Raw genomic sequence first — 55,426 nt, 5'->3', positions numbered from 1 at the left:
GGCCGCGCTGCAGCACCACGACGTGGCGGGCGTAGCGGGCGACCATCGCCAGATCGTGGCTGATCATCAGCACCGCGGTGCCGTTCTCGCGGGTCAGCTCGACCATCAGGTCCAGCACCTCGCGCTGCACCAGCGTGTCCAGCGCGGTGGTCGGCTCGTCGGCGATCAGCAGCGCCGGCTTGGTCAGCATCACCGAGGCCAGCATGATGCGCTGGCGCATGCCGCCGGAGAACTCGTGCGGGTAGGCGGCCAGGCAGCGCTCCGGGTCGGCGATCTGGATCCGCTCCAGCATCGCCAGGCTGCGGCGGCGGATCTCGGCATCGTCCAGGCGCAGATGCAGCTTCAGCGCCTCGGCCATCTGCCGGCCGATCGGCATCGCCGGGTTCAGCGACACCATCGGCTCCTGGAACACCATGCCGATGCGGGCGCCGCGGATGCGGCGCAGGCCCTTGGGCGGCAGCGCCGCCAGGTCCTGGCCGTCGAAGCGGATGTGGCCTCCGACCCGCCGCATCGGCGGCGGCAGCAGGTCCAGCACGGCACGGGCCGCCATGGTCTTGCCGCTGCCGGATTCGCCGACCAGCGCCAGCATCTCGCCGGCCGGCAGGGCGAAGCTGAGGTTGTCGACCACCAGCGGGCCGCCGTCGCCGGCCTGGATGGTCAGGTGCTCGACCGAGAGCAGGGGGCTCATCGCAGCATCCTCGGGTCGAGACGGTCGCGGATGGCGTCGCCGAACAGGTTGATGCCCAGCAGCGTCACCGAGATGCACAGGCCGGGGAAGATGCCCAGCCACGGCGCGGTGGCGATGTACGGCCGGGCGGCGGCCAGCATGTTGCCCCAGGTGGCGGCCGGCGGCGGCACGCCGAGGCCCAGGAAGCTCAGCGCGCTCTCCGACAGCAGCACCCAGCCGAACATGCTGGTGGCCAGCACGGTCAGCGGCGCGATGCAGTTGGGCAGCACGTGCCGGGCCATGGTGAACAGCTCGGAATTGCCCATCACCTGCGACGCCTCGACGTATTCTCTGCCGCGGATCGACAGCACCGTGCCGCGCACCACCCGCACCACCGAGGGCATGTACGCAAGCCCCAGGGCCAGGATGATGCCGTACTTGTTCGCGCCCAGGATGGTCATGATGCCCAGCGCCAGCAGGATGCCGGGGAAGGCCAGCAGCGCGTCGTTGAACATCATGATGACCCGGTCGGCCCAGCCGCGGAGATACCCGGTCAGCACCCCGACCAGGGTGCCGCCGGTGACCGCGGTGGTGACGGTCAGGAGGCTGATCCAGCTGCTGGTGGCGGCGCCGCTCATCGCCCGGCTCAGCACGTCGCGGCCGAACTCGTCGGTGCCCAGCCAATGCGCCGCCGTGGGCGGCTTGAAGCGCTGCAGGATGTCGATCTTCAGCGGGTCGTACGGCGTCCACACCGCGCCGAGCAGGGCGACGGTGATCAGGGTGCCGATGATCAGCCCGCCGATCGTCGCATTGGCGCGCAGCCGGCGCCGCCGGGCGATGGCGGCCGGGGCGGGGGTCTCAGCCTGTGCCGTCATGCCGTCACCCGCGGGTCGAACAGGGGGTAGAGGAGGTCGACGAACAGGTTCACCAGGACATAGATGCCGGCCACGAACAGCAGGCAGCCCTGCACCACCGGATAGTCGCGGGCGTAGATCGAATCGACCAGCAGCCGCCCGAGGCCGGGGATGGTGAACACGGTCTCGACCACGGCGATGCCGCCCAGGAGGTTGCCCAGGATCAGGCCGATCAGGGTCCAGGTCGGGGCGAAGGCGTTGCGGAAGGCGTGGCGCCACAGCACAGCACTTTCCGACAGGCCCTTGGCCCGGGCGTGGGTGATGTATTCCAGCCGCATCACCTCGATGGTGCTGGCCCGGGCCATGCGGACAACGACGCCGGTCTCGATCAGCACCAGCGTCGCCACCGGCATGATCATGTACAGGAGCGCCGCGCCGGCATCCTCGCCGAACGGGGTGTACCCGATCACCGGCAGCCACTGCAGCTTCAGCCCGAACAGCAGCAGCATCAGCAGGCCCAGCCAGAAGCTGGGGATCGACAGCAGGAAGGTGGCGCTGGCGACGACCGCGAGGTCGAGCGCGCTGTCCTGCCGCCAGGCCGCGATCATGCCGGCCGGCACCGCCACCAGGCTGGCCAGCCCGACCGCCACCAGCACGATGGTGGCGCTGACCGCGAAGCGGTCCAGGATCAGCGGCAGCACCGCCTGGCCGGTGCTGATGGAATGGCCGAAATCGCCCGACAGCGCCTGGCCCAGCCAGTACACGAACTGCAGCGGGATCGGCTGGTCGAGCCCCAGCGAGCGCCGGAGGTCGGCGACGCTGGAGGGGTCGGCCATGTCGCCCAGCATCAGCGTCACCGGGTCGCCCGGGATCAGGCGGATCATCCCGAACACGATGACGGCCACGATCAGCAGGGTGGGCACAGCCATGCCCAGGCGTTGGAGCAGGAAGCGAACCATCGGCGAGCCTTTCCCGACCGCAGGATCAGTTCTTGATCGTCACGTTCCACAGCCGCGGCTTCGACGCGGTCCAGGGCGAATAGCCCTCGATCCGGTCGGAGATCGCGGCGATCTCCGCGCCATTGTAGGTCACGATCAGCGGCACGTCCGCGATCTGCATCGCGTGCAGCTTGTCGAAGATGTCCTGGCGCTGCTTGGGGTCGCCGGTCACCATCGCCTCCTGGATCAGCTTCAGCGCCTCCGGGTTCTCCCACACCTTGCGCGGCTGGGTGTCCTTCGGGCCCGACACCATCTCGTAGCTCAGCGCCGGGTCCATCCGGGCGGAGTAGCTGAACGACATGGTCTGGTACTGGCCGCTGGTGTAGCGGTCCAGCTGGGCGCCCCAGTCCAGCACCTCCAGCTCGATGTTGATGCCGGCCTGCTGCGCCAGCGCCTGGGCCAGGATGGCGGTGTCGTAGACGCTCTTGTACTTGCGGTTGACCAGCATCTTGATCGGCTGGCCGGTGTAGCCGGCCTCGGCCAGCAGCGCCTTCGCCTCGTCGACATTGGCGGTGTAGCCCTGGCGCTCGGCGTCGGTGTAGTAGGGGCTGGCCGACGGCACCACCGAGGCGTTGGGCGGCGAGGTGCCCTGGGTCACCGCCTCGGTGATCTGCTTGGTGTCGATCGCCAGCGCCAGCGCCTTGCGGATGCGGACGTCCTTCAGCAGCGGGTCGCGCGTCTGCAGCAGGATCGCGCTCATCGACAGGGTCTGCGCCAGCTGGGTGCGCACGCCCTTCTGGCCGTCGAGCTCCAGCTTGTCGGCGATGTCGACATCCGGCACCAGGTCGATGTCGCCGGACAGGAGGGCGGTCTTGGCCGCCGCGGGGTCGCCGATGATGTTGAAGCGGATGGTCTCGGCCACCGCCTGCTTGCCGCCGGTGTAGCCGTCGCGGTCGCCGCCGCGCGAGGCATAGTCGGCGAAGCGCTTGAGCTGGACGTACTGCCCCGGCTCCCACTTCTCCAAGAGGTACGGGCCGGTGCCGATCGGCGCCTTCCAGCTGCCGTCGGCGGCCAGCGAATCCGGATGGATGATCGCGCCCTCGGCGCAGTCGGTCCGGGCCATGGTGGTCAGGAACAGCGCGCTGGGGGCGTTGAGGTGGAACACCACGGTCTTCGGGTCGGGCGCGTCGATCGCCTCGATCTTGATCCGGCCGCGGCCGTCGAATTCCGGCAGGCAGCGCCATTCGGTCTTGGGGTCGAGCCAGCGCTTCCAGCTCCACACCACCTCGGCCGAGGTCATCGGCGCGCCGTTGTGGAACTTGACGCCGTCGCGCAGCGTGAAGGTGTAGGTTTTGCCGTCATCGGAGACGGCGATCTTGTCGGCCAGCATCGGCCCAACCGAGGCGTCCTCGCGATAGGCGACCAGGCCCTCGACCACATGCAGGATCACCGCATCGGTGTTGTCGTCGCGCTTGGTGCCGGGGTCGGTGCTGCGCAGGTCGCCGTTCAGCGCCACGCGGATGGTGTCGGACGGCGCCGCCGCCAGGGCTGGAACGGCCAGCCCAAGCGCCGCCGCGAACGCAAGAACGGAAAGTCTGGTCATGGAAGCCCCCTGTGTGAGGCGATGCAGGAAGCCGGACCGCGTTCAGGCCGCGTTTTTGGTCCGGCTGGAGAGGTCGAGCGAATAGGTGGTGAAGGTGCGGTTCAGCGCTGGCAGCGGCGCCACCTCCATGATGCCCTCGGCCGGCCGCATGATCACCATGGCGACGGTGGCCGACAGGTTGCCGTGCTGCGACGGGCGCGGCGGCCGGCACACGGCATAGGGGGTGCCGAAATCGTCGAAGAAGGCAGCCTTCATGTCCTCGGCGGTCAGCTTGCCGTGTTTGGCCTTGAGGATCTGCTTGACCCGCCAGTCGCGGTAGAAGCTCTCCGGCGTGCTAGGCGTGCCGGCCTCGCGCAGCTTGCCCAGCGCCACCGGACTGATCCAGTGGTTGGCGTGGACCAGCAGGCCGTCCTCGGGATACAGCGGGAAGGTCTCGTCCGGCGCGCATTCGAAGTTGATGGCGAAGCCGCCGGCGTTGCTCAGGATCATGTTGTTCGACGCCGATTTCGGCGTGATCGCGATGGTCCGCAGCGACAGGGCGAAATGCTCCAGCTCCAGCGCCTTGCGCCGGATCAGCGGCAGCGGGATGCCGACCCCCAGCTTGTAGTCGCGGTCGGATTCCAGGTAGTTGGCGGTGATCGCGGTGCCGACCGAGTTCATGCCGTTGCGGGCCAGGCCGCCGGCCTCGGTGAAGGTCAGCACGTCGGGGCCGTCCTCGCGCCGCACCCGCAGCACGATCGCGGTGTCCGCGCATTCCGCCCGCCAGTCCCAGTTCTGGCCGTGGATGACGCTGCCGTCGGCGCTGGCCGGGCCCATGATCACGGCCCCGGTGCAGCCGTCCGGGTCGTCCTCGACCACGCCCTTGCGGCGATGGGCCAGCTGCATCACCTCGGTGCGGCAGTTGATCAGGGCCACCGCCTCGAAATCGACAGTGGCGCCCTCGGCGATGCCGCGCATCTCCTCGACCAGCTCGGGCGCGAATTCCTCCATCTTGGGCAGGAAATCGGTGACGAAGCCGCGGATCTCCGGCCAGTCATAGCCCAGGTCGCGCAGCTGCCGGGCATAGACCTCGACGCTCTTGCGGGTGCGGTCGGCGGCCGCCGCGCCATACTGCCGGCCGCGTTCGCGCGGCGTGCCGTGGACGTCGACGAAGGGAAAGGGCGTCGTCATGATCAGGGATCCGTTGTCTCCGGAGCTTCACACGCTATTGCATTTCAGTTTCATGAAGAACAGATTTTTTGCAGGCGATGCAAAGTTGAAAGATTTTTGCGTGCTCGGCGCACGCCCTTTCCCCGCGCTGCGCGATCGCTATCATGAAGAGGGACGTCAGGGTGGAGCACAGCGTGGCAGCAGCGGCAGAAGCGGCGGAGCGGGCGAGCCCGCTGCAATTGGAACTGGCGCGGCAGATCGTTGAGCGCATGCGCGACGAGGCCTGGGTGCCGGGCATGCGGATTTCGGAGCAGGCGCTGGCCCGGACGCTGGGCGTGTCGCGCTCGCCGATCCGCGGCGCGCTCGACCTGCTGGTGGCCCAGGCGGTGCTGGAGGCCGGGGCCGGCCGGGGCTTCGTGGTGCTGCGGCTGCCCGGCGACGCCGAGATGTCGCGGCTGATCCCACGGTCGGAGGGCGAGGCGGTCTACACCGCGATCATGACCGACCGGGCCAATGGCCGCCTGCCGCAGGAGGTTTCGGAGGCCGAGCTGATCCCGCGCTACGGCGTCTCGCGCGGCGTGGTGCGCAAGGTGCTGATGCGCTTCGCCGCCGAAGGGCTGGTGCAGCGCCAGCGCGGCCATGGCTGGCGCTTCGTCGATTCGCTGGAGACCGACGAGGCGGTGGCCGAGAGCTACCAGTTCCGCATGGTGGTGGAATGCGCAGCCCTGCGGCAGCCGGGCTTCCGGCTCGACCGCGACCGGCTTCAGCAGCTGCGCCGGGCGCATGAGGACATCCTGGCGCGGGCGGCCGGCGGGGTCGGCACCGAGGAGTGGTTCCGGGTCAACACCGCCTTCCACGAGATGCTGGCCGCCTGCTCCGGCAACCGCTTCTTCCTGCAGGCGGTGCGGCAGCAGAACAGCCTGCGCCGGATGCAGGAATACGCCGATTTCGTGCAGCTGCCGCAGGGCCGGGTCGAGCAGTCCTGCCGCGAGCACCTGGCGATCCTGGCCGCGCTCGACGCCGGCGACACCGAATGGGCGGCGGCGCTGCTGCACCGCCACCTGGCGCTGGCGGCGGGCACCTATGCCGGCGATGCGATGGACGGCAAGACCAGGCCGGAGCTGAGCGCATGACGGAGGAGGGGGCCTACCGCATCCGCGCCGGGCGGCCGGACGAGGTCGAGGCCGTGCGTGCCATCGAGATGGCGGCAGGAATGCTGTTCCGCAGCGTCGGCCTGCCCGAGATCGCGGCCTCCGCCCCGTCGGAGGTGGGGGAGGTGCTGCTGCGGGCGCGCGCCGGCCGGTTGCTGGTCACCGTCGATGCGGCGGACCGGCCGGTGGCCTTCGCCATGTTCGGGGAGGTCGACGGCACCCTGCACATCGAGGAGCTGGACGTCGATCCCGACCATGGCCGCCGCGGCCTGGGCGCGGCGCTGATCGCGCGGATCGACGCCATTGCCCGCGACCGTGGCCTGCCAGCGCTGACGCTGTCGACCTTCCGCGACGTGCCGTGGAACGCGCCCTACTACGCCAGGCTCGGCTTCGTCCCGATCCCGGACGGGGATCTCGGCCCCGGCCTGGCTGCGATCCGCCACATGATCGCCACCAAGGGCGTCGACGTTGCGCCGCGCCTGTTCATGCGGCGGCCGGTGGCGGATGGGATCGAGGCAAAATGACTGCTGCTCCCGACCACGCCATCCGCAAGCGCCGCGACGCCTTCAATCGCGCCCTGGCCAAGGCGGACCTCGACGCCATCGGCCCTCTCCTTGCTCAGAACGCCATCCTCATCACCGGCACGGACAGCGCAGTCATCTCCGGCCGCAAGGCCCAACTCGTGGCGTGGGAGCGCGAATTCACCGCGCCCTTGCGCACGATCTACACCCGTACCCCTGAGACCATTCTCGTCTCGCCCATCGAACCCATCGCCCTGGAGCACGGTCGCTGGCAAGGCGTCACCGCCACCGGCCTGCCTCTCGCATCCGGCAGCTACACCGCCAAATGGCGCAAGTCCGGCGCGGATTGGGTGATCGAGGCCGAAATCTATCTCACACTCGCCTGACGGCCTGCGCACGAACCAGAGGCAGCGCGCTATCGTCTCGGCAGTCTCGGCATCATCCATCGCAAGGAAATCCGGCCATGGCGCCGGCGTTCCGACGGCGGACGTCGCTGCAGACATCCCGATTGCAGTGGAACACAATCTGCGTGCGGCCTTGGTCCGAATATAGCGTTCGAGCGCGCCCCACCTATTCCTAGGTATCGCCCGTACTACTCGCGCGTCCGATTAGCGGGGCGGGCTCGTTCCGCTATGGTTTCACGGCACAGCGGTTCTTCCCCCCAGACCCCGCTGATGTTCGCAGCCCGCCACTGTTCCAGCCCCCGCGGACAGTGGCGGGTCCTTCCTTCCCCGGCAACGACGTCGCAATTCACGGTTGCGGCGATCCGATTGCCGTTCTCGCCGAGTAGACGCCGATGGATCGTGAGACCGTGCGGAAGACCGCCTTCGCCATGCCGCTGACCAGCCCGGCCTTCCCGCCCGGGCCGTACCGTTTCGTCGACCGCCAGTACTTCATCATCCGCTACCGCACCGACCCCGAGGCGCTGCGCCGGGTGGTGCCGGAGCCGCTGGAGATCGTCGAGCCGGTGGTGAACTACGAGTTCATCCGCATGCCGGATTCGACCGGCTTCGGCGATTACACCGAGAGCGGTCAGGTGATCCCGGTGCGGTTCGAGGGCCAGCTCGGCGGCTACACCCACCAGATGTTCCTGAACGACCACCCCCCGATCGCCGGCGGGCGCGAGCTGTGGGGCTTCCCCAAGAAGCTGGCGCAGCCGACCCTGGCGGTCGAGACCGACACGCTGGTCGGCACCCTGAACTACGGGTCGATCCGCATCGCCACCGGCACCATGGGCTACAAGCACCGCACCCTGGACCTCGCGGCGGAGACCAAGGGGCTGGGGGCGCCGAACTTCCTGCTCAAGATCATCCCGCATGTCGACGGCACCGCGCGGATCTGCGAGCTGGTGAAATACTATCTCGAGGACATCACCGTGAAGGGCGCCTGGACCGGCCCCGGCGCCCTCGACCTGTACCCGCACGCGCTGGCGCCGATCGCCGAGCTGCCGGTGCTGGAGGTGCTGTCGGCCAAGCACCTGGTCGCCGATTTGACCCTCGGCCTCGGCACCGTGGTGCACGACTACCTGGCCTGAGCCGCGACGGAATTCCTCTGCAACCACTGGGCATGAAGCCGATCGACCTGGGTCGAGCGGCCTTCGGGAGAGCATTGAATGCGAGGCGTCAACCGCAAGTTGGTCCACAGGGCGCCCGGGCGGGTCGAACCACCGGCCTATGACGTGGTGGCCCTGGTGCTGCAGGGCGGCGGTGCCCTGGGCGCCTACCAGGCCGGGGTCTATGAGGGGCTGCACGAGGCCGGCATCCGCCCGACCTGGCTGGCCGGGATCTCGATCGGCGCGCTCAACACCGCCGTCATCGCCGGGTCGCCCGAATCCCAGCGTGTCGACCGGCTGCGTGAGCTGTGGGAAACCATCTGCGCCACCCCGGTGAAATGGCCCGAGACCAGTGGGTTGGCCGAGGCGGCGCTGCCCTTCACCATGGATCTCCGCCCGGCGCACAACGCCGCCGCGGCGATGCGGGCGCTGTTCCAGGGCCAGCCCGGCTTCTTCAAACCGCGCTTCCCGCCGCCCTACCTCTCGCCCTTCGCCGGCGACGCCGCCACCAGCTTCTATGACACCGCGCCGCTGCGCGACACGCTGGAGCGGCTGATCGATTTCGACCGGCTGAACTCCGGCGAGATGCGGGTCAGCGTCGGCGCGGTCAATGTCCGCAGCGGCAACTTCACCTATTTCGACACGAGCGAGCGGCGGCTGGGGCCGGAGCACTTCATGGCGTCGGGCGCCCTGCCGCCCGGCTTCCCCGCTATCGAGATCGACGGCGAGCACTATTGGGACGGCGGCGTGGTCTCCAACACCCCCCTGTCCTATGTGCTGTCGACCGAGCCGCGGCGCGACACCCTGACCTTCCAGGTCGATCTGTGGTCGGCCAAGGGCCGGCTGCCCGACGATCTGATGGAGGTGTCGAGCCGCCAGAAGGACATCCAGTATTCCAGCCGGACCCGCGCCATCACCAGCCACATGCTGCAGATGCAGAAGATGCGCCAGGCGCTGCAGACGGTGATGAACAAGCTGCCGGACGCGGCGAAGCAGGATCCGGAGATCCAGGCCGTCGCGGATCTGGCCTGCCACCGTGTCTACAACATCGTGCACCTGATCTATCAGGCCAAGATGTTCGAAGGCCACTCCAAGGACTACGAGTTCGGGCTGGACGCGATGCGCGAGCATTGGCAGAGCGGCCTGGACGACATCCGCCGCACTTTGGCCGACCCCCGCCGGCTGAACCGCCCCGCGCCCGAGGTCGGCGTCGTCACCCATGACGTCCACCGCGGCGTATAGGCCGGTTCCGCCTTCATTCGCTCCCATACGCAAGGAAAATCACTCATGTTGAAGGGCAAGGTTGCGATCGTCACCGGATCGACCAGCGGCATCGGCCTGGGCATCGCCAAGGTGCTGTCCGGCCAGGGCGCGGACATCGTGCTGAACGGCTTCGGCGACGCCGGCGAGATCGAGGCGATCCGCGCCGGGATCGAGCGCGAGCATGGCGTGCGCGCGGTCTATGACGGCGCCGACATGTCGAAGGGCGACGCGGTGCGCGGCCTGGTCGCCGCGACGGTCGCCAAGCTCGGCCGGGTCGACATCCTGGTGAACAACGCCGGCATCCAGTTCACCGCCCCGGTCGAGGAGTTCCCGGCCGAGAAGTGGGACGCGATCCTGGCGATCAACCTGTCGGCGGCGTTCCACGGCATCGCCGCGGCGATCCCTGAGATGAAGCGGCAGGGCTGGGGCCGGATCATCAACATCGCCTCGGCGCATGGCCTGGTGGCCTCGACCCACAAGGCGGCCTATGTCGCGGCCAAGCACGGGCTGGTCGGGCTGACCAAGGTGGTGGGGCTGGAGAATGCCGGCAACGGCATCACCTGCAACGCGGTCTGCCCCGGCTGGGTGCTGACGCCGCTGGTCGAGAAGCAGATCGCCGCGATCGCCGCGGACAAGAAGATCAGCCAGGACGACGCGACCAGGCAGCTGCTGGGCGAGAAACAGCCCTCGATGACCTTCGTGACGCCGGAGCAGCTGGGCGCCACCGTCGCCTTCCTGTGCTCGCCGGCAGCCGACCAGATCACCGGCACCGCCATCTCGGTCGATGGCGGCTGGACCGCGCAGTAGGAGAGGTTGGCCTCGGGCCGATCGAGCCTCGCCCTCAGAACGCGGTCAGGCCGGCGACGTCGCGGCCGAAGGCCGATTGCGGTTCCGAGGCGGGGAAACGGCCCGCCCGTTCGCGCCGGGCGACGCAGCCGGCGACATTGGCGGCGATCGCGGTCCAGGCCGCGCCGCGCTTCAGCGAGGCCAGGAAGCACTGGTCGTAATAGGTGTAGCGGTCGCCGGCGCCGCAGCCGAAGGACGGCCGGTCGGCCCTGGCCGCGGTCAGCACGATGCGGTCCGGCGTGGTCAGCGCCGGCGTGTCGGTGTAAAGGCCGGAATAGCAGCCGGAGGTGACCAGCACGGTCGGCCGCCCGGCGCAGGATTCCGCCAGCAGGCCGGCGAGCCAGGCGGGCGGGATCACCGCGTCGTCGCGGGCCGAGACCAGCCCGTAGCCATGGGCGCCGTGCGAGGTGATGTAGACGAAGCATCCGGTGGTGGCCGGGCCGGCCAGCCGGGCCATCTGCGCCTCGAAATTGGTCCCGGTCATCACCGCGTCGGGCCGCCGGGCGTCGGCCTTCAGCACGGCGATGTCGGCGGCAGGGATGCCGAAGGACCGCAGCTTGCGCTGCAGCGCGTCGACGCCGTTGTCGAACACCGGTTCGGCGTCGTCGCCCGCCACCAGCAGCGCCTTCCAGCGCAGCGGCGCGTCGGCGGTCGCGGCGGCCGGGGGCGGGGAGGGCGTGGCGGCCTGGCTGGCGCAGCCGGACAGCAGCGCCAGCAGGGTCAGGCCGGCGATGCGCAGCGGCGATGTCATTCCAGCCCTCCAGACCATTGCCATCCCCCTCCGTCTGTCATGCCACGGCTTGACCGTGGCATCCAGGGGCGGCCAGAGCGGCTCTTTGTGGCCCCTGGATTGCCCGGTCAAGCCGGGCAATGACAGGAAGAAGGGGACGGAGCTGACCTTACCAGACGCCGGTGTTCGGCATCGACGCCCAGGGCTCGGCGGCCGGCTTCGATCCGCCCTTCTGCAGGATCTCGATCGAGATGTTGTCGGGCGAGCGGATGAAGGCCATATGGCCGTCGCGCGGCGGCCGGTTGATGGTGACGCCGGCCTTCTGGACGCGGTCGCAGAATTCGTAGATGTCGTCGACCTCATAGGCCAGGTGGCCGAAGTTGCGGCCGCCGGTGTAGGTCTCCGGGTCCCAGTTGTAGGTCAGCTCGACCGGTGCGTCCTCCTGGCCCGGGGGCGCGAGGAAGATCAGGGTGAAGCGGCCCTTCTCGTTCTCGATGCGGCGGGTCTCCTTCAGGCCCAGCAGGTCGCGATAGAAGTGCAGCGACTGCTCCAGGTCGGTGACGCGGACCATGGTGTGCAGATATTTCATCCCATTCCTCCCGGGAAACGACGGATTCGACGATATGACAGGTCTGGACTTCGGGTCGACGTGATCCGGCCATGGGCTGGCGCGCAGCCGCTGGGGATGGCCGGAGTCGTGACCGCGATACAATTGTCGCACGGAACAAGTCTGACAAGTGACATCGATGTGACCGCGGGCGGCCGCGGCCTCAGCCGCCGTGCTTCGCCTCGAGATAGGCGAGGTAGGGGGCGGGGTCGAGGCCGCCGCCGGTGGCGGCCCGCAGGATCTCGTCCGGCAGGCGCGACCGGCCGTGGCGGTGCACCGCCTGGTTCAGCCAGTTCCGGAGCGGGGCGTAGTCGCCGGTCTCCAGCCCGCCCGCGACCGCGGGATCCCGCTCCGCCACCGCGAACAGCTGCGACGCCATCACATTGCCCAGGGTGTAGGTCGGGAACGACCCGACATAGCCGGTCGACCAGTGGATGTCTTGCAGCACGCCGCGGGCATCGTCCGGCACCTCCAGGCCCAAATCGTCGCGCATCCGCCCGGCCCAGGCGGCGGGCAGGTCGGCGACCGTGAGGTCGCCGGCGATCACCGCCGCCTCCAGCTCGACCCGCAGCATGATGTGCAGGTCGTAGGTCAGCTCGTCGGCCTCGACCCGGATCAGGCCGGGCCGCACCAGGTTGACCGCGCGCCAGAACTCCTCGGCCGAGACGTCGGCCAGCTGCTGCGGGAAGGCGTCGCGCAGCAGCGGGAAATGCAGCTCCCAGAACCGGCGGGACCGGCCGACCCGGTTCTCCAGCAGCCGCGACTGGGATTCGTGCAGGCCGAAGCTGGCGCCGCCGACGGCGTAGAGGTTGACGATGTCGGTCGCCAGCACCGACCGGCCGAGCTCCGGGTCGATGCCCTGCTCGTACAGGCCGTGCCCGGCCTCGTGCAGCGCGGCGAACAGCCCGGCGGGCAGGAAGTTCGGCCGGTAGCGCGAGGTGATGCGGACATCGCCGCGGGTGAATGAGATCTCGAACGGGTGCACCGCCTCGTCCAGCCGGCCGCGGCCGTAGTCGAAGCCGACCAGCTCGGTCAGGGTCCGGGCGAAGGCCTTCTGCCGGTCGACGGGATAGTCGCGCTCGAGGAAGTCGCGCCGCGGTGCCGGCCGGGCCTGGGCCCGGGCGATCAGCGGCACCAGGCGGCTGCGCAGCGCGGCGAACAGGGGGTGCAGCCGGCCCAGCGTCATGCCGGGCTCGTACTGCGCCACCAGCGCGTCATAGGGGTGCTCGGCCCAGCCCAGCGCGTCGGCGACGCGGCGCTGCAGGGCGAAGCTGCGCTCCAGATAGGGCCGGAAGGCCGGGAAGTCGGACCGGGCCCGCGCCGCCACCCAGGCGGCCTGCGCCTCGGTCTTCAAAAGTGCGGCCTCATGCAGCAGCGGCTCGGGGATGCGGTCCAGCGCGGCCAGCCCCTCCTGCATCGCCGCCACGGCGCGGCGGCGCCGGCTGTCCTCCGGCTCGGCCGCGACCTCGTCCCAGGCCGCGGCCAGGGCATCGCGCATCGCCGGGCCGGTCACGATCCCCCGGGCCAGCGAGGTCAGGGTGGCGATCTGCTGGCCGCGCGAGGCGGTGCCGCCGGCCGGCATCTGGGTGCGGGCGTCCCAGGTCAGCAGGTTGACGGCGTTCAGCACGTCGTTCACCCGGCCGGATTCCGCGACGAAACGGTCATAGCCCATGGGCGGGGATCTCCTGTCGGTTCGGCGCCGCGGCCGGCGCCGCCTGGTCCAGCAGATGGCAGGCGGCGGTGCCGGTCGCGGTCGGGCGCGGCAGCGGCGCCTCGCTGCGGCAGCGGTCGAAGGCGTGGGGGCAGCGCGGATGGAAGGTGCAGCCGCTGGGCAGGTTCACCGGGCTGGGCAGCTCGCCCTTCGCCGCGGGAACGCGGTGGCGCCGGGTGGGATCCAGATCGGGGGCGGCGGCCAGCAGCGCCTGGGTGTAGGGGTGCTGCGGCGCCGCGAACAGCGCCTCGGTCTCCGCCGTCTCGACGATGCTGCCGAGATACATCACCGCCACCCGGTGCGAGAGGTGGCGGACCAGCCGCAGGTCATGCGCCACGAACAGGATGGTCAGGCCCAGCCGCTGCTGCAGCTCCAGCAGCAGGTTCACCACCTGGGCCTGGACCGAGACGTCGAGGGCCGAGACCAGCTCGTCCGCGATCAGGCATTCCGGCTCGACCGACAGGGCGCGGGCGATGCCGATGCGCTGGCGCTGGCCGCCGGAGAACTCATGGGGATAGCGGTCGGCCGCCTCGGGCGGCAGCCGCACCAGCTCCATCAGCTCGGCGATGCGGTCCGGGATCCCGGCCTTCGGGCGCATGCGGTGGACGGTCAGCGCCTCGGCCAGGGTCTGGCGCACCGTCATGCGCGGGTTCAGCGATCCGCGCGGGTCCTGGAACACCATCTGGACGCGGCGGTTGAAGGCGCGGCGGTCGCTTCCGGCCAATGTCCGGATGTCGACGCCGTCGTAGCGCAGCGTGCCCTCATCGGCCTCGATCAGCCGGACGATGCAGCGGGCGAGGGTGGATTTGCCGCTGCCGGATTCGCCGACGATGCCCAGGGTCTCGCCCCGCCGCACCGACAGGTCGACGCCGTTCAGCGCATGCACCGCCGGGTGGGGCTTGCGGCGCAGCGTGTCGCCGATCGTCCGGTCCATCCGGAAGCGCTTGGTCAGGCCGGAGACTTCCAGCAGCGGCGCGGTCATGCGGCCCCCCGGGCCGCGGAAACGCGGTCGGTCTCGAAACAGGCGACGGCGGCATCATGGCCCGCTGCGGTCAGCACGGGCAGCTCCGCCCGGCAATACGGCGTGGCGAAGGCGCAGCGCGGGGCGAAGGCGCAGCCGGGCGGCCGGTCGGTCAGCGACGGCGGCGATCCCTCGATCGACTGCAGCGGCTGGCGGGGACCGTCGCCGCGCGGCACCGAATTCAGCAGGCCCAGCGTATAGGCGTGGCGGGGCTGCCGGAACACATCCGCCACCGGCCCGGTCTCGACCACCCGCCCGGCATACATCACCGCCATGCGGTCGCAGCTCTGCGCCACCACGCCGAGGTCGTGGGTCACCAGGATCACGCTCATCCCCAGCCGGTCGCGCAGCTGCAGCAGCAGGGTCAGGATCTGGTCCTGGATGGTGACATCCAGCGCCGTGGTCGGCTCGTCCGCCAGCAGCAGTTGGGGCTCCGAGGCCAGGGCGATGGCGATCATCGCCCGCTGGCGCATGCCGCCGGAGAACTGGTGGGGGTAGTCGTCGAGGCGCTTGGCGGCGGCGGGAATGCCGACAAGGTCCAGCAGTTCGCGCGCCCGGTCGTGCCGCGCCCGGCGGCCCAGCTGGGTGTGCGCCCGCAGGCTCTCGTCGATCTGCAGCCCGATCGGCAGCACCGGGTTCAGCGCCGTCATCGGCTCCTGGAAGATGGTCGCGATCTCGCCGCCGCGCACCCGGCGCAGCGCCGCGGGCGGCAGGGTCAGCAGGTCGCGGCCCTGCCACAGCACCTGGCCGGCGATCCGCACCGGCGGCCGCACCAGCCCGAGGATGGCGCGCAGGGTGACGCTCTTGCCCGACCCGGATTCGCCGACCAGCCCCAGCACCTCGCCGGCGCGCAGGTCGAGGTCGACGCCGGCCACGGCCGCGGCCTCGCCCCGTGACGTCGGGAAGCTCGCGGTCAGGCCGCGGATCGAGAGGACGGTGTCGGTCATGTCTCGGGCCGCAGCAGGTCGGCCACGCCGTCGCCCAGCAGGCTGAAGCCGAAGCCGGTGATCACGATGGCGACGCCGGGGAAGATGGTGATCCACCAAGCCTGGGACATGAAGTTCTTACCGTCAGCGATCAACAGGCCCCATTCGGCGGCGGGCGGCTGGGCGCCGAGGCCGAGATAGCCCAGGCTGGCGCCGAGCAGGATCGCCAGCGCCATGTCGGTCATCCAGTAGACCAGCACCGGCGAGACCGCGTTGGGCAGCAGGTGGCGCAGGATGATGCGGGCGTCGCCATAGCCCATGACCCGGCCGGCGGCGGCGTAGTCCAGCCGGTTCTGCACCTTGATCTCGGCGGCGATCAGCCGGGCGTAGAACACCCAGCCGACGGCGCTGACCGCGATGTACATGTTGAGCAGCCCGGGGCCCAGCACGGCGACGATGGCGATCACCAGCACCAGGAAGGGGAAGGTGATGACCACGTCGACGATGCGGCCGAAGATCGGTTCCCAGATCCCGCCGTAATAGCCGACCAGCGCCCCGGCCGCGGTGCCGAACACCACCGGGAACAGGGTGGCGAACAGCGCGATCTGCATGTCGATGCGGTAGGCCCAGATCACCCGGCTCAGGATGTCGCGGCCGAAATTGTCGGTGCCGAAGGGATGGGCCCAGCTCGGCGGCTTCAGCAGGGCGCGGTAGTCGAAGGCGGTGGGGTCGTAGGGCGCGATCAGGGCGGGCGCGATCGCCAGAGCCAAGCTGAGGCCGAGGATCACGATCCCGGCCAGCAGCGCCGGCGAGATCCGCTTGCGGGACCGGGTCGGGGCGAGGCCGAGCGCGGTCATGCCTTCACCCGGGGGTCGAGCGCGGCCTGCACCAGGTCGGTGGCCAGGAACACCAGCGACACCAGCACGGCCATGGCCATGGTCAGGCCCTGCACCACGGGATAGTCGCGGCCGTAGATGCTGTCGATCATCAGCCGCCCGGCGCCGGGAATGGCGAACACCGTCTCGGTGATCACCGCGCCGCCGATCAGGGTGCCGACCGACAGGCCGAACAGGGTGACGGTCGAGATCAGGGCGTTGCGCAGCACATGGCGGCCCAGCACCAGCCGGGCCGCCAGGCCCTTGGAGCGGGCGAAATCGACATATTCCGCACCCAGCACCTCGATGATCGAGGCGCGCAGGTTGCGCATCAGCACGGCGGACAGGCTCAGCGCCAGGGTCAAGGCCGGCAGGAACAGGTGCCAGGCACGGTCGCCCCAGCTGTCGCCGTAGCCGCCGACCGGGAACCAGCGCAACTGCGCCGCGAACACGGTCAGCAGCACCAGGCCGAGATAGAAGATCGGCATCGACAGCCCGATCTGGAAGGCGCCGCGGATCGCGGTGTCGGCCGGGCGGCCGCGCCGCATCGCCGCGACGAAGGCCAGCGGCACCGCCATCAACACGGCCAGCAGCGCCGCGAAGCCGGTCAGCGCCAGGGTCACCGGCATGCGGTCCAGGATCAGCTGCATCACCGGCACCTTGAGATGGATCGAGGTGCCGAGGTCGCCCTGCACGATGCGCTCCAGGAACAGCAGGAACTGCATCGGGATCGACCGGTCGAGGCCGAGCTGGGCGTTCAGCCGCGCGATGTCGGCATCGGTGGCGCGGTCGCCCAGCATGGCGCTGGTCGGGTCGCCCGGCAGCAGCCGCACCAGGACGAAGATCACCAGCAGCACCAGGGCCAGCGTCGGCACCAGCTGGATCAGCCGTTTGGCGACATAGTTCAGGTTCGGCACCGGCCGCGCCTCCGGTCTCGACGGTCAGGGCGGGACGAATTCCGTTCCCTCTCGGTGCCGCCCTTTGGTGTCCCCCCTCCCCTTGCGGGAGGGGGGTAGGGGGAGGGGGCTGTCGATCGAAGAGAGGCAATGCTGCAGGAACGAGGCGTGTCGAGATCCGGCTCCTGTCGGGACAGAGGGCGCCGGACGCGAGAACCCCCTCCCCCTAACCCCCTCCCGCGAGGGGAGGGGGGACTCAGAAATCCGGAAGGATCGGTCCTGAAACAGCCTTGTCGGCTCAACCTATGCACCCGCATCACTTCGTCAGATAGGCGCCGGCGAAGATATTGTTGCCGAGCGGGATCTGGACGAAGCCCTGCACGTTCTTGCGCAGCGCCACCGGATAGGGCGTCTCGTAGAGGTACAGGACCGGGCCGGACGCGGTGTAGATCTTCTGGATCTGGGCGTAGTCCTCGGCCCGCTTCTTGGGATCGCTCTCCTTCTGCGAGGCCTCGAACAGCTTGTCGACCTCCTCGTTCTTCCAGCCCGAATGCAGGGCGTCGATGACCGGCGAATAGGCGAAGTAGGAGGTGATCTCGCTGGGGTCGTTCAGGTCGTCGGTCCAGGCCGCCATCCGCATCGAGAAATTGCCCTTGCGGTAGCGGTCGGTCAGGGTCGCGTTGTCGACCTGGTCGATCTCCAGCTTCACCCCCACCGCCGCCCACATCTGCTGCACCGCGGCGCCGATGCCGAGCTGGTCCTGGTTGCCCGGCAGCGCCATCACGCTGGTGGAGAAGCCGTCGGGATAGCCGGCCTCGGTCAGCAGCTGCTTCGCCTTGGCGGCGTCGACCGGATACAGCGGCGCGTCGCCGGTGTGGTACAGCGTGGTCGACGCCATGTAGGAGGTCTGCGGCTTGCCGATGCCGTGGGTCACGATCTGGATGATCGCATCCTTGTCGATGGCATAGTTCAGCGCCTGCCGCACCTTCTCCTTCGCCAGCGGGTTGTCGGACCCGTCGGCCAGCTTCGGCCGGACATTGGTGACGATGTACTGGACCCGGGTCGAGGGATAGAGCTGCATCTGCAGGTCCGGGTCGGCCTGCAACTCGGCGACGCGGGCATAGGGGATGAACTCGGCGCCGTCCAACTCACCCGACTGCAGCTTCAGGATGCGGGTGGCGTCGTCCGGGATGATCTGGAAATCGACCCCGTCGAGATAGGGCAGGGGCTTCCCGTCCTCGCCCTGCTTCCAGTAGTAGGGGTTGCGGACGAGATGCATCGACGACCCGCGCTCCCACTTGTCGAAGGCGAAGGGTCCGGATCCGATCGGGTGTTCGGCGAAGGCATGCGCCTTCTCGTCGTCGGTGGCGCCCGGCGTCGCTTCGAACGCCGCCTTCGGCATGATGCCGGTGTTGAAGGTCGACAGCGCGGCGGTGATCGCCGGGTCGGGATGCTGCAGCTTCAGCACCACCGTCTTCGGGTCCTGCACCACCACCTCGCCGATCGAGGCGACCAAGCTGTTCCAGGCGCCGTTCTTCGGGTTGCGCGCCCGATCCAGCGACCACTTCACATCCTCGGCGGTGATCGGCTTGCCGTCGGAGAACTTGGTGCCCTCGCGCAGGGTCAGCGTCACCGACAACCCGTCGTCGGACACCGTCCAGGCGGTGGCCAGGCCGGGTTCCACCGAGAGCCCGTCGGCCGAGGGCTGCAGCAGCGTGTCGTAGAGATTGGTCAGGATCCAGATATCGACATTGGCGTCGTTCAGCACCGGGTCGAGGAACAGGCTGTCGGCATAGCGCCCGTACCGCATCTCCCCGCCGCGCTCGACCGCCAGCGCCGCCGCACTCGTGCCAGCCAGCAACACCGCCGCCACTGCCGCTCTCAGCAGCATCCTCATCACGACCTCCGCAGTTTTGTGAAAGCCTCCCGGATCGCCAAGTGTTCTGGCGTTCTAGAACGCTAGCGCCGGGATGCCGACGGTGTCAATCGATCAACTCGTTGCGATAGTGGGAAATCATTGCAAAAAAATGTCGCATCCGGGGATCGGGATTGCTGGTCTTGAGCTGAGTGTGCTAGTCGATTGGAACAGGGAATATCCCATATCGCCATGAAGCTGCACATCGATCGCGAATTGCCGGTGCCTCTCGGGGTCCAGGTCCGAGGCCTGATCGAATACGGCATCGCCTGCGGCGAGCTGTCGCCGGGCGAGCGGCTGCCCTCGGTGCGCGAATTGGCGGACACGCTGAAGGTGGCGCCGATGACGGTGGCCCAGGTCTATCGCGGCCTGCGCGAGGCCGGGCTGATCGAGACCCGCTCAGGCCTGGGCAGCTTCGTCGGTGGCGATCGCGGCCTGGGTGGCCGGCCGCAGGCGCAGATGGCCGATGTCCAGCGCCGGCTCGACCACCTGATCGACGACGCCGCGGCGATCGGCCTGAAGCCCGCCGATTTCGCCGGCATGGTCCAGGCGCGGCTGGCCCGGCGCGAGCAGCGGCGGCGCGCCCGCAGCATCATCATGCTCGGCCTGTTCGCCGACGCCACCCGCGCTTATGCCCGGGCGATCCAGGCCCGGCTGCCCTCCGGCGTGACGGTCGAGCCGCTGACCCTGGACGAGCTGAAGACCAGCGAGCCGGCCTTACAGCGCGTGGCCGAGGCCGAGCTGGTGGTGACCTTCCCCAACCGACAGCGCGAGATCGCCGCTTTGCTGCCGGAAAGCCGGGTGGTGGCGATCCGCTTCATTCCGTCGGAAGAGACTCGGCGGGCGCTGGCCGGGCTGGACCCGATGACCCGGCTGGGCATCGCCTCCCGCTTCCCGGACTTCCTGCCGATCATGAAATCCGGCGTCCAGCGTTTCGCCCCGCATGTGCGCAGCATCGTCGCCGCCGCCCTCGGCACGCCGGCGCTCGACGCGGTGATCGACCAGTCCGATGTCCTCGTCCTGTCCACCGGCGCCGAAAGCGTGCTCCCCCGGCTGCGCCCGGAAGTGCGGGCGATCGAGTACCGCCACAGCCCGGACCCGGTGGATGTCGACCAGCAGATCGTGCCCCTGCTGCAGCCCGGGGCCGCGAACGTCTCAGAACCCAATGCCGCCGAACCGAGCGAGGTCCTGCCGTGAAGATCAGCGAGATGAACTGGAGTCAGGTCGCCGCCTGGCTGGAGCATGACGACCGGTGCGTGCTGCCGCTGGGCAGCACCGAGCAGCATGCGGGCTTGAGCCTGTCGGTCGATAGCATCCTGAGCGAGCGGGTGGCGGTCGAGGCGGCGGAGCCGCTGGGCGTGCCGGTGTTCCCGGCCCTGGCCTACGGCATCACCCCGTATTTCCTGGCCTATCCCGGCACGGTCAGCCTGCGGGTCGAGACTTATGCCAGGCTGGTGCGCGACATCCTCGATAGCCTGTACCGCACCGGCTTCCGCCGCATCCTGCTGGTCAACGGCCATGGCGGCAACCAGCCGGCGCATTCGGTCGCGATCGAGTGGATGACCGAGAACCCGGGCGCCGCGGTGAAGTACCACGCCTGGTGGAACGCGCCGCAGACCTGGGCCAAGGTGCAGGAGATCGACACCGAGGCCTCGCACGCCTCGTGGATGGAGAACTTTCCCTGGACCCGGCTGCCGGGGGTCGACCAGCCGACCCAGCGCAAGCCGATGATCGACTTCGCCCGGATGCGGCTGATGGACCCCGAGGCGCTGAAGGCCTATCTCGGCGACGGCAATTTCGGCGGCCATTACGAGCGGTCGGATGCCGAGATGCTGGCGCTGTGGTCGGTGGCGGTGGCCGAGACCCGCGCCCTGATGGAAGGGCCCTGGGCATGAGCACCGCGACCCCGATCCTGATCTGGGGCGCCGGCGCGATCGGCGGCTCGATCGGCGCGGCGCTGATCCGGCGCGGCGCGGCCGACATCCTGTTCGTCGACCAGGCTGCCGACCATGTCGCCGCGATCAATGAAAGCGGCCTGCGGATCACCGGCCCGCTGGCGGAATACACGGTGGCGGCCCGCGCGGTCACCCCGGATGCGGTGACGGGCGAGTTCGACCAGATCTTCCTGTGCGTCAAGGCGCACCACACCGCCGCGGCGATGGAGGCCGTGGTCCCGCACCTGACACGCTGCGGCCATGTCGTCTCGATGCAGAACGGGCTGAACGAACGGGTGATCGCCGCCCGGATCGGCAAGGCCCGGACCATCGGCAGCTTCGTCAATTTCGGCGCCGACTATCTCGAGCCCGGCGTGATCCTGCATGGCGGCCGCGGCGCGGTCGTGGTCGGCGAGCTGGATGGCGAGCGGACGCCGCGGATCGAGAAGCTGCACCGCCTGCTGCTGGGCTTCGAGCCCAACGCGGTGCTCAGCGACAACATCTGGGGCTATCTCTGGAGCAAGCTGATCTACGGCGCGCTGCTGTTCGGCACGGCGGTGACGCCGGACTCGATCGCCGATGTGCTGGCGTCTCCGCGATACCGGCCGGTGCTGACCCGGCTGGCGCTGGAGGTCGGGGCGGTCGCCGCGGCCGAGAATATCCGCCTGGAGCCGTTCGACGGCTTCGACCCCGCCGCCTTCCGCCCGGGCGCGCCGGCCGAGGCGATCACCCGGTCCTTCGACGACATGGTGGCGCACAACCGCAAATCGGCGAAAAGCCACTCCGGGATCTGGCGCGACCTGGCGGTGCGGCACCGCCCGACCGAGGTCGACGCCCAGCTGGGCCCGGTGGCCGAGGTCGGGGCGCAGCACGGCGTGCCGACCCCGATCACGAGCCGGCTGATCGGCCTGATCCACGACATCGAGGCCGGGCGGCGCGCCATGGCGCTGTCCCTGCTGGACGAGCTGGAAACGGCGCCGGTGTGACCCCGTGGGTTGGGTTCGCTTTCGAACCCAACATCGCGCCGCAAACATCTGATTCCGTTGGGTTCGTCGAGGCGAACCCAACCTACGTCTGAGCTTCGACGGAGACATGCCATGAGCCAGGATTTCGCCGGCCGGACGGTGATCGTGACCGGGGCCGCCCATGGCTTCGGCAGGGCGATCGCGGCCGCCTTCGCCGCCCGGGGCGCGCGGGTCTGGGCCTGCGACCGGCAGGCCGAGGGGCTGGCGGAGACCGCGCCCCTGCTCGGGCCGAACGGGGCGGTGCGCACCGTCGACATCACCGACCGTGCGGCGGTGCAGGCGCTGGTGGCGGAGGCCGAGGCGGCCTCGGCCGACGGCGCGGTCGACGTGCTGGTCAACAATGCCGGCGGCGTGCTGGGCCAGGTCGGCCGGCCGATCGAGGAGATCGACGCCGCGGCCTGGCAGTCGATCTTCGACGTCAACCTGTCCGGCGCCTTCTGGTGCGCCCAGGCGGTGGCGCCGGGCATGAAGCGGCGGGGCGGCGGGCGGATCGTCAACATCTCCAGCGGCGCCGGTCTCGGCGTCAGCCTGACCGGGATCCAGGCCTATGCCAGCGCCAAGGCCGGGCAGATCGGCCTGACCCGCCAGCTGGCGCATGAGCTCGGGGCCTGGGGCATCACCGTCAACAATGTCGCGCCCGGCTTCGTCCGCTCCAACCCCACCACCGAACGCCAGTGGGAGGCGATGGGGGAGGCGGGGCAAGCCCGCCTGCTCGGGGCCATCGCGCTGCATCGTCTCGGGACGGTCGACGACATCGCCGCTGCCGTGCTGTTCTTCGCCTCCGAATCGGCCGGCTGGATCTCCGGCCAGGTGCTGAGCGTGGATGGCGGAAAATGAGCGATGTCGAGACCCTGCTGCTGGACCGGTTCGAGCGGCATGTCGAGGAGCTGAAGCAGTACTGCGCGATCCCCAGCGTCAGCACCGATCCCGCCTACAAGCCGGAGATCGAGCGGGCGGCGCGCTTCGTCGCCGACCGCATGACCAGGGCAGGGCTGGAGCGGGTCGAGATCCTGCCGACCGAGGGCCATCCCGCCGTGGTGGCGGAATGGTGCCACGCCCCCGGCGCACCGACCGTGCTGGTCTACGGCCATTACGACGTGCAGCCGCCCGACCCGGTGGAGCTGTGGACCTCGCCGCCCTTCGAGCCGACGATCCGCGACAACCGGCTCTATGCCCGCGGCGCCTCGGACGACAAGGGACCGTCGCTGATCCCGATCCTGGTGGTCGAGGCCTTCCTGGAAAGCCAGGGCAAGCTGCCGGTGAATCTGAAGTTCCTGTTCGAGGGTGAGGAGGAGTGCGGCAGCGCCCATCTCGAGGCGCTGGTCACGGCCCAGGCCGACCGGCTGGCCGCCGATGTCGTGCTGTCGGCCGACGGCGCCCTGTGGCGGCCCGACCTGCCGACCGTCACCGTCGCCAGCCGGGGCATGCTGGCGATGGAGCTGGAGCTGCATGGCGCCGCCAAGGACCTGCATTCCGGCCGGCACGGCGGCAGCGCGCCCAACCCGCTGCCGGCGCTGGCCCGGCTGCTGGCGACCTTGCATGACGACGCCGGCGAGGTCGCGGTCGCGGAATTCCACGACGGCATCACGCCGCCGGACCCGAAGCTGATCGACGCCATCCGCGCCTCCGGCTTCGACGTCCAAGGCTACTTCAATGCGATCGGCGCCGAACTGCCGCGGCCGCTGCCCTCGGCCGAGGATCTGCTGGTGCGGCAATGGCTGAAGCCGACGCTGGAGCTGAACGGCATCACCGGCGGCTATGGCGGGCCTGGCACCAAGACCGTGATCCCGGCCAAGGCCGGCGCCAAGCTCTCCTGCCGCCTGGTCGCCGGCCAGGACCCGGACCGGGTCTTCGCGGCGATCGAGGCGCATCTGCGCCAGCACGCCCCGGCCGGATACCGGCTGGAGATCCGGCGCCACGGCCCGGGCTCCCAGGCCTTCGCCCTGCCGGCCGACCATCCGGTGCTGGCACTGACCGAAGGGGTGCTGGGCGAGATCTACGGCCAGCCGCCGCTGCGGGTGGCGATGGGCGCGACCATCCCGATCGGCACCATCTTCCGCCGCCGGCTGGGGATCGAGACGGTGTTCTTCAGCTTCTCGACCTCGGACGAGGACTACCATTCGCCGAACGAGTTCTTCCGGCTGGAGCGGTTCCGCGACGGCATGGTCGGCTGGGCCAGGCTGCTGCCACGCATGGCCGGGCAGAGCCCCGGATAGCGATGCGGGTCACGCCCGCGAGAAAATCTCGCCGCAGGGCATATCAAAGGTTGTGATCGGCCCCATCGTTCATAAATGATGGAACCGTGTCGGCCTGGCCGATGCATCCCCGACCATCGGAGGCCGAGGCGCATCCATGCCGCACGATACCCCCCTGATTGCCACCATCGTCGCCGGCCTCGGCCTGGCCTTCATCTTCGGCGCCATCGCCCACCGGCTGAAGGCGCCGCCGCTGGTCGGCTACCTCCTGGCCGGCATCCTGGTCGGGCCGCACACGCCGGGCTTCGTCGCCGACCAGGCGCTGGCGCCGGAACTGGCCGAGATCGGCGTCATCCTGCTGATGTTCGGCGTCGGGCTGCACTTCTCGCTGAAGGACCTGCTGTCGGTCCGCGCCATCGCGGTGCCCGGCGCCGTGGTTCAGATCGCCTTCGCCACCGCGCTGGGCCTCGGCCTGGCCCTGTGGCTGGGCTGGACCGTGGCCGGCGGCCTGGTGTTCGGCCTGGCCCTGTCGGTCGCCAGCACCGTGGTGCTGCTGCGGGCGTTGCAGGAACGCCGGCTGGTCGAGACCGAACGCGGCCGCATCGCCGTCGGCTGGCTGATCGTCGAGGACCTCGCGATGGTGCTGGCGCTGGTGCTGCTGCCCGCGCTGGCGGGGCTGGTGAACGGCGGCGGCGAGGTGGTCGCCACCGATCCGATCGCCGCCTATTTCGACCTCGGCATCGGCGGGGTGCTGGGGCTGACCCTGCTCAAGGTCGCGGCCTTCGTCGCCCTGATGCTGGTGGTCGGCCGCCGGGTGATCCCCTGGGTGCTGCACTACACCGCCCACACCGGGTCGCGCGAGCTGTTCCGGCTGGCGGTCCTGGCGATCGCGCTGGGCGTTGCCTTCGGCTCGGCCAAGCTGTTCGGGGTGTCGCTGGCGCTCGGCGCCTTCTTCGCCGGCATGATCCTCGGCGAATCCAAGCTCAGCCATGCCGCGGCGCAGGAAACGCTGCCGCTGCGCGACGCTTTCGCGGTGCTGTTCTTCGTCTCGGTCGGCATGCTGTTCGACCCGGCCAGCCTGCTGCGCGACCCGCTGCCGATGCTGGCCGTCGTGTTCATCATCGTCATCGGCAAGTCGGTCGCCGCCTTCGTCATCGTCCGCGTCTTCCGCCACCCCGTCGGCACGGCGCTGCTGATCTCGGCCAGCCTGGCGCAGATCGGCGAGTTCTCCTTCATCCTGGCCGAGCTCGGGGTGCAGACCGGCTTGCTGCCGGAGGCGGGGCGCGACCTGATCCTGGGCGGCGCCATCCTGTCGATCTTGCTCAACCCCGTGGTGTTCACCGCCTTCGGCCGGCTGCGGCCGATGCTCGAGCGGCCGGCCCCGGCCGTCGCCGAACCCTCGGTGGCCGCGGAACCGGTGCCCGATGCGGTCGAGGCGGCGACGCTGGCCGAGCCGGCGGTGCCGACCGCCCTGGCAGGCCATGCCGTGCTGGTCGGCTACGGCCGGGTCGGGAGCTTGGTCGGGGCGGCGCTGCAGGCCCAGGGCCGGCCGTTCCTGGTGATCGAAGATGCCGACCAGCCGGTGGCGCGGCTGCAGGAGGAAGGGGTCGAGACCATCATCGGCAACGCCGCCAGCCCGGAGATCCTGGGCCTCGCCAACCTGGCCGGCGCGCGCCAGCTGGTGGTCGCCGTGCCCAATGCCTTCGAGGCGGGCCAGATCGTCGCCCAGGGCCGCGCCGCCAATCCCGGCCTCGCCATCATCGCCCGGGCGCATTCGGATGCCGAGGTCGAGCATTTGACGGGCCTGGGCGCCGACACCGTGATCATGGGCGAGCGTGAGATCGCCCGCGGCATGGCGGAGGCGCTGGCGGCCCAGCCCGACCCCCGCCCGGAGGAGGCCGTGGCGGGCTGATCCGGCCCGCCATTGCAAATCTGTTGCACCGGTCGGCGGCTTCAGACATATTTCATTTTGTATACCAGTTGAGATCGATTTGATCAGGACTGGCTGCGGGCAGGATCCCGCCGACGGCCGAGAGGACCGTTGTCGGCCCGCGCCGTCGCCGATTGCGCATCCGGGCGAACGACAGGACGGTCCGCCCCGTTTCGACGCACCGACCGGGACGCTCAGCGCCCGCATCTCCGATACCACTTGGCTGGCGCTCAGCGCCCTACGCCTTTGCAGGCTCCCGCAGGCTCGACGGGTCAGGATCAGCGGAACCGACGATTCGGAGGCCCCGGATCCGGTTCGATCTTGACGCCACCGACGGCGCCGGGGAGCGTCACGAAGGCCAAAGAACCGCCGGCATCCAACGACCGGCCGAACGAGAGCAACGCGACACTGGGGAGAGCCATCGCCATGAGTGCGATTTCCAACGATTCCGCGGGGACGGGGAGAGCTCCGGCGAACCGCTGGGTTCAGCTGATTGCCGGCATCGTCTGTATGGTCGCCGCCGCGAACATCCAATACGCCTGGACCCTGTTCGTGCCGGAGATCCAGGAGACCTATGGCTGGAGCCGCGCGTCGATCCAGACCGCCTTCACCATCTTCGTCATCGTCCAGACCTGGCTGACCCCGATCGAGGGGTACTTCATCGACAAATACGGCCCGCGCGCCCTGGTGCTGGTGGGCGGTGTCATGACCGGCCTGTCCTGGGTGGTGAACTCCTACGCCACCTCGCTGCCCGGCTTCTATGTCGGCGCCGCGATCGGCGGTATCGGCGTCGGCTGCGTCTACGCCACCTGCATCAATGCCGCGCTGAAATGGTTCCCGGACCGGCGCGGCCTCGCGGTCGGCCTCACCGCCGGCGGCTACGGCGCCGGCTCGGCCCTGACCATCATCCCGATCGCCAGCGTCATCGCCGGCTCGGGCTACCAGACCGCCTTCTTCTGGTTCGGCCTGATCCAGGGCAGCATCATCTTCGCCGCCGCCTGGTTCCTGCGCGCCCCGGGCAAGCAGGAGGTGAAGCACTCGACCAAGGTCGCCCAGTCCCGGCGCGACTACACGCTGGGCGAGGCGCTGCAGACCCCGGTGTTCTACGTCATGCTGTTCATGTTCATCTGCACCGTCACCGGCGGTCTGATGGCGGTGGCCCAGCTCGGCGTCATCGCCCAGGATCTGGGCGTCAAGGACATGCCGGTGAACCTGTTCTTCTTCACCATGGCGGCGCTGCCCTTCGCCCTGATGCTGGACCGCATCATGAACGGCATCTCGCGGCCCTTCTTCGGCTGGGTGTCCGACCATATCGGGCGTGAGAAGACGATGTGCATCGCCTTCACCATGGAAGGCATCGGCATCGTCGCGCTCGGCACCTTCGGCCACAACCCGTGGGCCTTCCTGATCCTGTCGGGCGTGGTGTTCCTGGCCTGGGGCGAGGTCTACTCGCTGTTCAGCGCCACGGCCGGCGACACCTTCGGCACCAAGCACCTCGGCAAGATCTACGGCGTGCTGTACTGCGCCAAGGGCGTCGCCGCGCTGCTGGTGCCGTTCGGCAACCTGCTGATGGAGGCGACCGGCACCTGGTCGACGGTGCTGTACACCGTCGCGGCGATGGATTTGATCGCGGCCTTCTCGGCGATCGTGATCCTGCGGCCGATGCTGATCCGGCACCACGCCCGCAACGCCGCGGCCGCCTCGGTCGAGGCGCAGCGGCCGGCCAGCCACAGCGGCCGCCTGGCCAGCGCCAACTAGTTCGGTTCGGAGACCGGGGCCGGTCGTCCGGCCGGCCCCCAAAGCGACTCACCCGGCCGTCGGCAGTCCGTCCCCATGGCGGCCGGGGATTTTCGGAGCGGCGCGCAGGCTCCGCGGGGATGGATGAGCCGGGTCGGGAGGGGCAGCCTTCCCGCCCGGTTTCCATTTTGGGGCTGTTTCATTGCGCATCGCCCCATTTTGCCCCTATCTGGAGCCTGGGCCCGACCTGCGTCGCGCGTCCATGGCAACGACGGGGGCCGTTCGCCGATGATCGACATCGTCACAGGCGTCGGCCGCTTCCTGCTCTATCTCGTGGTCGCGCTGGTCTGGGCCCTGGCGCTGGCTCTCGGCTACTCGGTGATGAGCTGCGGCAACGGCGACATGGTCGCCTGGGCGCTGCTGCTCGTGCTCTATGCCGGATTCATCTTGTGGCCGCTGGCGCTGCTGGCGGCCATCGGGGCCCTGATCGCGACCGTCCGGTATCGCCCGTTCCGCGACGGCGCCTCCGCCCGGCGACTGTTGCACACCGTCGTGGCCGTCGCGCTGGTCTTGGCCTTCATCGGGGTGGCCTTCGGCTTCGGCGAACCAGGATCCTGCGGCCTCGGCGGGTTCTGACGCCGAGCCTCAGAGATCGTTTGGAAATGCGCTGGTGAGAGTCGACTGGCGGTGGTTTCGAGAACCGGCGCGCAGCGGACGTTTGGGTCCGTGAGCACCGGAAGCGGAGAAACCGCCGTCAGACGGCCGCACCAGTAGCAGTTACAGATGGTCTCTCAGCCTTCGAACACCAGCTGGATGCGATCGCTGGCGAAGCTGGACAGGCCGAACTCGACCACCTGGCCCTCGGCGTCGACATTGATCGCCTCGGTCGCCATCACCGGCCGGGTGCGGGCGATCTCCAGCAGCCGCTGCTCGCGCGAATCGGGCAGCCGGGCCGAAACCCGGGTGCGCTTGCGGGTGTAGTCGGCGATGCCGTAGCGGGCGAAGCTCGCCGTCACTGAACCGGTCTCGCGGAAGATCTCGACCAGCCCGGGAAACCGGGTCGCCGGGAAGTAGTGGCTGGCCAGGCTCAGCGGCAGGCCGTCGGCATGCGAGCGCGTGTCCAGCCGGATCACCCGCACGCCGGCGGCGATCTCCAGCTCCCGCGCCACCGCGGTCGGGGCTGGCTCGATCGCCGAATCCAGCAGCTCCAGCCGGGCGTGCCGGTTCTCGCGCCGCATGTTCTCGTGGAAGCGGGTGCGCCGGCCGATCAGATAGGCGATGGCGCCGAGATGGACGAAGGTGCCGCGGCCCTGGGTGACGTCGATCAGCCCGTGCTCCTCCAGCTCCGCCATCGCCCGGCGCACCGTGTGCCGGTTGACGCCGAAGCGCTCCGCCAGCTCCGCCTCGGTCGGCAGCCGGGCGCCGGCGGCGTGCACGCCGTCACTGATCTCCCGCTCCAGCGTCTCGCTGATCTGCCGCCACAGGGCGACGCCGGCGCCGCGGCTCAGCGAGCTGGCGGTCAGGGGGCGGTCATCGGGGGCGTCACGCAAAATTCATCCTTCCCGGCTTGCGGCCGTCATCGGATCCGGTTCATGATCTAAACATACGGATGACTAGACAAATTAGCAATAGGTTGTTCCACCTATGATGAGCGGAACCGAACAGCGCCGGGGCTGGATGTCCATCCTGGCCAAGGCCGAGCCGGCGGCGCTGCAGCGCCTGTGGTCGGCGCTGGGGGTCGAGGACGGCTTCACCACGCTGCGCCCGGCCGAGACCGGCATGGTGATGGTGCGCGGCCGCGCCGGCGGCGACGGCATGGCCTTCGCCCTGGGCGAGATGACGGTGACCCGTTGCACCGTGCGGCTGGACGGCAGCGACGTGCTGGGCTTCGCCTATGTCGCCGGCCGCGACCGCCGCCACGCCGAGATCGCGGCCCGGGCCGATGCCCTGCTGCAGACCGGCCGGCGCGACGCCGTCGAAGCCGGTCTGGTGGCGCCGCTGCGCCAGGCCCAGGCCGAGGCCAAGGCGGCGGCGCAGCGCAAGGCCGCGGCCACCCGGGTCGACTTCTTCACCATGGTGCGCGGGGAGAATCCGCGATGAGCAGCCTCCTTGACTCTGCCGCCCTGCTGCCCGGCTTCGCCGACCCGGTGCTGGGCGGCCAGGCGGTGTTCCGCGCCGTGCTCGACGCCCTGGCCCGGCCCGGCCGGCCGGTGACCTGCCCGGAGCCGGTCGCGGCGCCGGCGCCGCTCGGCCGCGCCATGGCGGCGGCGGCGCTGACCCTGGTCGATTTCGACACGCCGGTGTGGCTCGACCCGGCGCTGGCGATCCCGGCGGCGCAGAGCTTCCTGCGCTTCCACACCGGGGCGCCGCTGGTCGCCGATGCGGCGGCCGCATCCTTCGTCTTCGTCGCCGACCTGGCGGCGCTGCCGCGCCTCGGCGGCCTCGCCCTGGGCGAGGATCGCTACCCCGACCGGTCGGCCACGCTGGTGGTCGAGGTCCCGGCGCTGGACGGCACCGCGATGGGCCGCTTCACCGGCCCGGGCATCGCCACGGCCGAGCCGGCCGGCGTGGTCGGGCTGCCCTCCTGGTTCCGCGAGGACTGGGCCGCCAATGGCGCGGCCTATCCGCTCGGGGTCGACCTCCTGTTCACCTGCGGCGACCGCATGCTGGGTCTGCCGCGCACCACGCGCTGGGAGGGCTGATCCCATGTATGTCGCCGTCAAGGGTGGCGAGAAGGCGATCGAGAACGCCCAGGCGCTGGTGGCGGAAACCCGCCGGGGCGATCCTGGTGTTGCCGAGATCGCGCCGGACCAGATCCGCGAGCAGCTGGGCCTCGCCGTCGACCGGGTGATGTCCGAGGGATCGCTGTACGACCGCGACCTCGCCGCGCTGGCGATCAAGCAGGCGCAGGGCGATCTGGTCGAGGCGATCTTCCTGCTGCGCGCCTACCGCACCACGCTGCCGCGCTTCGCCGTGTCGGAGCCGATCGACACCGCTGCCATGACCGTGCGGCGCCGGGTCTCCGCCACCTACAAGGACATTCCGGGCGGCCAGATCCTGGGGCCGACCTACGACTACACCCATCGCCTGCTCGACTTCGCTTTGGCCGCAGCCGGCGAACCGCCGGTGGCGCCGGAAGGCGAGGCGGGGCCGGGCGGCCCGGTGCCGCGGGTGGTCGACATCCTCAACCGCGAAGGGCTGATCGAGCGCGAGGCCGAGGCGCCGGAAGGCCATGAGCCGGTCGACCTGACCCGCGACCCGCTGACCCTGCCGGCCGACCGCGACCAGCGGCTGCAGAACCTGGCGCGCGGCGACGAGGGCTTCCTGCTGGCGCTGGGCTATTCGGTGCAGCGCGGCTACGGCGGCAACCACCCCTTCGCCGGCGAGATCCGGCTGGGCGAGGTGGCGGTCGAGATCGTGCCGGAGGAGCTGGGCTTTGCCATCGAGATCGGCGAGATCACCGTCACCGAATGCCAGATGGTGAACCAGTTCGCCGGGTCGAAGACGGCGCCGCCGCAGTTCACCCGCGGCTATGGCCTGGCCTTCGGCCATTCCGAACGCAAGACCATGGCGATGGCGCTGGTCGACCGGGCGCTGCGCGGCCGCGAGCTGGGCGAGGCCGCCCGCTATCCGGCACAGGACGAGGAATTCGTCCTGGCGCACAGCGACAATGTCGAGGCCTCGGGCTTCGTGCAGCACCTCAAGCTGCCGCACTACGTCGATTTCCAGGGCGAGCTGGAGCTGATCCGCCGGCTGCGGGCGGAGCATGACCAGCGGGCCCGCGAAGCAGGCGGGGCAGAAACCCGAAAGGAGGCGGCGGAATGAGCGCCGGCACTGTGACGACCGCAACCGGGCGCGACCCCGGCTACAACTTCGCCTATCTCGACGAGCAGACCAAGCGGATGATCCGCCGGGCGCTGCTGAAGGCGGTGGCGATCCCCGGCTACCAGGTGCCGTTCGGCGGGCGCGAGATGCCGGTGCCCTATGGCTGGGGCACGGGCGGCATCCAGGTCACCGCCAGCATCATCGGCCCCGACGATGTGCTGAAGGTGATCGACCAGGGCGCCGACGACACCACCAACGCCGTCAACATCCGCCGCTTCTTCGCCCGCGTCGCCGGGGTGGCGACCACCGAGGACACCGGCGCGGCCACGGTGATCCAGACCCGCCACCGCATCCCGGAGCAGCCGTTGGTCGAGGGCCAGATCCTGGTCTACCAGGTGCCGCAGCCGGAGCCGCTGCGGATGCTGGAACCGCGCGAGGTCGAGACCCGGCTGATGCACGGCTATGCCGATTACGGGCTGATGCATGTCCGGCTGTATGAGGACATCGCCCGCTACGGCCACATCGCCACCACCTATTCCTATCCGGTGATGGTGCATGGCCGGTACCTGATGTCGCCGTCGCCGATCCCGAAATTCGACAATCCGAAGATGCACATGAACCCGGCGCTGCAGCTGTTCGGCGCGGGGCGCGAGAAGCGGATCTATGCCATCCCGCCCCACACCAAGGTGGTCAGCCTGGATTTCGAGGACCATCCCTTCGAGATCCAGCATTGGGACCAGCCCTGCGCCCTGTGCGGCGCCGAGGGCAGCTATCTCGACGAGGTCGTGCTCGACGACGCCGGCCAGCACATGTTCGTCTGCTCCGACAGCCATTACTGCCGCACCCGGCGCGAGGCCGGCCACCACGGCGCCATGAGTGGTGAGGCGCTGGCCGCCTATGACCGCGCGGTCGACCAAGCGCACGGGGGAGACGGGGCATGAGCGACGTCCTGCTGCGCGTCGACGGTCTGACCAAGCTCTACGGCGACACCGTCACCGGCTGCCGCGAGGTCGGCTTCGAGATGTCGTCCGGCGAGGTGCTGGGCATCGTCGGCGAAAGCGGGTCGGGCAAGACCACGCTGCTCAACTGCATCTCCGGCCGGCTGGCGCCCAGCGCCGGCACCGTCGAATTCGACACCCGCACCCGCGGCCTGATCGACATCTACGCGCTGTCGGAGCCGGAGCGGCGGATGCTGGCCCGCACCGACTGGGGCTTCGTGCACCAGAACCCGCGCGACGGCCTGCGCATGGATGTCAGCGCCGGCGCCAATGTCGGCGAACGCCTGATGGCGGTCGGCGCCCGGCACTATGGCGGCATCCGCGGCCAGGCGCAGGACTGGATGGCCAAGGTCGAACTCGACCTCGACCGCATCGACGACCGGCCGGCGACCTATTCCGGCGGCATGCAGCAGCGGCTGCAGATCGCCCGCAACCTGGTCACCGGCCCGCGGCTGGTGTTCATGGACGAACCGACCGGCGGGCTCGACGTCTCGGTCCAGGCCCGGCTGCTCGACCTGCTGCGCGGCCTGGTGCGCCGGCTGGGCATCGCCGTGGTGCTGGTCACCCACGACCTCGCCGTCGCCCGCCTGCTGGCCGACCGGCTGATGGTGATGCGGCACGGGCGGGTGGTCGAGACCGGGCTGACCGACCAGGTGCTGGACGACCCGCAGCACCCCTACACCCAGCTCCTCGTCTCCTCCGTCCTGCAGGTCTGACCATGCCGCACACGACTCCGATGCCCAACATTGCGATGATCGAGGTCTCCGGCCTGTCCAAGGCCTTCGTGCTGCACAATCGCGGGGAAGCGGGGCAGGGCGGGGTTCGCCTGCCGGTGTTCGCCGGCATCGACTTCGCCGTCGCCGCCGGCGAATGCGTGGTGCTGGGCGGCGCGTCCGGCGCCGGCAAGAGCACCTTCATGCGCAGCCTGACCGGCAACTACCTGGCCTCGGCCGGGACCATCCGCATCCGGCACCAGGGCGAGCCGGTCGACATCACCACCGCCACCCCGCGCCGGATCCTGGAGATCCGGCGCCGCACGCTGGGCTATGTCAGCCAGTTCCTGCGCGTCATCCCGCGCGTGCCGACGCTGGAGATCGTCAAGGAGCCGATGCTGGCCTCCGGGGTGGAGGAGGGCGAGGCCGAGCGGCGCGCCCGCACCCTGCTGGCCCGGCTGAACCTGCCCGAGAGCCTGTGGGCCCTGCCGCCGGCCACCTTCTCCGGCGGCGAGCAGCAGCGGGTCAATCTCGCGCATGGCTTCGCGATGGAGTATCCCATCCTGCTGCTCGACGAGCCGACGGCCTCGCTCGACGCCGAGAACCGGCGCGTGGTCATCGAGCTGATCGAGGAGGCCAAGGCCCGCGGGGCCGCCATCGTCGGGATCTTCCACGACACGGCGGTCCGCGACCGGGTGGCGACCCGCATTTTCGACGTCACGCTCTACAAGGCAGCTGCATGAGCACCGAACTCATCTTCTCGAACGCCCGGATCGTCACGCCCGAGGCTGTCGTCACCGGAACGCTGCGGGTCGCGGACGGCCGCATCGCGGCCATTGACGAAAGCAGGGTGGAGGCGGGGGCGTCCACCGGCGAGGATCTCGACGGCGACTACCTGATCCCCGGCCTGATCGACCTGCACACCGACCATCTCGAGCGCCATGTCGCGCCGCGGCCGGGGGTGATGTGGAACAATGTCTCGGCGGCGCTGGCGCATGACGCCCAGGTCGCCACCGCCGGCATCACCACCGTGTTCGACAGCCTGTCGCTGATGGGCGAGCACAAGGGCGTGCCGCGCGGCAAGCTGCTGCGGCCGATGGTCGACGGGCTGGAGGCGGCGCGCCGCCAGGACATGCTGCGGGCGGACCATTTCCTGCATCTGCGCTGCGAGGTGGCCGACCCGCATGTGCTCGACTACCTCGCGGTGCTGGTCGAGGATCCGGCGGTGCGGCTCTTGTCGATCATGGACCACACGCCGGGGCAGCGGCAATACGTCCAGGTCGAGAAGTGGCGCCAGGCCAACCGCCACCGCTACAACGAGGCGGAGCTGGACGTCCTGCTGAAGGAACGCCAGGCGGCGCAGGAGGTCCATGCCGACCGTCACCGCCACGCCATCGCCGACATCGCGGCCCGCCGCGGCCTGGCGCTGGCCAGCCATGACGACGAAAGCGCGGCCCATGTCGACGAGGCGGTGTCGCTCGGCGTCGCCATCTCCGAATTCCCGACCACCACGGTCGCGGCCGAAGCGGCGCGCCGCCACGGCCTGTCGATCCTGATGGGTGCGCCGAATGTGGTCCGCGGCGGTTCGCACAGCGGCAATGTCGGCGCCGCCGACCTGGCCAAGGCCGGGCTGCTCGACATCCTGGCCTCGGACTACGTGCCGATCAGCATGCTGCACGCCGTGTGCATGCTGGCCGAGGATCCGGTCGGGCTCGGCCTGCCGCAGGCGATCGCCCTGGTCAGCGCCAACCCGGCCAAGGCAGCGGGGCTGGACGACCGCGGCACCATCGCGCCGGGGCTGCGGGCCGACCTGGTCCGCTTCCGCCTGGTCGACGGCGTGCCGCACATCCGCAGCGTGTGGCGCGCTGGAAAGCGGGTGGCCTGAGCATGACCCGACGCTACGCCATCTACTTCGCACCGCCGCCGGGCTCGCCCCTGGCGGAGCTGGGCGCCGACCTCATCGGCCGCGACCCGGTGACCGGCGAGGACAGGCCGCAGCCGCGGCTGGAGGGCATCGACCCCGGCCGCTTCCACGCCATCACCGCCGATGCCCGGCACTACGGCTTCCACGCCACGCTGAAGGCGCCGTTCCCGCTGGCCGACGGCATCCCGGCCGAGGCGCTGCACCACGCCGCCACCGCCTTCGCGGCCGACCGTGCGGCGGCCACCGGCCCGGCGCTGATGCTGGCCTCGATCGGCGGCTTCCTGGCGCTGGTGCCCTCGGCCGCGGCGCCGGAGGTGACTGGGCTGGCCGATGCCTGCGTCGAGGCCTTCGACCGCTTCCGCGCGCCGCTGTCCGCCGCCGAGCTGGAGCGGCGGCGCCGGTCGCCGCTGACGCCGGCGCAGGACCGCCATCTCGAACGCTGGGGCTACCCCTATGTGTTCGACCAGTTCCAGTTCCACATGACCTTGACCGCGCGGTTGACCGATGCGGCCGAGCACGACCGGGTCCGCGCCGCGCTGGCGGAGCGGACGGCGCCGGTGTGCCGCGACCCTCTGCGGATCGACGCGATCGCGGTGTTCGAGCAGGCGGACCGCGAGGCGCCGTTCCGCGTCACCGGGCGCTATCCGCTGCGGGGCGGCGCGGCATGACCGCCATCGTCACCGCGGTCGGCCGCAGCGCCGCCCACAGCTTCAGCAAGCCCACCCTCGACGGCATCCGGCTGCTGGCCGGGCTCGGGGTCGAGGGCGACGCCCATCTCGGCGTCACGGTGAAGCACCGGTCGCGGGTGGCGGTCGACCCGACCCAGCCGAACCTGCGCCAGGTCCACCTGATCCAGGCCGAGCTGTTCGACGAGCTGGCGGCCGCCGGCTTCGTCGTGGCGGCGGGCGACATGGGCGAGAACGTCGCCACCCGCGGCATCGACCTGCTGAGCCTGCCGACCGGCGCCCGGCTGCATCTCGGCGCCGACGCGGTGGTCGAGGTCACCGGCCTGCGCAACCCCTGCGCCCAGATCGACGGCTTCCAGCAGGGCCTGCTCAAGGCCGTGCTGGGCCGGGACGAGCACGGCCACCCGGTGCGCAAGGCCGGGGTGATGGCGGTCGTGCTGGCCGGCGGCGCGGTCCAGCCGGGCGATCCCATCCGGATCGAGTTGCCGCCGGAACCGCACCGGCCGCTGGAACGGGTGTGAGGTCGTAAGGGCCGGCCGGGATCGCCGCTGCATGGACCGGAGTGGCGGGCTGGCATGCGGATCAGGGGGTGTTCAGGGAGGCCGCATCGCTGTCAGGATGACGCCATCCCCTTCCGACCCTCGAGGAGTTCCCGGTCCATGGACAGGCGCGGCATCAACGATATCGGCGCATCGATCGACGCCGCGGTAAAGGCGATCGAGCCCGACCTGATCGAGGTTCGCCGCGACATCCATGCCCATCCCGAGATCGGCTTCGACGTCGAGCGCACCGCCGGCGTCGTCGCGGCCGAACTCGACAAACTCGGCATCGCCTACCGCGCCGGGATCGGCCGCACCGGCATCGTCGCCGACATCGCCGGCGGCGCGCCCGGGCCGATGCTGCTGATCCGCGCCGACATGGACGCGCTGCCGATCCACGAGATGACCGGGCTGCCCTTCGCCAGCACCGTGGCCGGCAAGATGCATGCCTGCGGCCACGACATCCACACCGCGACCCTGATCGGCGTCGGCGCCGTGCTGAAGGACCTGGCGCCGCAGCTGCGCGGCACCGTGCGGCTGGTGTTCCAGCCGGCTGAGGAGACGCAGGAGAGCGGCGCCGCCGCCATGATCGCCGACGGCGCGCTGGAGGGGGTCGACATGGCGCTGGCCTTCCACAACAGCCCGGGCATGGCGACCGGCAGGTTCGGCTACATCCACGGCGCCAGCACGGCGTCGGCCGACAGCTTCGACATCACCGTGCGCGGCCGGTCGGGCCACGCCGCGCGGCCGCAGGACACCATCGACCCGATCGTCGCTGCCGCCTATCTGGTAACCCAGCTGCAGACCGTGATCTCGCGCGAGATCAACCCGGCCGAGGGCGCGGTGGTAACCATCGGCAGCATCGCCGGCGGCGCCACCCACAACATCATCCCGGACAGCTGCACCCTGCGCGGCACCGTGCGCGCCCGGTCGCCGGAGGCGCGGGCCACCGCCGAGGCGGCGCTGCGCCGGATCGTGCAGGGCATCGCGCTCAGCCACCGGGTCGAATGCGACCTGGACTACGGGCTCGGCGTGCCGCCGCTGATGAATGACGAAAAGATGCTCGAGGCTTCGGTCGCCGCGGTGCGCCAGCAGTTCGGCGACGTGGTGCACGAGACCCCGCCCGGCTTCGGCGCCGAGGACTTCGCCTTCTTCTCCGAGCGGGTGCCGTCCTTCCACCTCAGGGTCGGGGCGTCGCAGCCCGGCCGCGACGACCATCTGCACAACTCCGACTACCAGCCGGACGAGGGCTGCATCGGCCTGGGCGTCGCCGCCCTGTCGCGCAGCGCGGTCGAACTGCTGTCCTGAGGCATGCGCCGGGGACATCCGGCGGGCCAAGGGTTGACCACGGCGCAGAGCCGGGCTGCGCCGAGGCGGGGAGACTGTTGCTGCTGTAACGATGCAGAAATCGCGTCGTAGCGCGGTCCGGTTACCCTGATCGTGCCGAAACGACGAGACTCTCGATGGACTCCAGGAACCTTCCGGCGGACACCGCCCGCATCATCGCCTTGCGCGAGCCCGCCGCGACTGCTGGGGACGAGGGTTCGGGTCCCGGCACCATCCGCGGCTTCGCGGTCAATCTGTCCTCGACCCGGCCGCTGACCCGCGGGGACTACAAGACCCTCGGCCTGGCCTCGCTCGGCGGCGCCTTGGAGTTCTACGACTTCATCATCTTCGTGTTCTTCGCCACGGCGGTGGGGCAGCAGTTCTTCCCGCCCGGGGTGCCGGACTGGCTGCGCCAGGTCCAGACCTTCGGGGTGTTCGCGGTCGGCTATCTCGTGCGGCCGCTGGGCGGCATCGTCATGGCGCATTTCGGCGATCTGCTGGGCCGCAAGCGGGTGTTCACCCTCAGCATCTTCCTGATGGCGGTCTCGACGCTCGGCATGGGGCTGCTGCCGACCTACGCCCAGGTCGGCGTCTGGGCCCCGATCGCGCTGCTGCTGCTGCGCATCGCCCAGGGCGCCGCGATCGGCGGCGAGGTGCCCGGCGCCTGGGTGTTCGTGTCCGAGCATGTGCCGTCGAACCGCATCGGCTACGCCTGCGGCACGTTGACCGCGGGGCTGACCGCCGGCATTCTGCTCGGCTCGCTGGTGGCGACGGTGGTCAACAGCCTGTACAGCCCGGCCGAGATCACCAGCTGGGCCTGGCGGGTGCCCTTCCTGCTCGGCGGCGTGTTCGGCCTGGCCTCGGTCTATCTGCGGCGCCTGCTGCAGGAGACCCCGATCTTCCGCGAGCTGCAGGCGCGCAAGGCATTGGCCGCCGAGATGCCGCTGAAGACGGTGGTGCGCGACCATCGCGCCGCGGTGGTGGTGTCGATGCTGCTGACCTGGCTGCTCTCGGCCGCGATCGTGGTGGTCATTCTGATGACGCCGGCGCTGCTGCAGAAGCTGCATGGCGTGCCGCTGGCGACGGCGCTGGAGGCGAACAGCGTCGCCACGCTGTGCCTGACGATCGGCTGCGTCATCGGCGGCGCCATCATTGACCGGATCGGCGCCGGGCGCTTCTTCGCCATCGGCTGCCCGCTGCTGGGCCTCAGCGTCTGGCTGTTCTACACCCAGAGCGCCGCGAACCCGGCGCTGCTGCTGCCGCTCTACGCCCTGACCGGCTTCCTGGTCGGTGTCGTCGGCGGTGTGCCCTATGTCATGGTCCGCGCCTTCCCGGCAGCGGTCCGCTTCTCCGGCCTGTCCTTCTCCTACAACGTCGCCTATGCGGTGTTCGGCGGGCTGACCCCGGTGGTGGTGCCGCTGCTGCTGGCGGTGGACCCGATGGCGCATGTCTACTACGTGCTCGCCCTGTGCGTCATGGGCGGCACGATCGGCCTGTGGCTGCTGAACCGCGAGGGCTGAGGCGGGGATCAGCCTGCGGCTGACCCGGGGCTCTCACCGCATCATCAGCACCGGGATCAGGCAGGACCGCACCATCGCGGTGGTGGTGCTGCCGATGATCAGGTTGCGGATGCGGGAGTGGCCGTAGGCGCCCATCACCAGCAGGTCGATCGGCGTGCGCTCGACCTCCGCCGCGATCACCGCCTCCGGCTCGCCCGGCAGGATCCGGGCGGTGATGTTCCAGCCGGCGTCGCGCAGCTTCGCCTCGGCCGCGGTCAGGCGGTTCTTGGCCTCGTCATCCGGGTTGCCGGCCATCAGCAGATGGCCCTCCAGCCCGCGCAGCAGCTGGCCTGCGGCGATCATGTCCACCGCCTTGGTCACGCTGGGGCCGCCGTCGAAGGCGATCAGGAAGCGCTGGATCGGCCGGAAGGCGCGGGCCGCCACCAGCACCGGCTTCTTGGTGGCGCGCGCCACCCGCTCGAGATTCGAGCCGAGATGCAGCTTGGCGAAATCCGCCGCCTCGCCGCGCTTGCCGATGACGATGACGCTGGTGTCGGATTCGAACTCGCCGACCGTCTCGACCAGGTCGCCATTGTAGAGATGGGTCTCGACCGTGACCGCGCCGGCCTCCGCGATCCGGGCCTTGCCCTCCTCCAGCAGGATCCGGCCGCGCCGCTGCGACAGGCTGGCCCGCTGCTCATCCATCGCGGCCAGCTCGGCCAGGATGTCCTGGGAATAGGCGACCAGGGTGCCGCTGATGTCGACCGGGATGGTCGAGACCTCGCGGCGGCCCAGCACATGCAGCAGCTCGACGGTCTGGTTCAGCCGTGCCGTGGCCCAGCCGGCGAGGTCGCAGACGCTCTGCGAGTAGATCGAGCCGTCGATACAGGCGAGGACTTTGGCCATGTCATCGGCTCCATGTCGGCCGCGCGGCACCAGTCCGCGGCGGCGCAGGGTGGTCTCAACAATGTGGAGCGGCGGCGCCGCGATCCAAGGCAGGATGCGCCGAGGATCGCAGCGGCGCCAGAGGGTTACGCGGCGTTCGCCACCACACGCTGATAGGCGGGCAGGGTCAGGAACTCGACGAAATCCTGGCGCTCCACCAGGTCCTGGAACAGGCCGGCGGCCTCGTCCCACTTGCCGGCGGCATAGCGTTCGGTGCCCAGCCGATCCTTCCACGCCGCCAGCTCCTCGCGGATGGTCTGGCGCACCAGCGCGACGTCGACCGGCCGGCCGTCGTCCAGCGTGCTGCCCTGGTGCAGCCACTGCCACACCTGGGTGCGGCTGATCTCGGCGGTGGCCGCATCCTCCATCAGGTTGAACAGCGGCACGCAGCCCAGGCCGCGCAGCCAGGCCTCGATGTAGCCGATGCCGACCGATACGTTCATGCGCAGCCCCGCCTCGGTCTTGTGGCCGGGCGGCACCACCAGCAGGTCGGCCGCCGCGACCTGGACGTCCTCGCGCTTGCGGTGGATCTGGTTCGGCGTCGGCATCAGCCGGTCGAACACCTCCAGCGCCACCGGCACCAGGCCGGGATGGGCGACCCAGGTGCCGTCATGGCCGTTGTTGGCCTCGCGCTCCTTGTCGGCGCGGACCTTGGCGAAGACAGCCTCGTTCGCCGCCGGGTCGCCGCGCACCGGGATGAAGGCGGCCATGCCGCCGATCGCCGAGGCTTCGCGGCGATGGCAGGTCTTCACCGCCAGCAGGCTGTAGGCGGTCAGGAACGGCGTCGCCATCGTGACCTCGGCGCGGTCTGGCAGAACCGCATGAGGATCGTTCCGGAACTTCTTGATGAAGCTGAAGATATAGTCCCAGCGGCCGCAGTTCAGCCCGGCCGAATGGTCGCGCAGCTCATACAGGATCTCATCCATCTCGAAGGCGGCGAGGATGGTCTCGATCAGCACCGTCGCCTTGATGGTTCCGTGTGGGATTCCAAGGGCTTGCTCGGCGTGGGTGAAGACCTCGTTCCACAGCCGCGCCTCGCGGTGGCTCTCCAGCTTCGGCAGGTAGAAATAGGGGCCGGTGCCGTTGGCGATCAGCCGCTTGGCGTTGTGGAACACGAACAGCCCGAAATCGAACAGCGCGCCCGAGGCCGGCTTGCCGTCGACCAGCAGATGCGCCTCCTCCAGATGCCAGCCCCGCGGCCGGACCTTCAGCACGGCGGTCTTGTCCTTCAGGGCGTAGTCCTTGCCCGAGGACGGGTCGGTGAAGGCGATGCTGCGGTCGATGGCGTCGCGCAGGTTGATCTGGCCCTCGATCTGGTTGGCCCAGGTCGGGGTGTTGCTGTCTTCGAAATCGGCCATGAACACGCTGGCGCCCGAGTTCAGGGCGTTGATCACCATCTTGCGGTCGACCGGCCCGGTGATCTCCACCCGGCGGTCCAGCAGGTCGGCCGGCATCGGCGCGATGGTCCAGTCGCCGTCGCGCACCGATTTGGTCTCGGGCAGGAAGTCCGGCTTCTCGCCGGCATCCAGCCGCAGCTGGCGCTCGGCGCGCAGGCCCAGCAGGCGGCGGCGCTCGGCGCCGAAGCGGCGCTCCAGCCCGACCGCGAAGGCGATCGCCTCCGGCGTCAGGATCTCAGCGAAATCCGGGCGCCACGCGCCGGTGATGCTGGTGCCGCCGGGGGTGGTGTAGGCGGAATGGGTCTCGGTCATGCGCAATCCCTGAGCCTCTGAGAGGGCCGTGGGCGCCCGGCCCGGTTTGTGCGCGGCAACCATAGGCATCCGGGGCGGGATTCGTCAAAGTCTGAGAGCGCCCGGCGGCACGATGGCGCGGGCGAGGGAGAGCGTGATGCGGATCCTGCTGGGCTTCGCCGGCGGCAGCGGCCATTTCGGCCCGCTGGCGCCGATCGCCCGGGCCGCCGCCGCGGCCGGCCACGCCGTCGCCTTCGCGGCCCAGCCGGCGATGGTGCCGGTCGTCGAGGCCGCGGGATTCCAGGCCTTCGCCACCGGCGGCGCGACGGTTGGCAAAGCGCCAGCCCGCACCACGCTGCTGGCGCTGGACGCGGCGCGGGAGGACCGGGCGGTGCGCGACGGCTATGCCGGCCGGGTGGCGCGCGACCGGGCGGCGCAGCTGCTGGCGCTGTGCGGCGACTGGCGGCCGGACCTGGTGGTCTGCGACGAGCTCGATTTCGGCGCCATGGTCGCGGCCGAACGGCTGGGCCTGCCCCATGCCTCGGTGCTGGTGATCGCGGCTGGCGCCCTGGTGCGGCGCGACCTGGTGGCCGCACCGCTGGCGGCGCTGCGGGCGCAGCACGGTCTCGCGGCCGACCCGGAGCTGGCGATGCTCAGCCGCCACCTGGTGCTGTCGCCGGTGCCGCCCAGCCTGCGCGACCCCGCTTATCCACTGCCGGCCACCGCGCATCCGATCCGCCCGCATCTGCTCGACGCCGGGGCGGACGGCCTAGTCCCCGACTGGCTGGCCGGCCTGGCGGGCCGCCCGACGGTCCACGCCACGCTCGGCACGGTGTTCAACCTCGAATCCGGCGACCTGTTCGAGCGGATGCTGGCGGGGCTGCGCGACCTGCCGGTCAACGCCGTCGTCACCGTCGGCCGCGACATCGATCCGGCGCGTTCGGTCCCCAGCCCGGCCATATCCGGATCGAGCGCTACATCCCGCAATCCCTGCTGCTGCCGCATTGCGATCTGGTGCTGTCGCATGCCGGGTCGGGCAGCGTGATCGGCGCCCTGGCACATGGCCTGCCCTCGGTGCTGATCCCGCTCGGCGCCGACCAGCCGCACAACGCCGCCCGCTGCGAAGACCTCGGCGTCGCCAGGGTGCTCGATGCGGTGCGCTGCACGCCGGCGATGGTGCGCGACGCGGTTGCCGCCGTGCTGGCGGACCCGGCCTGCCGGCGCGCCGCCGAAGCGGTGCGGGACGAGATCGCCGCCATGCCGGACGCGGCCCACGCCGTGACGTTGCTCCAACGGCTCGTGCGAAACGGCCGGCGCGCAGGGTCTTGATCGCGGTAGTATTAGTTTTCGCGTATGTTCATGATACGTTCTATGACACACACGCACTCATCCCCCACACGGCCCGCACCGGCCGATCCCGGCCAGGTCCTGGCGCAGCAGCAGATCCGGATCCTTGGCCGGTTGGCCGAGATGGCCATGGAGCAGGCCGAGGCCATGCATGCCGAGATCATGGACCCACCGCCGGCCAAGGCCACCGGCGCCACACCGGACCAGACGCAGGCCCGGATCGTCGCCGCCGGCATCGCCTTCCCGCGCCTGTCCCGGCTGGTGGTGCAGATCGTGGCGCTGCAGTCCCGCATCGCCCGCGAGCTGTACGGCCCGCAGCAGAAGGCCGCGGCGGCACGGGCCGAAGCTGCCGTCCAGGCGCGCCAGCAGCAGCGCAGGCGGCAGGTCGAGCGCATCGTCGACCAGGCCATCACCCAGGTCGAACCCGAATTCCATGGCGGCCGCAAGCTGCGGGACATGCTGGCCAAGATGCTCCCGGAGATCGATCCGGTGCTGGATCCCGAGGTGTTGGACCGCCCGCTGGCCGAGACCGTGGCCCGGCTGTGCCGGCAGCTGGGCATCGCGCCCGACTGGAGCCGCTGGGCGGAGGAGGACTGGGCGATCGCCGAGGCCCGGGACCAGCCGCCGGGGTCGCCGTATGCCAAGGCGCGGAGCGCTGGGTCGGATACGGGGTAATACCCTTGCGTTGCCTCTCCCGCGTGGCGGGAGAGGTCGGAAATCCTCTTGGATTTCCGGGTGAGGGCTGGCACCGGCCTCGACAAAATCCCCTCACCCGGAGCCGCTTCGCGTCTCCGACCTCTCCCGCAAGCGGGAGAGGCAACGCAAGGCCTACCGACCAACCGGCCCCCGGCGCAGCGCCGTGGTCAGGCCGGCGTCCAGCAGCACCGTTTCGATCGCCCCGGCCAGGGCCAGCACCGCCTCGTCGGCGTGGCGGCGGCCGACGATCTGCAGGCCGACCGGCAGGCCGCCCGGCGTCAGCCCGGCCGGCAGCGACAAAGCCGGGCAGGGCGACAGCAGGTTGAACGGCGCGGTCATCTCCAGCCCGTGATAGCGGCCGTCCGGCCCGTCGGCCATGAAGTCGTCGTCGGTCTGGGTCACCAGCGGCGGCGGCACGGCGCAGGTCGGGCACAGCAGGGCCTCGTGATCGGCCAGGATCGGCGCCAGCTCGGCCCACATCCGGCTGCGCAGGATCTCGATGCGCTTGATCTCGGCAGCGCCCAAGGTCAGGCCGCGGTCGATGATGCGGGCGATGACCGGGTCCATCCGGTCGCGGAATCCGGCCAGGCGGTCGCCGTGGAACGCCGCCATGAACACGCACCACAGGTCGAACCAGCGGTCGCCGACCTCGCGGGTCCAGGGCAGGCGCACCCGGTCCACCACCGCGCCGGCCCGGCGCATGGCCTCGACCGCCGCCTCGATCGCGGCCTCGACTGCGGGGTCGATGGCGAAGTGGCCGAGATCCATCGACAGCGCGAAGCGGCGGCCGGCCAGCCCGTCGATCCGCGTCGCGCCGAGGTCGAAGGCCAGCGGCAGCGATCCGATGTCCTCGTCGCTGGGCCCCGCGGTGGCGGCCATGAAGGCGATGGCGTCGTCGACGCTGCGGGCCAGCGGGCCGAAATGCGAGATGTCGTCGAACTGGCTGGGCAGGATGGTCATCGGGATCCGGCCCAGGCTGGGCTTGAACCCGACCACGCCGCAGAACGCCGCGGGAATGCGCACCGATCCGCCCATGTCGGTGCCCTCGGCGAAGGCCACCACCCCGGCGCCGACCGCGGCCCCGGATCCGCCGGAGGACCCGCCGGGCGACCGCTCGGGGTCCCACGGGTTGCGGGTGACGCCCCAGCGCGGGCTGTAGGTGAAGCTGGAATGGGCGAATTCCGGCGTCGTGGTCTTGCCGATCACGATGGCGCCCGCCGCCTCCAGCCGCCGCACCACCAGGGCCGACCGGTCGGGCACCCAGTCGCCGGTGCTGTGCGACCCTAGCGTGGTCAGGTGCCCGCGGGTCGGGGTCAGGTCCTTGACCGCCACCGGCACGCCGTGCAGCGGGCCTAGCGGCCCACCGGCGGCCACCGCCGCATCGGCGGCGCGGGCGGCGGCCATGGCCTCGTCGTCCAGGATCAGGGTGAAGCAGTTCAGCCGGTCCTGCGCCGCATGGGCGCGGGCCAGGGTGGCCGCGATCACATCCTCGGCCCGGGTGCGGCCGGCCGCGATGCCGGCGGCGGTGTCGCGGACGCTCAGGATTTCAGGATCGGGCATCGGTCATCTCGGGTTGTGGCAGTTCGGGTTGTGGCAGCGGATGGCTTGCGGCCGGCGCGGACCGGGCCAAGATATCCCCGGCGACGGAAGGGCAGTCCATGGGATTCGCGGCGTGGAACGCCGGCCTGGCGGCGGCGATGGCGGCGGTCGGCTCGGACGGGTTTCCCGACCGGCTGGGCGAGGCCCTGGCCGGGCTGGTGGGGTTCGACATGCTGAACGGCTTCGCCTATCGCGGCGACGCGCCGCCGCTCGACCTGCACAACCGCCAGGCGCCCGACCTCGCCGCCATCATCGTCGATGGCTACATCGCCGGGGCCTATCTGCTCGACCCGTTCTTCGTGACGGTGCGCGGCGGCACGCCCGACCGGGTGCTGGTGATGCGCGACCTGGCGCCCGACCGCTTCGGCCAGAGCGAGTACTACAAGCGCCACTACATCCGCGCCCGCATCCTGGACGAGGTCGGCTACGTCCTCGACCTCGGGCGCGGGCTGACCGGGGTGCTGTCGGTGACCCGGCGGCGCGGCCATGCCCGCTTCAGCCGGGCCGAGGTCGAGACCCTGCGCGAGGCCGCGCCGATGGTCTGCGCCCTGGGCGAGCGGCACTGGGCCGGGTTCGGCGCGGCGGCGGGGGCGGGCGGGGCCGGCGACCTGGTCGACCGCCTGATCGCGCTGGGCGACGGCCGCCTGACCCGGCGCGAGGCCGAGGTGGTCGGGCTGATCCTGAAGGGGCATTCCTCGCCCTCGATCTGCGCCCTGCTCGGCTTCGGCCAGGAGACGGTGAAGACTCATCGCAAGAGCATCCACCGCAAGCTCGGCATCTCCTCGCAGGCCGAGCTGTTCGCCCGCTTCACCGCCTTCCTGGCCGAGCGCTGACCGCCCCTCAGCGCCGGGCGGCCGGGGCATCCTCGACCTCGCGGAACTCCGTCTCCGGCGGCTGGCGGCTGAACATCCGGGTGAGGTAGGCGAGGTAGACGATGCCGACCGCCAGCCAGATCAGCCCCAGCACCTTGGCGTGCTCGTCCAGGCTGACCAGCAGCCACAGGTTGGCGACCGCGCCCAGCGCCGGGACCACCAGCGTCTTCACGGTGGCGCCGAGGCCGCGGTCGGACGACCGCAGCCACAGCAGCCGGATCACCGACAGGTTGACGAAGACGAAGGCGACGAAGGCCCCGAAGTTGATGAAGGAGGTCGAGGTGGTGACGTCCAGCTTCAGCGCCGCCAGCGCCACCACCCCGGCCAGGGCGATGTTGAACACCGGCGTGCGCAGGATCGGGTGGACATAGCCGAAGGCGGCCTTGGGCAGCACGTCGTCGCGGCCCATCGCCAGCAGCAGCCGGCCGACGCTGGCCTGGGCCGACAGGCCGGAGGCGAACTGCGCCACGATCAGCCCGGCCAGGAACAGCATGACGAAGACGTCGCCGCCGATCGCGGTGGCGATGTCGAAGGCGGCGCTGTCGACATTGGCGAAGCTGCCGCCGGGGAAGGCGGCCTGGGTCACGACCGCGGCGCCGATGAAGATGCCGCCGCCGATCAGCGCGATCAGCATGATCGCCCTGGGGATGGTGCGCGCCGGCTCCACCGTCTCCTCGGTCAGCGTGGTCACCGCGTCGAAGCCGAGGAAGGAATAGGCGGCGATGGCGGCGCCGGCGAGGTAGGCGGGCAGGGTGCCGCCGGCGCCGGCGAAGGGGTCGAGCGAGAACAGCGGCCGCAGCCCCGGCCCCGCAGTCAGGTGGTGGATGCACAGCGCGACGAAGGCGGCCAGCACCGCGAACTGCACCAGCATCAGCACGATGTTGACGCCATTGGCCAGCTTAATGCCGATGATGTTGATGGCGCTGGTGACGGCGATGAAGGCCAGGATCCAGACCCATTGCGGCACGCCGGGGAAGGCGGCGGACAGGTAGGCCGCGCCGATCAGCCAGATCGCCATCGGCAGGAAGAAGTAGTCCAGCAGGATGGCCCAGCCGACCAGGAAGCCGAGATGGCCGCCGAAGGCGCGGCGGGTGTAGGTGTAGGCCGATCCCGCGACCGGATAGGCGGCGGCCATGCGGCCGTAGGAATAGGCGGTCAGCAGCACCGCCACCAGCGCCAGCACATAGGCGGTGGGCACCGCGCCGCCGGTCTTCTCCGCCAGGATGCCGAAGGTGCCGAACACGATCATCGGCGTCATGTAGGCCAGGCCGAACAGCACGACCGAAGGCAGCCGCAGCGTCCGCGTGAGCCCGAGGGGCTTGTCCGTCATCATCAACCTCCCTGGGGCCGCCGCCGTCTTGTGGCGACGGTCGGCAGGCCCGCGATGTGCGATGCCGGAACTATGGAAAGCCGCCGCCCGCTCGCGCCATCACCCCAAGGGGGGAGAAGGGGGAGGGAGGATCAGGCCGTGGCGGTCAGGTCGGGCCGGTAGCCGCCGAAGCTCCAGAAATGGCCTTCCGGGTCGAGGGCGCTGTAGCCGCGGCCGCCATAGGGCTTGTCGGCGAGGGCGTGGGTGATCTCGGCCCCGGCGGCGACGGCGCGGGCGTGGTGGGCGTCGACGTCGTCGAGGGCGATGTAGACGCTCTGGTTCAACCCCGTCAGGTCGCGGGGGCTGACCCAGCCCATCTCCGGCCTGGCGCTGTTCAGCATGATCACGGCCGGCCCGATCGCCAGCTCGGCGTGCAGGATGGTGTCGTCCGGGCCGGGCGTCACCGACAGGGCGTGGAAGCCGAAGGCGCGCTGCAGCCAGGCGATGGCGGCCGGCGCGTCGCGGTAGAACAGGCAGGGGATGATGGTCGGGTCGGGCATCGCAACCTCCGGTCGCAGCATGGGGTGCGGGCAGGGTAGGGGCGCCGGGCGGGCGGGTCTTGGACGGATGTTACCGGCTAATCGCGCATGCCGCCGCCCTCGGGCAGCCGGCGGCGCAGGAAGTCGGAGGGCGGGCTGCCGGCGAACTGGTTGAAATCGCGGATCAGGTGCGACTGGTCGTAGTAGCCGCACTCCGCCGCCAGCTCGGCCCAGGGCATGGCGTCGGTCGATTGCAGCAGCCCCACCGCATGCTGGAAGCGCAGGATGCGGGCGATGCTCTTGGGCGGCAGCCCGGCCTGCTCGCGGAACTGGGCGATCAGGTGCTTGCGGCTGCAGCCCAGCTCGGCGCTCAGCGATCCGATGTCGACGGCGCCGTGGCTGGCGCACAGCCGGTCCCAGGCCCAGGCGACTCCGGCCCAGGGCGGCCGGGCATCGGCGATGCGGGCGGCGATCACCGCGTCGAGCAGGTCGAAGCAGTCGTCCCAGTCCTCCAGCCCGCCCAGGCGCTGCTCCAGCCGCCGCGCCTCGGGCCCGAGGTCGCCGTAATGGATCACCTGCTGGGCGATCTGGTGCAGCGGCAAGCCGAGGAACAGATGGGCGCCGACCGGGGTGAAATAGACCTGCACCCCGCGCGACGCGCCGCTGCCTTCGGTGACGACATAGCTGTCGTAGAGCCCGCCGATGAAGCCGTGGGCATAGGTCTCCGGCGCCCGGCTCTCGCGCGGGTCGCTGATGCGGAAGGCCGGGCCGGTGTTGAAGATCACCGCGACATGGGCGATGGCGAGCTCGCGCCGGCGGTGGAACCGGATGCCGCTCTCGTCGAAGCCGGCATAGGACTGGACATAGGGGCGCAGCCGCGGGTCGGGCTCGCGGAACGCGAACTCCCAGCGGCCGAGGTCGGAATGGTGGCTCAGCCGGCGGCTGCGCGGCGGGTGGTGTCCCATGGCGGCTCCCCGGCCGGGAGTGTGCCGCGACATCCGGGGATTGTCGCGGGAAAGATGCCGATGCGGCTTGACCGGGGCAGCCGGTCGCGCTGCAAATGCCGGACGAAAGCGATGGGACAGGGAGCGGGCAACCCCCGGGAAGCAGCGATGACCAATCCGATTGAGCGCCGGCCGATCGGCCGCACCGGCGTGACCGTCTCGCGGCTGGGGATCGGCGGCGGCAGCCTGTTCAGCTCGATGGGCGACGCCGGGGTGGCCGAGGTGGTCGACCATTGCTGGGCGCGGGGCCTGCGCTTCTTCGACACCGCAGCACTCTATGCCGCCGGGGTCAGCGAGCAGCGCTTCGGCACGGCGCTGGAGCATCGGCCGCGCGCCGAGCATGTGGTCGCGACCAAGGCCGGCCGCTATGTCGAGGATGGCGAAAACCGGTTCGACTACAGCCGCGACGGCTTCCTGCGGTCGATCGAGCGCAGCCTGGCCAAGCTGAAGCGCGACCGGCTCGACATCGTCTCGATCCACGACGTCGACCCCGACCAGCATGGCGACGCCTATGAGGACCGCTTCGCCGAGGCGATGGCAGGCGCCTATCCGGCCCTGGCCGAGCTGCGCAGCCAGGGCGTGATCCGCGCCATCGGCGTCGCGGTCAAGAGCTGGCAGGTCTGCCAGCGCTTCGCGGCGGCCGGGGAGTTCGACTGCATGATGCTGGCCGGCGGCCACACCCTGCTGAAGCAGGACGCCGTGCCGTTCCTGGACGATTGCGCGGCGCGCGGCATCGCGGTGCTGCTGGCGGCGCCGTTCAACACCGGCATCCTGGCGACCGGCGCGATCGAGGGCGCGCGCTACTTCTACAAGCCGGCGCCGCCCGAGGTGCTGGAGGCGACGCGCCGGATCGAGGCGGTGTGCCGGCGCCACGACGTGCCGCTGCCGGCCGCCGCGCTGCAGTTCCCGCTGCGCCACCCGGCCGTGGCCAGCGTCGTGGTCGGCCACCAGGCGGCGGCCGAGGTCGACCACAACCTGGTGCTGCTGCAGCTGCCGATCCCGGAGGCGTTCTGGGCCGATCTGGCGGCGGAAGGGCTGGTCGCCGAGGCCCGCTGACCGTCAGGGCCGCCTCTCATGAGGCCAGCCGCCGCGCGGGGTGCTCCTCGTCCGCGACGGTCTCGCCGCGGGCGATCCGCTTCAGCTGCTCGATCGCGATGTGGCAGCGGATGCCGTGGCCCGGCGCGGCCTCGACCAGCGGCGGCTCCTGCTGCTCGCAGATGGCGCCCAGCTTGTGCGGGCAGCGGGATTGGAAGGCGCAGCCGGCCGCCGGCGCCGCGCCGCCTGCGTCATCGCCCTCCGGCCGGATCCGCGCCGGCATCCCGCCATCGAGGGCGGGCAGGGCGGACAGCAGCGCCGCGGTGTAGGGGTGGTGCGGGCCGGACCAGATGCGGTCGGCCGGGCCGATCTCGACCAGGCGGCCCCGGTACAGCACGCCGATGCGGTCGGCGAGGTAACGCACCACCGCGAGGTCGTGGGAGATGAAGATGTAGCTGACGCCGCGTTCGGCCTGCAGGTCGGCCAGCAGGTTGAGGATGGCGGCCTGCACCGAGACGTCGAGCGCCGAGGTCGGCTCGTCGCAGACCACGATCCGCGGCTCGCCGGCAAAGGCGCGGGCGATGGCGGCCCGCTGCTTCAGCCCGCCCGACAGCCGGCGCGGCCGGGTGGCGAGATGGTCCGGACCCAGCCTGACGGCCTCGGCCAGGTCGCGCAGCCGGTCGCGGCGCGGGCCGGCCGCGCGCAGCCCGGCGAGGCGGCGCAGCGCCCGGCCGAGCACCCGGCCGACGCTGCGCGCCGGGTTCAGCGACGCGCCCGGATTCTGGAACACGATCTGCAGCGCCTTGACCTGGGCCCGGCTGCGCCGTGTGGCGCGGCCGTGCAGGGCGGTGCCGTCCAGCTCGATCCGGCCGCCCGGATCCGGCGCCGACAGCCCCAGCAGCAGATGGGCCAGGGTCGACTTGCCGCTGCCGGATTCGCCGACCAGGCCCAGCGTCTCGCCCGGCCACAGGTCGAAGGAGACGTCGTTCAGGGCCTTCGCTGCCTGCCCATCGACACCATAGGTCTTGGACAGGCCCCGGACCGTCAGCACCGGGGCTGCGGTCGCCGCCTTGGCCAGCGCCGGCGGCGCCGGCGGGGGCGCCAGGAACAGCTCGGGCGTGCGCTCGTGCAGGTGGCAGCGGCTGCTGCGGCCGCCCGGCAGCGCCTGCAGGGCCGGGGCCTCGCGATGGCAGCGCGGCTCCGCCAGGGCGCAGCGCTCGGCGAAGACGCAGCCGATGCTCTCAGTGCCCGGCGCCGGCAGCGCCCCGGGGATGACATCCAGCCGGTGGCGCGCCTTGTGCCGCCCCGGCGCCGGCAGGCAGCGCAGCAGGCCGGCGGTGTAGGGGTGGCGCGGCTGGGCGAAGATCTCTTGCGTCGGTCCTTCCTCGACCAGGGTGCCGGCATACAGCACGCCGATGCGGTCGCAGATCCGCCCGACCAGCGGCAGGTTGTGGCTGATGAACAGCAGCGCCGTCCGGAACTCCCGCCGCAGCCGGCCGATCAGCTCCAGCATCTCCGCCTCGACCGTGGCGTCCAGGCCGGTGGTCGGCTCGTCCAGGATCAGCAGCGACGGGTCGCCGGCCAGCGCCATGGCGATCACCACCCGCTGCTGCATCCCGCCGGACAGCTGGTGCGGATACAGCCCCATCACCCGGCCGGGATCCGCGATCTGCACCCGCTCCAGCATCGCCCGCGCCCGGCCCGCCGACTCGCGGCGCGGGGTGCCCGCGACCTCGAAGGCCTCGGCGATCTGGCGGCCGATGCGCAGCGCCGGGTTCAGGGCGTGGCCGGGATCCTGGTAGACCATCGACACCGGTCCGGCGCGCAGCCGGCGCAGGTCGCGGCCGCCCAGCCCGGCGATGTCCTGGCCGTCGACCAGCACCCGCCCGCCGCGCACCCGCCCGTTCGCCGGCAGGTAGCGCATCGCCGCCAGCGCGGCCGTGGTCTTGCCGCAGCCGGATTCGCCGACCAGCCCATAGGCCTCGCCCGGGGCGATGGCGAAGCTGACGCCGCGCAGCACGGCGCGGTCCCGGCCGCGGACCCGGTAGGCGACGTCGAGCGCGTCGACGGTCAGGGCGTCGGGGCCGCTCATCGCGCGAAGGCCCGTTCGATGCCGTCGGCGACCAGGTTGACCCCGATCACCAGCGAGATCGTCGCCAGCGCGTCGAACAGCACGGTCCACCAGTAGCCGCCGCCGATCAGCGCGTAGTTCTCGGCGATCGACAGGCCCCAATCGGCCGAGGGCGGCTGGATGCCGAAGCCGAGGAAGCTGAGGGTGGCGACCGAGAAGATGGCGTAGCCCAGGCGCATCGTGACCTCGACGATGATCGGCGGCAGGACGTTGGGCAGGATCTCGGCCAGCATGATGTGCAGCGCGCCTTCGCCGCCCAGCTGCGCCGCGGCGACATACTCCTTCTCCCGCTCGGCGCGCACGGCGGCGCGGACGGTGCGGGCGATCAGCGGGGCGTAGAGCAGGCCGATCACCACCACCACGGTCGCGTTCGACGCCCCCAGGGCGACCAGCGCCATCAGCGCCACGATCACCGTCGGCAGGGCCAGCAGGGCGTCGTTGAAGCGGCTGATGGTGCCGTCGACCAGCCCGCGGAAATAGCCGGTGACCAGGCCCAGCAGGGTGCCCAGCACCGCGCCCAGCAGCGTCGCCAGCGGGGCGATGGCGAGGATGTCGCGGGCGCCGACCACGACCCGCGAGAACACGTCGCGGCCCAGCCGGTCGGTGCCGAACCAATGCTCGGCCGAAGGCGGGCCCAGCGCGTTCATCAGGTCGTCGGCATAGGGGTCGAACGGCACCAGATGGGCGCCGGCCACGGCGCAGGCGATCCAGAACCCGACGATCACCAGGCCGGCGATGAAGGTGCCGGACAGGGCGAAGGATCCCGTCCTGGGGGAGACCGATCGGCGCGTCCCGGCGTCCAGCTGCGCGGTCATGCGGTGGCTCCGCGCAGGCGGGGGTTGAGGGCGGTGGCCACGACGTCGCCGACCAGCCCGGTCAGGGCATAGGCGGCGCCGACCACCAGGATGCCGGCCTCCAGCATCGGGAAGTCCTTGGCCTTGGCGGCGGCGTAGATCAGCCCGCCGATGCCCTGATAGCGGAACAGGGTCTCGACCACGACCAGCCCGCCGATCAGATATCCGGTCTGGGTGAAGATCACCGTGACGGTCGGCAGCAGCGCGTTGCGCAGCACGTGGCGCCACAGCACCACGGCGGGCGGCAGGCCCTTCAGCACCGCGGTCCGGGTGTAGTCGGCGGCCAGCGCCTCGACGGTTCCGGCCCGCGCCATCCGGGCGATGTAGCCGAACAGCACCAGCACCAGCGGCAGGGCCGGCAGGATCAGGTGCTGGATCTGGACGCCGATGCCGGCGCCCGGCGGCCAGGTCGCCGAGATCGGCAGCCAGCGCAGCCACAGCCCGAAGACCAGGATCAGCAGCAGGGAGGAGACGAATTCCGGGATCACCGAGGTCGACAGCCCCAAGAGGCTGATGATCCGGTCGAGCGGTCGCCCGGCATAAAGCGCCGCGACGACCCCGCCGGCGATGCTGATCGGCACCACCAGCAGGATCGCCACCGCCGCCAGCTTCAGCGAATTCGCCAGCGCCGTGCCGATGAAGGGCGCCACCGGGGCGCGATAGGCGAAGGACCGGCCGAGGTCGCCCTGGACCACCCCGCCGATCCAGCCGGCATATTGCGCCAGCACCGGCTGGTCGGCGCCGATCTGGTGGTTCAGCGCCGCCACGGCCCTGGCATCCGCGAAGGGACCCAGGATCGCCCGCCCGATGTCGCCCGGCAGCAGCTGGCCGCCGGCGAAGACCAGCACGCTGAGGATCCACAGCGTGACCAGCAGCAGCGCCAGCCGCACCAGCACGAAGCGGGCGATCCTCACGCCGTCCTCCCCGGCATCGGGCGGGCGCCTGCCGTCACGCGAAGGACGCCTGGTCGAAGTAGAGCTGCGAGATCGCGGTGTAGCGGACGCCGCTCAGCGCCGCGCTGGTGACCTTCAGTGAGTCGGAGAAGTAGGAGATGATCACCGGCGTCTCCTCCAGCAGGAAGGCCTGCAGCTTGCCCGCGGCGGCGCGCTGTGCAGGCAGGTCGATCGCCGAGGTGTAGTCGGCGAGCAGCCGATCGTAGTCCGGGTTCTTGAAATGCGCCGCGTTCCAACTACCGGTGCTGCGGAATGACGCGTTCAGCACCGCGTTCGGGATGCCGCGATGGCCGTAATCGGTGATGCCGAGCACGGAGTCGAGCCAGTCCGACTGGCCGTAGGTGGCCTTGCCGTAATAGGCCGCCTGGTCCTCGATCTTGAGGTCGATGGCGATGCCAATCTGCCGCGCCGCGTTCTGGATCAGCACCGCATAGTCCGGGATCTCGTCGTATTTCTCGGTGGTCAGCGTCACCGCGAAGCCGTCCGGCACGCCCGCCGCGGCCAGCAGTTCCTTGGCCTTGGCGATGTCCTGCTTGCGCTGCGGGACCGCCGGGTCGGTCGATGAGAACAGCGGCGAGAACGGGCTGTCGTTGCCGACCGTGCCCTGGCCCTGCAGCAGGCCCTTCACCAGCCCCTCGCGGTTCAGGCTCAGCGCCAGGGCCTGGCGGATGCGCTTGTCCTGGAACGGCCCCTGGTCGGTGCCGAGATGGACCTGGGTGTGGGCGCTCGATCCGATCCGGAGGATCCGGAAGGCGGGGTCGTTCAGCAGCGCCTGGCCGCCCTGGGGCGAGTAGTTGATGATGTCGACCTGGCCGGCCTGGATCGCCAGCACCTGCGACGGCTCGTCGGCGAAGAAGGTGAATTCCACGCGGTCGGGCAGGGCCGGCGGGCCCCAGTA

The 55,426-nt window shown here is 70.6% G+C and carries 54 protein-coding genes (2 of these 54 only partly in view); 30 read left to right on the top strand and 24 right to left on the bottom strand.

The features are described from left to right. The 5 genes in view from E9232_RS13675 to E9232_RS13655 are tightly spaced (at most 42 nt apart) and all read right to left on the bottom strand, a layout consistent with a single transcriptional unit that may run on beyond the window. A protein-coding gene (locus E9232_RS13675) for an ABC transporter ATP-binding protein (RefSeq protein ID WP_309794700.1) crosses the window boundary here: on the bottom strand, window positions 1-688 show its start. It extends 953 nt beyond the left edge of the window; only the first 688 of its 1,641 coding nucleotides appear in the window; the start codon lies at window positions 686-688; the stop codon falls past the left edge of the window. After that, on the bottom strand, window positions 685-1,542 hold the full coding sequence (locus E9232_RS13670; RefSeq protein WP_309794699.1) for an ABC transporter permease: 858 nt from the start codon (window positions 1,540-1,542) through the stop codon (window positions 685-687). The genes E9232_RS13675 and E9232_RS13670 overlap by 4 nt, the downstream gene beginning before the upstream one ends. Next, entirely contained in the window at window positions 1,539-2,480 is a 942-nt protein-coding gene (locus E9232_RS13665; RefSeq protein WP_309794698.1) for an ABC transporter permease, read from the bottom strand. Before E9232_RS13665 ends, E9232_RS13670 begins: the two co-directional genes overlap by 4 nt. Before the next feature lie 25 nt (window positions 2,481-2,505). Next, window positions 2,506-4,062: an ABC transporter substrate-binding protein gene (locus E9232_RS13660; protein WP_309794697.1), complete on the bottom strand. Its 1,557-nt coding sequence runs from the start codon at window positions 4,060-4,062 to the stop codon at window positions 2,506-2,508. A 42-nt stretch (window positions 4,063-4,104) separates the two neighbouring features. Beyond that, entirely contained in the window at window positions 4,105-5,232 is a 1,128-nt protein-coding gene (locus E9232_RS13655) for a C45 family autoproteolytic acyltransferase/hydrolase (RefSeq protein WP_309794696.1), read from the bottom strand. Between the two features lie 143 nt (window positions 5,233-5,375). Between E9232_RS13655 and E9232_RS13650 the strand changes: the two genes are divergently transcribed. The 6 genes from E9232_RS13650 (at window position 5,376) to E9232_RS13625 (ending at window position 10,505) form a co-directional block, all read left to right on the top strand. Then, a complete protein-coding gene (locus E9232_RS13650; RefSeq protein ID WP_309794695.1) occupies window positions 5,376-6,344 on the top strand; it encodes a GntR family transcriptional regulator in 969 nt (322 codons plus the stop codon). Continuing rightward, window positions 6,341-6,886: a GNAT family N-acetyltransferase gene (locus E9232_RS13645; RefSeq protein ID WP_309794694.1), complete on the top strand. Its 546-nt coding sequence runs from the start codon at window positions 6,341-6,343 to the stop codon at window positions 6,884-6,886. The genes E9232_RS13650 and E9232_RS13645 overlap by 4 nt, the downstream gene beginning before the upstream one ends. Then, window positions 6,883-7,269 carry a nuclear transport factor 2 family protein gene (locus E9232_RS13640; RefSeq protein ID WP_309794693.1) on the top strand — a complete coding sequence of 129 codons (387 nt, stop codon included), beginning with the start codon at window positions 6,883-6,885 and terminating at the stop codon, window positions 7,267-7,269. Before E9232_RS13645 ends, E9232_RS13640 begins: the two co-directional genes overlap by 4 nt. 410 nt (window positions 7,270-7,679) lie before the next feature. After that, window positions 7,680-8,417, top strand: coding sequence for an acetoacetate decarboxylase (locus tag E9232_RS13635; protein ID WP_309794692.1), 738 nt, complete (start codon window positions 7,680-7,682; stop codon window positions 8,415-8,417). Window positions 8,418-8,495: 78 nt separating this feature from the next. After that, a complete protein-coding gene (locus tag E9232_RS13630) occupies window positions 8,496-9,677 on the top strand; it encodes a DUF3734 domain-containing protein (protein ID WP_309794691.1) in 1,182 nt (393 codons plus the stop codon). A 45-nt stretch (window positions 9,678-9,722) separates the two neighbouring features. After that, window positions 9,723-10,505 (top strand): 3-hydroxybutyrate dehydrogenase, encoded by a 783-nt coding sequence (locus tag E9232_RS13625; protein ID WP_309794690.1) that lies wholly within the window; start codon window positions 9,723-9,725, stop codon window positions 10,503-10,505. 34 nt (window positions 10,506-10,539) lie between these two features. Here E9232_RS13625 and E9232_RS13620 read toward each other — a convergent pair whose 3' ends face one another. From E9232_RS13620 to E9232_RS13585, 8 genes are all read right to left on the bottom strand, one after another. Continuing rightward, window positions 10,540-11,295, bottom strand: coding sequence for a C13 family peptidase (locus E9232_RS13620; protein ID WP_309794689.1), 756 nt, complete (start codon window positions 11,293-11,295; stop codon window positions 10,540-10,542). A 148-nt stretch (window positions 11,296-11,443) separates the two neighbouring features. Further along, window positions 11,444-11,863, bottom strand: a complete 420-nt coding sequence (locus tag E9232_RS13615) for a VOC family protein (RefSeq protein WP_309794688.1) — start codon at window positions 11,861-11,863, stop codon at window positions 11,444-11,446. A 181-nt stretch (window positions 11,864-12,044) separates the two neighbouring features. Continuing rightward, window positions 12,045-13,553: a carboxypeptidase M32 gene (locus E9232_RS13610; protein WP_309794687.1), complete on the bottom strand. Its 1,509-nt coding sequence runs from the start codon at window positions 13,551-13,553 to the stop codon at window positions 12,045-12,047. Next, the gene (locus tag E9232_RS13605; protein WP_309794686.1) at window positions 13,543-14,574 is read right to left on the bottom strand and encodes an ABC transporter ATP-binding protein; all 1,032 of its coding nucleotides are present in this window, start codon (window positions 14,572-14,574) and stop codon (window positions 13,543-13,545) included. The genes E9232_RS13610 and E9232_RS13605 overlap by 11 nt, the downstream gene beginning before the upstream one ends. Next, on the bottom strand, window positions 14,571-15,560 hold the full coding sequence (locus tag E9232_RS13600) for an ABC transporter ATP-binding protein (RefSeq protein WP_309794685.1): 990 nt from the start codon (window positions 15,558-15,560) through the stop codon (window positions 14,571-14,573). The genes E9232_RS13605 and E9232_RS13600 overlap by 4 nt, the downstream gene beginning before the upstream one ends. Beyond that, window positions 15,557-16,396: an ABC transporter permease gene (locus E9232_RS13595; RefSeq protein WP_309794684.1), complete on the bottom strand. Its 840-nt coding sequence runs from the start codon at window positions 16,394-16,396 to the stop codon at window positions 15,557-15,559. The genes E9232_RS13600 and E9232_RS13595 overlap by 4 nt, the downstream gene beginning before the upstream one ends. Next, window positions 16,393-17,331, bottom strand: a complete 939-nt coding sequence (locus tag E9232_RS13590; protein WP_309794683.1) for an ABC transporter permease — start codon at window positions 17,329-17,331, stop codon at window positions 16,393-16,395. Before E9232_RS13590 ends, E9232_RS13595 begins: the two co-directional genes overlap by 4 nt. Window positions 17,332-17,626: 295 nt before the next feature. Then, entirely contained in the window at window positions 17,627-19,207 is a 1,581-nt protein-coding gene (locus E9232_RS13585) for an ABC transporter substrate-binding protein (RefSeq protein WP_309794682.1), read from the bottom strand. Window positions 19,208-19,417: 210 nt separating this feature from the next. Here E9232_RS13585 and E9232_RS13580 point away from each other — a divergent pair, with 210 nt between their 5' ends. From E9232_RS13580 to E9232_RS13545, 8 genes are all read left to right on the top strand, one after another. Further along, a complete protein-coding gene (locus E9232_RS13580; RefSeq protein ID WP_309794681.1) occupies window positions 19,418-20,422 on the top strand; it encodes a GntR family transcriptional regulator in 1,005 nt (334 codons plus the stop codon). Between the two features lie 11 nt (window positions 20,423-20,433). Continuing rightward, a complete protein-coding gene (locus E9232_RS13575; protein WP_309794680.1) occupies window positions 20,434-21,120 on the top strand; it encodes a creatininase family protein in 687 nt (228 codons plus the stop codon). Then, window positions 21,117-22,145 (top strand): ketopantoate reductase family protein, encoded by a 1,029-nt coding sequence (locus E9232_RS13570; protein ID WP_309794679.1) that lies wholly within the window; start codon window positions 21,117-21,119, stop codon window positions 22,143-22,145. The genes E9232_RS13575 and E9232_RS13570 overlap by 4 nt, the downstream gene beginning before the upstream one ends. Window positions 22,146-22,256: 111 nt before the next feature. Next, window positions 22,257-23,021 carry an SDR family NAD(P)-dependent oxidoreductase gene (locus tag E9232_RS13565; RefSeq protein WP_309794678.1) on the top strand — a complete coding sequence of 255 codons (765 nt, stop codon included), beginning with the start codon at window positions 22,257-22,259 and terminating at the stop codon, window positions 23,019-23,021. Further along, on the top strand, window positions 23,018-24,400 hold the full coding sequence (locus E9232_RS13560; RefSeq protein WP_309794677.1) for a dipeptidase: 1,383 nt from the start codon (window positions 23,018-23,020) through the stop codon (window positions 24,398-24,400). Before E9232_RS13565 ends, E9232_RS13560 begins: the two co-directional genes overlap by 4 nt. 136 nt (window positions 24,401-24,536) lie before the next feature. Continuing rightward, on the top strand, window positions 24,537-26,291 hold the full coding sequence (ybaL, locus tag E9232_RS13555; RefSeq protein WP_309794676.1) for a YbaL family putative K(+) efflux transporter: 1,755 nt from the start codon (window positions 24,537-24,539) through the stop codon (window positions 26,289-26,291). Window positions 26,292-26,735: 444 nt separating this feature from the next. Continuing rightward, window positions 26,736-28,067 carry an oxalate/formate MFS antiporter gene (oxlT, locus tag E9232_RS13550; RefSeq protein WP_309794675.1) on the top strand — a complete coding sequence of 444 codons (1,332 nt, stop codon included), beginning with the start codon at window positions 26,736-26,738 and terminating at the stop codon, window positions 28,065-28,067. 267 nt (window positions 28,068-28,334) lie between these two features. Continuing rightward, window positions 28,335-28,682 carry a hypothetical protein gene (locus E9232_RS13545; RefSeq protein ID WP_309794673.1) on the top strand — a complete coding sequence of 116 codons (348 nt, stop codon included), beginning with the start codon at window positions 28,335-28,337 and terminating at the stop codon, window positions 28,680-28,682. Between the two features lie 155 nt (window positions 28,683-28,837). Here E9232_RS13545 and phnF read toward each other — a convergent pair whose 3' ends face one another. Next, complete coding sequence (phnF, locus tag E9232_RS13540) at window positions 28,838-29,596, bottom strand: phosphonate metabolism transcriptional regulator PhnF (protein ID WP_309794671.1); 759 nt, start codon at window positions 29,594-29,596, stop codon at window positions 28,838-28,840. Between the two features lie 97 nt (window positions 29,597-29,693). Here phnF and phnG point away from each other — a divergent pair, with 97 nt between their 5' ends. The 11 genes from phnG (at window position 29,694) to E9232_RS13485 (ending at window position 39,577) form a co-directional block, all read left to right on the top strand. After that, window positions 29,694-30,146 (top strand): phosphonate C-P lyase system protein PhnG, encoded by a 453-nt coding sequence (gene phnG, locus E9232_RS13535; protein ID WP_309794669.1) that lies wholly within the window; start codon window positions 29,694-29,696, stop codon window positions 30,144-30,146. Next, a complete protein-coding gene (gene phnH / locus E9232_RS13530) occupies window positions 30,143-30,748 on the top strand; it encodes a phosphonate C-P lyase system protein PhnH (RefSeq protein WP_309794668.1) in 606 nt (201 codons plus the stop codon). The genes phnG and phnH overlap by 4 nt, the downstream gene beginning before the upstream one ends. A gap of 4 nt (window positions 30,749-30,752) precedes the next feature. Beyond that, window positions 30,753-31,871 (top strand): carbon-phosphorus lyase complex subunit, encoded by a 1,119-nt coding sequence (locus E9232_RS13525; protein WP_309794667.1) that lies wholly within the window; start codon window positions 30,753-30,755, stop codon window positions 31,869-31,871. Next, window positions 31,868-32,812, top strand: a complete 945-nt coding sequence (locus E9232_RS13520; protein ID WP_309794666.1) for an alpha-D-ribose 1-methylphosphonate 5-phosphate C-P-lyase PhnJ — start codon at window positions 31,868-31,870, stop codon at window positions 32,810-32,812. Before E9232_RS13525 ends, E9232_RS13520 begins: the two co-directional genes overlap by 4 nt. Beyond that, window positions 32,809-33,585 (top strand): phosphonate C-P lyase system protein PhnK, encoded by a 777-nt coding sequence (gene phnK, locus E9232_RS13515; RefSeq protein ID WP_309794665.1) that lies wholly within the window; start codon window positions 32,809-32,811, stop codon window positions 33,583-33,585. The genes E9232_RS13520 and phnK overlap by 4 nt, the downstream gene beginning before the upstream one ends. Window positions 33,586-33,587: 2 nt before the next feature. Next, a complete protein-coding gene (phnL, locus tag E9232_RS13510) occupies window positions 33,588-34,325 on the top strand; it encodes a phosphonate C-P lyase system protein PhnL (RefSeq protein ID WP_309794664.1) in 738 nt (245 codons plus the stop codon). Then, window positions 34,322-35,467 (top strand): alpha-D-ribose 1-methylphosphonate 5-triphosphate diphosphatase, encoded by a 1,146-nt coding sequence (locus E9232_RS13505; RefSeq protein ID WP_309794662.1) that lies wholly within the window; start codon window positions 34,322-34,324, stop codon window positions 35,465-35,467. Before phnL ends, E9232_RS13505 begins: the two co-directional genes overlap by 4 nt. A 2-nt stretch (window positions 35,468-35,469) precedes the next feature. Then, the gene (locus tag E9232_RS13500; protein WP_309794660.1) at window positions 35,470-36,174 is read left to right on the top strand and encodes a DUF1045 domain-containing protein; all 705 of its coding nucleotides are present in this window, start codon (window positions 35,470-35,472) and stop codon (window positions 36,172-36,174) included. Next, window positions 36,171-36,713 carry an MOSC domain-containing protein gene (locus E9232_RS13495; RefSeq protein ID WP_309794658.1) on the top strand — a complete coding sequence of 181 codons (543 nt, stop codon included), beginning with the start codon at window positions 36,171-36,173 and terminating at the stop codon, window positions 36,711-36,713. The genes E9232_RS13500 and E9232_RS13495 overlap by 4 nt, the downstream gene beginning before the upstream one ends. Before the next feature lie 138 nt (window positions 36,714-36,851). Then, entirely contained in the window at window positions 36,852-38,039 is a 1,188-nt protein-coding gene (locus E9232_RS13490) for a M20 metallopeptidase family protein (RefSeq protein ID WP_309794656.1), read from the top strand. Window positions 38,040-38,194: 155 nt separating this feature from the next. Beyond that, window positions 38,195-39,577 (top strand): MFS transporter, encoded by a 1,383-nt coding sequence (locus tag E9232_RS13485; protein ID WP_309794653.1) that lies wholly within the window; start codon window positions 38,195-38,197, stop codon window positions 39,575-39,577. 33 nt (window positions 39,578-39,610) lie between these two features. On the opposite strand, the gene E9232_RS13480 is transcribed toward E9232_RS13485, so the two are convergent. Further along, a complete protein-coding gene (locus tag E9232_RS13480) occupies window positions 39,611-40,462 on the bottom strand; it encodes a universal stress protein (protein ID WP_309794652.1) in 852 nt (283 codons plus the stop codon). A gap of 125 nt (window positions 40,463-40,587) precedes the next feature. Beyond that, a complete protein-coding gene (gene aceB, locus E9232_RS13475; protein WP_309794651.1) occupies window positions 40,588-42,210 on the bottom strand; it encodes a malate synthase A in 1,623 nt (540 codons plus the stop codon). 136 nt (window positions 42,211-42,346) lie between these two features. On the opposite strand from aceB, the gene E9232_RS13470 reads away from it, so the two are divergent. From E9232_RS13470 to E9232_RS13460, 3 genes are read left to right on the top strand one after another with little or no spacing between them, the layout of a single operon-like run. Further along, a complete protein-coding gene (locus tag E9232_RS13470; RefSeq protein ID WP_309794650.1) occupies window positions 42,347-43,234 on the top strand; it encodes a glycosyltransferase in 888 nt (295 codons plus the stop codon). Next, complete coding sequence (locus E9232_RS13465; protein WP_374710619.1) at window positions 43,150-43,518, top strand: glycosyltransferase; 369 nt, start codon at window positions 43,150-43,152, stop codon at window positions 43,516-43,518. The genes E9232_RS13470 and E9232_RS13465 overlap by 85 nt, the downstream gene beginning before the upstream one ends. A 42-nt stretch (window positions 43,519-43,560) precedes the next feature. Continuing rightward, window positions 43,561-44,211 carry a hypothetical protein gene (locus E9232_RS13460; protein ID WP_309794647.1) on the top strand — a complete coding sequence of 217 codons (651 nt, stop codon included), beginning with the start codon at window positions 43,561-43,563 and terminating at the stop codon, window positions 44,209-44,211. Between the two features lie 153 nt (window positions 44,212-44,364). On the opposite strand, the gene E9232_RS13455 is transcribed toward E9232_RS13460, so the two are convergent. Next, complete coding sequence (locus tag E9232_RS13455; RefSeq protein WP_309794645.1) at window positions 44,365-45,792, bottom strand: amidase; 1,428 nt, start codon at window positions 45,790-45,792, stop codon at window positions 44,365-44,367. A 98-nt stretch (window positions 45,793-45,890) separates the two neighbouring features. On the opposite strand from E9232_RS13455, the gene E9232_RS13450 reads away from it, so the two are divergent. Next, the gene (locus tag E9232_RS13450) at window positions 45,891-46,664 is read left to right on the top strand and encodes a helix-turn-helix transcriptional regulator (RefSeq protein ID WP_309794644.1); all 774 of its coding nucleotides are present in this window, start codon (window positions 45,891-45,893) and stop codon (window positions 46,662-46,664) included. A gap of 7 nt (window positions 46,665-46,671) precedes the next feature. Here the strand turns inward: E9232_RS13450 and E9232_RS13445 are convergent, their stop codons facing one another. From E9232_RS13445 to E9232_RS13435, 3 genes are all read right to left on the bottom strand, one after another. After that, the gene (locus tag E9232_RS13445) at window positions 46,672-48,033 is read right to left on the bottom strand and encodes an APC family permease (protein ID WP_309794642.1); all 1,362 of its coding nucleotides are present in this window, start codon (window positions 48,031-48,033) and stop codon (window positions 46,672-46,674) included. Between the two features lie 131 nt (window positions 48,034-48,164). Next, window positions 48,165-48,572 carry a VOC family protein gene (locus E9232_RS13440; RefSeq protein WP_309794640.1) on the bottom strand — a complete coding sequence of 136 codons (408 nt, stop codon included), beginning with the start codon at window positions 48,570-48,572 and terminating at the stop codon, window positions 48,165-48,167. Between the two features lie 77 nt (window positions 48,573-48,649). After that, window positions 48,650-49,516, bottom strand: coding sequence for an AraC family transcriptional regulator (locus tag E9232_RS13435; RefSeq protein WP_309794638.1), 867 nt, complete (start codon window positions 49,514-49,516; stop codon window positions 48,650-48,652). A 147-nt stretch (window positions 49,517-49,663) separates the two neighbouring features. On the opposite strand from E9232_RS13435, the gene E9232_RS13430 reads away from it, so the two are divergent. After that, a complete protein-coding gene (locus tag E9232_RS13430) occupies window positions 49,664-50,611 on the top strand; it encodes an aldo/keto reductase (protein ID WP_309794637.1) in 948 nt (315 codons plus the stop codon). A 16-nt stretch (window positions 50,612-50,627) separates the two neighbouring features. On the opposite strand, the gene E9232_RS13425 is transcribed toward E9232_RS13430, so the two are convergent. The 4 genes in view from E9232_RS13425 to E9232_RS13410 are tightly spaced (at most 34 nt apart) and all read right to left on the bottom strand, a layout consistent with a single transcriptional unit that may run on beyond the window. Continuing rightward, window positions 50,628-52,682, bottom strand: a complete 2,055-nt coding sequence (locus E9232_RS13425) for a dipeptide ABC transporter ATP-binding protein (RefSeq protein WP_309794636.1) — start codon at window positions 52,680-52,682, stop codon at window positions 50,628-50,630. Further along, window positions 52,679-53,536 carry an ABC transporter permease gene (locus E9232_RS13420; protein WP_309794634.1) on the bottom strand — a complete coding sequence of 286 codons (858 nt, stop codon included), beginning with the start codon at window positions 53,534-53,536 and terminating at the stop codon, window positions 52,679-52,681. Before E9232_RS13420 ends, E9232_RS13425 begins: the two co-directional genes overlap by 4 nt. Continuing rightward, the gene (locus tag E9232_RS13415) at window positions 53,533-54,489 is read right to left on the bottom strand and encodes an ABC transporter permease (RefSeq protein ID WP_309794633.1); all 957 of its coding nucleotides are present in this window, start codon (window positions 54,487-54,489) and stop codon (window positions 53,533-53,535) included. Before E9232_RS13415 ends, E9232_RS13420 begins: the two co-directional genes overlap by 4 nt. Before the next feature lie 34 nt (window positions 54,490-54,523). Then, window positions 54,524-55,426: the 3' portion of an ABC transporter substrate-binding protein gene (locus E9232_RS13410; protein ID WP_309794631.1), read on the bottom strand. The gene runs 741 nt beyond the window's last position; 903 of the gene's 1,644 nt are visible here — the last part of the coding sequence; its start codon lies beyond the right edge, outside the window; its stop codon occupies window positions 54,524-54,526.

The sequence above is a fragment of the Inquilinus ginsengisoli genome (genome assembly GCF_031453975.1).
GTDB classification, from domain to species: Bacteria; Pseudomonadota; Alphaproteobacteria; order DSM-16000; family Inquilinaceae; genus Inquilinus; species Inquilinus ginsengisoli_A.
Note: the sequence above shows the minus strand (reverse complement) of the source record. Positions and strands in the feature narration are given on the sequence as shown.

Bases quoted from the DNA above. Each gene is read 5' to 3' on its own strand.
- E9232_RS13670 (WP_309794699.1), bottom strand. From the start codon at position 1,542: ATGACGGCACAGGCTGAGACCCCCGCCCCGGCCGCCATCGCCCGGCGG.
- E9232_RS13665 (WP_309794698.1), bottom strand. From the start codon at position 2,480: ATGGTTCGCTTCCTGCTCCAACGCCTGGGCATGGCTGTGCCCACCCTG.
- E9232_RS13660 (WP_309794697.1), bottom strand. From the start codon at position 4,062: ATGACCAGACTTTCCGTTCTTGCGTTCGCGGCGGCGCTTGGGCTGGCC.
- E9232_RS13655 (WP_309794696.1), bottom strand. From the start codon at position 5,232: ATGACGACGCCCTTTCCCTTCGTCGACGTCCACGGCACGCCGCGCGAA.
- E9232_RS13650 (WP_309794695.1), top strand. From the start codon at position 5,376: ATGAAGAGGGACGTCAGGGTGGAGCACAGCGTGGCAGCAGCGGCAGAA.
- E9232_RS13645 (WP_309794694.1), top strand. From the start codon at position 6,341: ATGACGGAGGAGGGGGCCTACCGCATCCGCGCCGGGCGGCCGGACGAG.
- E9232_RS13640 (WP_309794693.1), top strand. From the start codon at position 6,883: ATGACTGCTGCTCCCGACCACGCCATCCGCAAGCGCCGCGACGCCTTC.
- E9232_RS13635 (WP_309794692.1), top strand. From the start codon at position 7,680: ATGGATCGTGAGACCGTGCGGAAGACCGCCTTCGCCATGCCGCTGACC.
- E9232_RS13630 (WP_309794691.1), top strand. From the start codon at position 8,496: ATGCGAGGCGTCAACCGCAAGTTGGTCCACAGGGCGCCCGGGCGGGTC.
- E9232_RS13625 (WP_309794690.1), top strand. From the start codon at position 9,723: ATGTTGAAGGGCAAGGTTGCGATCGTCACCGGATCGACCAGCGGCATC.
- E9232_RS13620 (WP_309794689.1), bottom strand. From the start codon at position 11,295: ATGACATCGCCGCTGCGCATCGCCGGCCTGACCCTGCTGGCGCTGCTG.
- E9232_RS13615 (WP_309794688.1), bottom strand. From the start codon at position 11,863: ATGAAATATCTGCACACCATGGTCCGCGTCACCGACCTGGAGCAGTCG.
- E9232_RS13610 (WP_309794687.1), bottom strand. From the start codon at position 13,553: ATGGGCTATGACCGTTTCGTCGCGGAATCCGGCCGGGTGAACGACGTG.
- E9232_RS13605 (WP_309794686.1), bottom strand. From the start codon at position 14,574: ATGACCGCGCCGCTGCTGGAAGTCTCCGGCCTGACCAAGCGCTTCCGG.
- E9232_RS13600 (WP_309794685.1), bottom strand. From the start codon at position 15,560: ATGACCGACACCGTCCTCTCGATCCGCGGCCTGACCGCGAGCTTCCCG.
- E9232_RS13595 (WP_309794684.1), bottom strand. From the start codon at position 16,396: ATGACCGCGCTCGGCCTCGCCCCGACCCGGTCCCGCAAGCGGATCTCG.
- E9232_RS13585 (WP_309794682.1), bottom strand. From the start codon at position 19,207: ATGAGGATGCTGCTGAGAGCGGCAGTGGCGGCGGTGTTGCTGGCTGGC.
- E9232_RS13580 (WP_309794681.1), top strand. From the start codon at position 19,418: ATGAAGCTGCACATCGATCGCGAATTGCCGGTGCCTCTCGGGGTCCAG.
- E9232_RS13575 (WP_309794680.1), top strand. From the start codon at position 20,434: ATGAACTGGAGTCAGGTCGCCGCCTGGCTGGAGCATGACGACCGGTGC.
- E9232_RS13570 (WP_309794679.1), top strand. From the start codon at position 21,117: ATGAGCACCGCGACCCCGATCCTGATCTGGGGCGCCGGCGCGATCGGC.
- E9232_RS13565 (WP_309794678.1), top strand. From the start codon at position 22,257: ATGAGCCAGGATTTCGCCGGCCGGACGGTGATCGTGACCGGGGCCGCC.
- E9232_RS13560 (WP_309794677.1), top strand. From the start codon at position 23,018: ATGAGCGATGTCGAGACCCTGCTGCTGGACCGGTTCGAGCGGCATGTC.
- ybaL (WP_309794676.1), top strand. From the start codon at position 24,537: ATGCCGCACGATACCCCCCTGATTGCCACCATCGTCGCCGGCCTCGGC.
- oxlT (WP_309794675.1), top strand. From the start codon at position 26,736: ATGAGTGCGATTTCCAACGATTCCGCGGGGACGGGGAGAGCTCCGGCG.
- E9232_RS13545 (WP_309794673.1), top strand. From the start codon at position 28,335: ATGATCGACATCGTCACAGGCGTCGGCCGCTTCCTGCTCTATCTCGTG.
- phnG (WP_309794669.1), top strand. From the start codon at position 29,694: ATGAGCGGAACCGAACAGCGCCGGGGCTGGATGTCCATCCTGGCCAAG.
- phnH (WP_309794668.1), top strand. From the start codon at position 30,143: ATGAGCAGCCTCCTTGACTCTGCCGCCCTGCTGCCCGGCTTCGCCGAC.
- E9232_RS13525 (WP_309794667.1), top strand. From the start codon at position 30,753: ATGTATGTCGCCGTCAAGGGTGGCGAGAAGGCGATCGAGAACGCCCAG.
- E9232_RS13520 (WP_309794666.1), top strand. From the start codon at position 31,868: ATGAGCGCCGGCACTGTGACGACCGCAACCGGGCGCGACCCCGGCTAC.
- phnK (WP_309794665.1), top strand. From the start codon at position 32,809: ATGAGCGACGTCCTGCTGCGCGTCGACGGTCTGACCAAGCTCTACGGC.
- phnL (WP_309794664.1), top strand. From the start codon at position 33,588: ATGCCGCACACGACTCCGATGCCCAACATTGCGATGATCGAGGTCTCC.
- E9232_RS13505 (WP_309794662.1), top strand. From the start codon at position 34,322: ATGAGCACCGAACTCATCTTCTCGAACGCCCGGATCGTCACGCCCGAG.
- E9232_RS13500 (WP_309794660.1), top strand. From the start codon at position 35,470: ATGACCCGACGCTACGCCATCTACTTCGCACCGCCGCCGGGCTCGCCC.
- E9232_RS13495 (WP_309794658.1), top strand. From the start codon at position 36,171: ATGACCGCCATCGTCACCGCGGTCGGCCGCAGCGCCGCCCACAGCTTC.
- E9232_RS13490 (WP_309794656.1), top strand. From the start codon at position 36,852: ATGGACAGGCGCGGCATCAACGATATCGGCGCATCGATCGACGCCGCG.
- E9232_RS13485 (WP_309794653.1), top strand. From the start codon at position 38,195: ATGGACTCCAGGAACCTTCCGGCGGACACCGCCCGCATCATCGCCTTG.
- E9232_RS13480 (WP_309794652.1), bottom strand. From the start codon at position 40,462: ATGGCCAAAGTCCTCGCCTGTATCGACGGCTCGATCTACTCGCAGAGC.
- aceB (WP_309794651.1), bottom strand. From the start codon at position 42,210: ATGACCGAGACCCATTCCGCCTACACCACCCCCGGCGGCACCAGCATC.
- E9232_RS13470 (WP_309794650.1), top strand. From the start codon at position 42,347: ATGCGGATCCTGCTGGGCTTCGCCGGCGGCAGCGGCCATTTCGGCCCG.
- E9232_RS13460 (WP_309794647.1), top strand. From the start codon at position 43,561: ATGACACACACGCACTCATCCCCCACACGGCCCGCACCGGCCGATCCC.
- E9232_RS13455 (WP_309794645.1), bottom strand. From the start codon at position 45,792: ATGCCCGATCCTGAAATCCTGAGCGTCCGCGACACCGCCGCCGGCATC.
- E9232_RS13450 (WP_309794644.1), top strand. From the start codon at position 45,891: ATGGGATTCGCGGCGTGGAACGCCGGCCTGGCGGCGGCGATGGCGGCG.
- E9232_RS13445 (WP_309794642.1), bottom strand. From the start codon at position 48,033: ATGACGGACAAGCCCCTCGGGCTCACGCGGACGCTGCGGCTGCCTTCG.
- E9232_RS13440 (WP_309794640.1), bottom strand. From the start codon at position 48,572: ATGCCCGACCCGACCATCATCCCCTGCCTGTTCTACCGCGACGCGCCG.
- E9232_RS13435 (WP_309794638.1), bottom strand. From the start codon at position 49,516: ATGGGACACCACCCGCCGCGCAGCCGCCGGCTGAGCCACCATTCCGAC.
- E9232_RS13430 (WP_309794637.1), top strand. From the start codon at position 49,664: ATGACCAATCCGATTGAGCGCCGGCCGATCGGCCGCACCGGCGTGACC.
- E9232_RS13425 (WP_309794636.1), bottom strand. From the start codon at position 52,682: ATGAGCGGCCCCGACGCCCTGACCGTCGACGCGCTCGACGTCGCCTAC.
- E9232_RS13420 (WP_309794634.1), bottom strand. From the start codon at position 53,536: ATGACCGCGCAGCTGGACGCCGGGACGCGCCGATCGGTCTCCCCCAGG.